Origin of the sequence: Streptomyces sp. NPDC051243 (genome assembly GCF_044455405.1) — a bacterium.
Lineage (GTDB): Bacteria > Actinomycetota > Actinomycetes > Streptomycetales > Streptomycetaceae > Streptomyces.
Window position 1 is genome coordinate 1 of the sequence record NZ_JBITES010000023.1, and the last position, 57,671, is coordinate 57,671.

At 71.4% G+C, this 57,671-nt stretch carries 44 protein-coding genes and 2 pseudogenes (1 of these 46 running past the window's edge); 22 read left to right on the forward strand and 24 right to left on the reverse strand.

Annotated elements, in window-relative coordinates; genetic code table 11:
* Positions 1-410: 410 nt before the first annotated feature.
* The gene (locus ACIBAG_RS41345; protein ID WP_399112728.1) at positions 411-860 is read left to right on the forward strand and encodes a PTS glucose transporter subunit IIA; all 450 of its coding nucleotides are present in this window, start codon (positions 411-413) and stop codon (positions 858-860) included.
* A gap of 82 nt (positions 861-942) precedes the next feature.
* Positions 943-2,613 carry a phosphoenolpyruvate--protein phosphotransferase gene (gene ptsP / locus ACIBAG_RS41350; protein ID WP_399112730.1) on the forward strand — a complete coding sequence of 557 codons (1,671 nt, stop codon included), beginning with the start codon at positions 943-945 and terminating at the stop codon, positions 2,611-2,613.
* Between the two features lie 72 nt (positions 2,614-2,685).
* On the opposite strand, the gene ACIBAG_RS41355 is transcribed toward ptsP, so the two are convergent.
* On the reverse strand, positions 2,686-3,579 hold the full coding sequence (locus tag ACIBAG_RS41355) for a hypothetical protein (protein ID WP_399112732.1): 894 nt from the start codon (positions 3,577-3,579) through the stop codon (positions 2,686-2,688).
* A gap of 181 nt (positions 3,580-3,760) precedes the next feature.
* The gene (locus tag ACIBAG_RS41360; RefSeq protein WP_399112733.1) at positions 3,761-5,728 is read right to left on the reverse strand and encodes an acetoacetate--CoA ligase; all 1,968 of its coding nucleotides are present in this window, start codon (positions 5,726-5,728) and stop codon (positions 3,761-3,763) included.
* Between the two features lie 212 nt (positions 5,729-5,940).
* On the opposite strand from ACIBAG_RS41360, the gene ACIBAG_RS41365 reads away from it, so the two are divergent.
* Positions 5,941-8,319 carry a TIM-barrel domain-containing protein gene (locus tag ACIBAG_RS41365; protein ID WP_399112734.1) on the forward strand — a complete coding sequence of 793 codons (2,379 nt, stop codon included), beginning with the start codon at positions 5,941-5,943 and terminating at the stop codon, positions 8,317-8,319.
* On the opposite strand, the gene ACIBAG_RS41370 is transcribed toward ACIBAG_RS41365, so the two are convergent.
* Both ACIBAG_RS41370 and ACIBAG_RS41375 read right to left on the reverse strand, forming a co-directional pair.
* Positions 8,310-8,846, reverse strand: a complete 537-nt coding sequence (locus ACIBAG_RS41370; protein ID WP_399112736.1) for an NUDIX domain-containing protein — start codon at positions 8,844-8,846, stop codon at positions 8,310-8,312. The genes ACIBAG_RS41365 and ACIBAG_RS41370 overlap by 10 nt on opposite strands.
* Positions 8,847-8,896: 50 nt before the next feature.
* Positions 8,897-9,380, reverse strand: a pseudogene (locus ACIBAG_RS41375) (M15 family metallopeptidase).
* 182 nt (positions 9,381-9,562) lie between these two features.
* On the opposite strand from ACIBAG_RS41375, the gene ACIBAG_RS41380 reads away from it, so the two are divergent.
* The 5 genes from ACIBAG_RS41380 (at position 9,563) to glpK (ending at position 15,736) form a co-directional block, all read left to right on the forward strand.
* A complete protein-coding gene (locus ACIBAG_RS41380; protein ID WP_399112896.1) occupies positions 9,563-9,988 on the forward strand; it encodes a Zn-ribbon domain-containing OB-fold protein in 426 nt (141 codons plus the stop codon).
* Positions 9,985-11,175: a lipid-transfer protein gene (locus ACIBAG_RS41385; RefSeq protein WP_399112738.1), complete on the forward strand. Its 1,191-nt coding sequence runs from the start codon at positions 9,985-9,987 to the stop codon at positions 11,173-11,175. The genes ACIBAG_RS41380 and ACIBAG_RS41385 overlap by 4 nt, the downstream gene beginning before the upstream one ends.
* Positions 11,176-11,342: 167 nt before the next feature.
* The gene (locus ACIBAG_RS41390; RefSeq protein WP_399112740.1) at positions 11,343-12,995 is read left to right on the forward strand and encodes an EAL domain-containing protein; all 1,653 of its coding nucleotides are present in this window, start codon (positions 11,343-11,345) and stop codon (positions 12,993-12,995) included.
* A gap of 481 nt (positions 12,996-13,476) precedes the next feature.
* Positions 13,477-14,202: an MIP/aquaporin family protein gene (locus tag ACIBAG_RS41395; RefSeq protein ID WP_399112741.1), complete on the forward strand. Its 726-nt coding sequence runs from the start codon at positions 13,477-13,479 to the stop codon at positions 14,200-14,202.
* 22 nt (positions 14,203-14,224) lie between these two features.
* Positions 14,225-15,736 (forward strand): glycerol kinase GlpK, encoded by a 1,512-nt coding sequence (gene glpK, locus ACIBAG_RS41400; RefSeq protein ID WP_399112743.1) that lies wholly within the window; start codon positions 14,225-14,227, stop codon positions 15,734-15,736.
* 127 nt (positions 15,737-15,863) lie between these two features.
* Here the strand turns inward: glpK and ACIBAG_RS41405 are convergent, their stop codons facing one another.
* From ACIBAG_RS41405 to ACIBAG_RS41425, 5 genes are read right to left on the reverse strand one after another with little or no spacing between them, the layout of a single operon-like run.
* On the reverse strand, positions 15,864-16,469 hold the full coding sequence (locus tag ACIBAG_RS41405; protein WP_399112745.1) for a GTP-binding protein: 606 nt from the start codon (positions 16,467-16,469) through the stop codon (positions 15,864-15,866).
* Positions 16,450-20,100 (reverse strand): hydantoinase B/oxoprolinase family protein, encoded by a 3,651-nt coding sequence (locus tag ACIBAG_RS41410; RefSeq protein WP_399112746.1) that lies wholly within the window; start codon positions 20,098-20,100, stop codon positions 16,450-16,452. Before ACIBAG_RS41410 ends, ACIBAG_RS41405 begins: the two co-directional genes overlap by 20 nt.
* 24 nt (positions 20,101-20,124) lie before the next feature.
* Positions 20,125-20,520, reverse strand: coding sequence for a DUF742 domain-containing protein (locus tag ACIBAG_RS41415; protein ID WP_399112748.1), 396 nt, complete (start codon positions 20,518-20,520; stop codon positions 20,125-20,127).
* A gap of 9 nt (positions 20,521-20,529) precedes the next feature.
* Entirely contained in the window at positions 20,530-20,967 is a 438-nt protein-coding gene (locus ACIBAG_RS41420) for a roadblock/LC7 domain-containing protein (protein ID WP_031486154.1), read from the reverse strand.
* Complete coding sequence (locus tag ACIBAG_RS41425) at positions 20,964-23,813, reverse strand: nitrate- and nitrite sensing domain-containing protein (protein WP_399112751.1); 2,850 nt, start codon at positions 23,811-23,813, stop codon at positions 20,964-20,966. Before ACIBAG_RS41425 ends, ACIBAG_RS41420 begins: the two co-directional genes overlap by 4 nt.
* 421 nt (positions 23,814-24,234) lie before the next feature.
* Here ACIBAG_RS41425 and ACIBAG_RS41430 point away from each other — a divergent pair, with 421 nt between their 5' ends.
* Together ACIBAG_RS41430 and ACIBAG_RS41435 are read left to right on the forward strand one after the other, a co-directional pair.
* Complete coding sequence (locus ACIBAG_RS41430) at positions 24,235-24,891, forward strand: hypothetical protein (protein ID WP_399112898.1); 657 nt, start codon at positions 24,235-24,237, stop codon at positions 24,889-24,891.
* Positions 24,892-25,044: 153 nt separating this feature from the next.
* Positions 25,045-26,595 carry an APC family permease gene (locus tag ACIBAG_RS41435; RefSeq protein ID WP_399112753.1) on the forward strand — a complete coding sequence of 517 codons (1,551 nt, stop codon included), beginning with the start codon at positions 25,045-25,047 and terminating at the stop codon, positions 26,593-26,595.
* Here the strand turns inward: ACIBAG_RS41435 and ACIBAG_RS41440 are convergent, their stop codons facing one another.
* The 4 genes from ACIBAG_RS41440 to ACIBAG_RS41455 all read right to left on the reverse strand — a co-directional run bounded on the left by ACIBAG_RS41440 (position 26,596) and on the right by ACIBAG_RS41455 (position 34,674).
* Complete coding sequence (locus tag ACIBAG_RS41440; protein ID WP_399112754.1) at positions 26,596-31,338, reverse strand: hypothetical protein; 4,743 nt, start codon at positions 31,336-31,338, stop codon at positions 26,596-26,598.
* A gap of 47 nt (positions 31,339-31,385) precedes the next feature.
* Positions 31,386-32,267 carry a hypothetical protein gene (locus ACIBAG_RS41445; protein WP_399112756.1) on the reverse strand — a complete coding sequence of 294 codons (882 nt, stop codon included), beginning with the start codon at positions 32,265-32,267 and terminating at the stop codon, positions 31,386-31,388.
* A 31-nt stretch (positions 32,268-32,298) separates the two neighbouring features.
* Positions 32,299-33,825 carry a hypothetical protein gene (locus ACIBAG_RS41450; RefSeq protein WP_399112757.1) on the reverse strand — a complete coding sequence of 509 codons (1,527 nt, stop codon included), beginning with the start codon at positions 33,823-33,825 and terminating at the stop codon, positions 32,299-32,301.
* Positions 33,826-33,978: 153 nt separating this feature from the next.
* Positions 33,979-34,674, reverse strand: coding sequence for a GntR family transcriptional regulator (locus ACIBAG_RS41455; RefSeq protein ID WP_399112758.1), 696 nt, complete (start codon positions 34,672-34,674; stop codon positions 33,979-33,981).
* Positions 34,675-34,804: 130 nt separating this feature from the next.
* Between ACIBAG_RS41455 and ACIBAG_RS41460 the strand changes: the two genes are divergently transcribed.
* The 5 genes from ACIBAG_RS41460 (at position 34,805) to ACIBAG_RS41480 (ending at position 39,260) form a co-directional block, all read left to right on the forward strand.
* Positions 34,805-36,097, forward strand: coding sequence for an MFS transporter (locus tag ACIBAG_RS41460; RefSeq protein WP_399112759.1), 1,293 nt, complete (start codon positions 34,805-34,807; stop codon positions 36,095-36,097).
* Between the two features lie 86 nt (positions 36,098-36,183).
* Positions 36,184-37,002 (forward strand): putative hydro-lyase, encoded by an 819-nt coding sequence (locus ACIBAG_RS41465; RefSeq protein ID WP_399112899.1) that lies wholly within the window; start codon positions 36,184-36,186, stop codon positions 37,000-37,002.
* A 19-nt stretch (positions 37,003-37,021) separates the two neighbouring features.
* On the forward strand, positions 37,022-37,780 hold the full coding sequence (locus ACIBAG_RS41470) for a LamB/YcsF family protein (RefSeq protein ID WP_399112760.1): 759 nt from the start codon (positions 37,022-37,024) through the stop codon (positions 37,778-37,780).
* Positions 37,777-38,394: an allophanate hydrolase subunit 1 gene (locus tag ACIBAG_RS41475; protein ID WP_399112762.1), complete on the forward strand. Its 618-nt coding sequence runs from the start codon at positions 37,777-37,779 to the stop codon at positions 38,392-38,394. Before ACIBAG_RS41470 ends, ACIBAG_RS41475 begins: the two co-directional genes overlap by 4 nt.
* Entirely contained in the window at positions 38,391-39,260 is an 870-nt protein-coding gene (locus ACIBAG_RS41480) for a biotin-dependent carboxyltransferase family protein (protein ID WP_399112764.1), read from the forward strand. Before ACIBAG_RS41475 ends, ACIBAG_RS41480 begins: the two co-directional genes overlap by 4 nt.
* A gap of 334 nt (positions 39,261-39,594) precedes the next feature.
* Here the strand turns inward: ACIBAG_RS41480 and ACIBAG_RS41485 are convergent.
* The 5 genes and pseudogenes from ACIBAG_RS41485 to ACIBAG_RS41505 form a co-directional block, all read right to left on the reverse strand.
* A pseudogene (locus ACIBAG_RS41485) lies at positions 39,595-40,425 on the reverse strand (SGNH/GDSL hydrolase family protein); the annotation flags it as partial.
* Positions 40,422-41,582 carry a glycosyltransferase gene (locus ACIBAG_RS41490; RefSeq protein ID WP_399112765.1) on the reverse strand — a complete coding sequence of 387 codons (1,161 nt, stop codon included), beginning with the start codon at positions 41,580-41,582 and terminating at the stop codon, positions 40,422-40,424. The pseudogene ACIBAG_RS41485 and the gene ACIBAG_RS41490, both read right to left, overlap by 4 nt.
* On the reverse strand, positions 41,579-42,709 hold the full coding sequence (locus ACIBAG_RS41495) for a glycosyltransferase family 4 protein (RefSeq protein ID WP_399112767.1): 1,131 nt from the start codon (positions 42,707-42,709) through the stop codon (positions 41,579-41,581). The genes ACIBAG_RS41490 and ACIBAG_RS41495 overlap by 4 nt, the downstream gene beginning before the upstream one ends.
* Positions 42,710-42,983: 274 nt before the next feature.
* The gene (locus ACIBAG_RS41500) at positions 42,984-44,402 is read right to left on the reverse strand and encodes a HEAT repeat domain-containing protein (RefSeq protein ID WP_399112769.1); all 1,419 of its coding nucleotides are present in this window, start codon (positions 44,400-44,402) and stop codon (positions 42,984-42,986) included.
* Between the two features lie 301 nt (positions 44,403-44,703).
* Positions 44,704-45,096, reverse strand: coding sequence for an ankyrin repeat domain-containing protein (locus ACIBAG_RS41505; RefSeq protein WP_031486138.1), 393 nt, complete (start codon positions 45,094-45,096; stop codon positions 44,704-44,706).
* Positions 45,097-45,423: 327 nt separating this feature from the next.
* Here ACIBAG_RS41505 and ACIBAG_RS41510 point away from each other — a divergent pair, with 327 nt between their 5' ends.
* Together ACIBAG_RS41510 and ACIBAG_RS41515 are read left to right on the forward strand one after the other, a co-directional pair.
* Entirely contained in the window at positions 45,424-45,618 is a 195-nt protein-coding gene (locus ACIBAG_RS41510) for a hypothetical protein (RefSeq protein ID WP_345007819.1), read from the forward strand.
* A gap of 40 nt (positions 45,619-45,658) precedes the next feature.
* Complete coding sequence (locus tag ACIBAG_RS41515; protein ID WP_399112771.1) at positions 45,659-47,293, forward strand: ATP-binding protein; 1,635 nt, start codon at positions 45,659-45,661, stop codon at positions 47,291-47,293.
* 24 nt (positions 47,294-47,317) lie between these two features.
* Here the strand turns inward: ACIBAG_RS41515 and ACIBAG_RS41520 are convergent, their stop codons facing one another.
* Positions 47,318-48,817 (reverse strand): PLP-dependent aminotransferase family protein, encoded by a 1,500-nt coding sequence (locus ACIBAG_RS41520; RefSeq protein ID WP_399112772.1) that lies wholly within the window; start codon positions 48,815-48,817, stop codon positions 47,318-47,320.
* 64 nt (positions 48,818-48,881) lie between these two features.
* Between ACIBAG_RS41520 and ACIBAG_RS41525 the strand changes: the two genes are divergently transcribed.
* The 4 genes from ACIBAG_RS41525 (at position 48,882) to ACIBAG_RS41540 (ending at position 52,437) form a co-directional block, all read left to right on the forward strand.
* A complete protein-coding gene (locus tag ACIBAG_RS41525) occupies positions 48,882-49,598 on the forward strand; it encodes a YitT family protein (protein WP_399112773.1) in 717 nt (238 codons plus the stop codon).
* Positions 49,595-50,365 carry a glycerophosphodiester phosphodiesterase gene (locus ACIBAG_RS41530; RefSeq protein ID WP_399112775.1) on the forward strand — a complete coding sequence of 257 codons (771 nt, stop codon included), beginning with the start codon at positions 49,595-49,597 and terminating at the stop codon, positions 50,363-50,365. Before ACIBAG_RS41525 ends, ACIBAG_RS41530 begins: the two co-directional genes overlap by 4 nt.
* A 57-nt stretch (positions 50,366-50,422) precedes the next feature.
* Positions 50,423-51,784 carry an MFS transporter gene (locus tag ACIBAG_RS41535; protein WP_399112776.1) on the forward strand — a complete coding sequence of 454 codons (1,362 nt, stop codon included), beginning with the start codon at positions 50,423-50,425 and terminating at the stop codon, positions 51,782-51,784.
* Positions 51,785-52,062: 278 nt separating this feature from the next.
* On the forward strand, positions 52,063-52,437 hold the full coding sequence (locus tag ACIBAG_RS41540; RefSeq protein WP_003977404.1) for an RNA polymerase-binding protein RbpA: 375 nt from the start codon (positions 52,063-52,065) through the stop codon (positions 52,435-52,437).
* Positions 52,438-52,596: 159 nt separating this feature from the next.
* Here the strand turns inward: ACIBAG_RS41540 and fxsA are convergent, their stop codons facing one another.
* From fxsA to ACIBAG_RS41560, 4 genes are all read right to left on the reverse strand, one after another.
* The gene (gene fxsA, locus ACIBAG_RS41545; RefSeq protein WP_399112778.1) at positions 52,597-53,151 is read right to left on the reverse strand and encodes an FxsA family membrane protein; all 555 of its coding nucleotides are present in this window, start codon (positions 53,149-53,151) and stop codon (positions 52,597-52,599) included.
* A gap of 139 nt (positions 53,152-53,290) precedes the next feature.
* A complete protein-coding gene (locus tag ACIBAG_RS41550; RefSeq protein ID WP_399112780.1) occupies positions 53,291-54,127 on the reverse strand; it encodes a polyprenol monophosphomannose synthase in 837 nt (278 codons plus the stop codon).
* Between the two features lie 575 nt (positions 54,128-54,702).
* The gene (locus ACIBAG_RS41555; protein ID WP_399112782.1) at positions 54,703-56,316 is read right to left on the reverse strand and encodes an amidohydrolase; all 1,614 of its coding nucleotides are present in this window, start codon (positions 56,314-56,316) and stop codon (positions 54,703-54,705) included.
* A 78-nt stretch (positions 56,317-56,394) separates the two neighbouring features.
* A complete protein-coding gene (locus tag ACIBAG_RS41560; protein ID WP_399112901.1) occupies positions 56,395-56,835 on the reverse strand; it encodes an Lrp/AsnC family transcriptional regulator in 441 nt (146 codons plus the stop codon).
* A 269-nt stretch (positions 56,836-57,104) separates the two neighbouring features.
* Between ACIBAG_RS41560 and ACIBAG_RS41565 the strand changes: the two genes are divergently transcribed.
* Complete coding sequence (locus ACIBAG_RS41565; RefSeq protein ID WP_399112783.1) at positions 57,105-57,542, forward strand: hypothetical protein; 438 nt, start codon at positions 57,105-57,107, stop codon at positions 57,540-57,542.
* 70 nt (positions 57,543-57,612) lie between these two features.
* Here ACIBAG_RS41565 and ACIBAG_RS41570 read toward each other — a convergent pair whose 3' ends face one another.
* Positions 57,613-57,671: the 3' end of a phosphotransferase family protein gene (locus ACIBAG_RS41570; protein WP_399112785.1), read on the reverse strand. The gene runs 1,054 nt beyond the window's last position; only the last 59 of its 1,113 coding nucleotides appear in the window; its start codon lies off the right edge, out of view; it ends in the stop codon at positions 57,613-57,615.

Below are 57,671 nucleotides of genomic sequence, written 5' to 3' on the forward strand. Positions count from 1 at the left end.
GCGTTGACTTTTGGCACGCTGTTGAGTTCTCAAGGAACGGACGCTTCCTTCGTACTCACCCTCTCGGGCTTTCCTCCGGGCGCTTCCCTTCGGTGGTCCAAACTCTATCAGTGTTTTTCCGGCCCTCTGACCACCGTTCTGCAGGCATGCAGAAGGCGACCCCGAGATAGGATCTGACAAGTTGGGTGCTGCCCGGCGAGGACACTTAGTTGCGTCGCTCAGCCCCAAGCAGGAGTACGACTGTACACGCAGCTGCGGAGCGGGTGCAAATCGATTTGAGGTATGGTCTAGACCACTATGGGGCGCCGAGGCGGAACCGGCACTTCAAGTGACATACCCTGCTGAACAGTGTGCCGTCGGGCACAGACAGCGACGGCCCAGATCGATCTCCATCCCCTGGGAGGCTTCCCATGACCACCGTGACGTCCCCGCTGGCAGGACGCGCCGTCGGACTGGCATCCGTACCGGATCCTGTCTTCTCCGGGGCCATGGTCGGCCCGGGCACCGCGATCGACCCCGTGCGTGAGCCGTCCGAGGCCGTGTCCCCCGTGGACGGGGTCATCGTCTCTCTCCATCCGCACGCCTTTGTCGTCGTCGACGAGCAGGGTCATGGTGTGCTCACTCATCTCGGCATCGACACGGTGCAGCTCAACGGCGAGGGCTTCGAACTGCTCGTGAACAAGGGCGACACCGTGACCCGCGGCCAGGGCATCGTGCGCTGGAATCCGGCGGCGGTCGAGGAAGCCGGTAAGTCCCCGGTGTGCCCGATCGTGGCCCTCGAGGCCACGGCTGAGGCCCTCTCCGACCTGCGTGACGACGGCGATGTGAAGGCCGGCGACAGTCTCTTCGTCTGGAAGTGACATCGGCGCCGTCCTATGACGGCAAGTAGCGACGACAACCACCGCGGCGGCGGGACCCGCCGCACTATCGGAGACGGGTGAGATGGAGACAACGCTGCGAGGCGTCGGCGTGAGCCACGGTGTGGCGATCGGCGAGGTTCGGCACATGGGAACGGCGGTCCTCGAACCGCCTGCCAAGCAGATTCCGGCGGAGGAAGCGGAGCGTGAACAGGGGCGCGCCCGCAAGGCCGTGGAGGCTGTCGCAGCCGACCTGATGGCGCGCGGCAATCTGGCGGGGGGCGAAGCCCAGGCGGTGCTCGAGGCGCAGGCCATGATGGCCCAGGATCCCGAGCTGATGGCGGACGTGGACCGTCGTATCACTGTCGGCAGCACGGCCGAGCGCGCCGTGTACGACGCCTTCGCCGCGTATCGCGAGTTGCTCGCGGGTGCCGGTGAGTACCTGGCCGGTCGTGTGGCCGACCTCGACGACGTGCGGAATCGTATCGTCGCTCGTTTGCTCGGGGTCCCGATGCCGGGTGTCCCGGACAGTGACGAGCCCTATGTCCTGGTGGCTCGGGACCTCGCCCCGGCCGACACGGCCCTGCTGGACCCGGCCCTCGTTCTCGGCTTCGTCACCGAGGAGGGCGGGCCGACCAGCCACAGCGCGATCCTGGCGAGGGCGCTCGGTGTGCCGGCCGTGGTCGCGCTGCCGGGGGCCGGCGAACTGGCCGAGGGCACGGTCATCGCGGTCGACGGCAGCACCGGCGACATCTTCGTGAATCCGAGTGATGAGAAGAAGGCGGAGCTGGAGGCTGCCGCCGCCACGCGCAAGGCCGCGCTCGTGGCGTCGACGGGCCCCGGTGCCACCGCCGACGGCCACAAGGTGCCGCTGCTGGCCAACGTGGGCGGTCCGTCCGACGTTCCGGCCGCCGTCGAGGCGGGCGCTGAGGGTGTGGGTCTGTTCCGTACCGAGTTCCTCTTCCTCGACGACAGCAAGAAGGCGCCGTCCGAGGAGAAGCAGGTCGAGGCCTACCGGCAGGTCCTCGAGGCCTTCCCCGAGGGCCGTGTCGTAGTACGTGTCCTGGACGCGGGTGCGGATAAGCCGCTGGACTTCCTGACGCCGGCGGATGAGCCGAACCCGGCCCTGGGCGTACGCGGTCTGCGGACGCTGCTGGACCATCCAGAGGTTCTGCGCACCCAGCTGACGGCGCTGGCGAAGGCTGCGGAGGGGCTGCCTGTCTACCTCGAGGTCATGGCCCCGATGGTGGCGGACAGGACCGATGCGAAGGCGTTCGCTGACGCGTGCCGTGCGGCTGGGCTGCAGGCGAAGTTCGGTGCGATGGTGGAGATTCCGTCGGCCGCACTGCGGGCGCGCTCGATCCTCCAGGAGGTCGAGTTCCTGTCGTTGGGGACGAACGACCTCGCGCAGTACACGTTCGCCGCGGACCGGCAGGTGGGTGCCGTGTCCCGGCTGCAGGATCCGTGGCAGCCCGCGCTGCTCGACCTGGTCGCGCTGTCCGCCGAGGCGGCGAAGGCCGAGGGCAAGAGCTGCGGTGTCTGCGGTGAGGCGGCGTCCGACCCGCTGCTGGCATGTGTGCTGACCGGTCTGGGTGTCACCTCCCTGTCCATGGGGTCGGCGTCGATTCCCTACGTCCGGGCGACGCTTTCGAAGTACACGTTGGCGCAGTGCGAGCGCGCCGCCGCTGCGGCCCGGGCGGCGGACAGCGCCGAGGACGCGCGTAACGCGGCTCAGGCGGTGCTGTCCGGCGAGTAGCCGGAGCGAGACGCCCGCGTGCCGGTTCGTGTGGGGCGCTCCACCTGCGGGGGGGGGGGCGCCCCTGTGCGTTCAGTGGTCGTGTCCCGGAGGCGCCTCCTCGTCAGCGAGATCTGGGGGCACGCAGTAGTCGACGCCCGATTCCGGGGCGATGAGGTCTCCCGATTCGATGTCGGTGCAGTAGGCGTCGAAGACCTCGCCCGCGGTGAGGGGTTCCAGGCCGTTCGCCCGTAGGCGCCATCCGTAGATGCGGTCGGTTGTGCCGGGGGCGCTGGTCCGCATGACGAGTCCGCCGGGGCTCTGGGTGGCGAGGCCGAGGGCGAGAACCGTGGTGAATTCCAGCGCTTCGGCCTCGTCGAGGTGCGTCGCGCCCTGCGCGTCGTCGTCGGCGTGCAGGACGGAGACCAGGGTTTCCGGAGTCCCCGTGACGCTGCAGACGAGGTGTCGGCTGCCGGGCTGGGCGGTGTTCAGGACGCGGACGAGGAGGCTGGAGGCGCGGGCGAAGGCCGCGCGGCCGATGTCCTCACCGCAGGTGGCGCAGGCTCCCAGTCGTGCCAGGAGTGTGGACGCGTACTCCCAGGTGGCCTGTCGGACGGCTTCGTCGACGAGGGCCGGGACGAGGTCCGCCAAGGGCTGGCCTTCGTAGCAGACGGTGGGACCGGTGGTCGCGAGTTCGGCGGTGAAGCGTGTGCGGCTCGACGGGATGTCGGGGTCCAGTCCGGTTGCCTCGCAGAACTCTGCGTACTCCTGCGGATCGAAGAGAGCGATCGTCGTATGGCTTCCTTCGTCGGCGCGTTTCCTGAGGAGGGCCTCCACCTGTTCCAGATAGATCTTGTGGTCGTCGAAAGTGAAGCTGCGGTAGCGCCGCATGGCACGGAAGTCGTGTTCGTCGGTCAGCAGGCCGATGGTGCCGGCGATTTCGCGGCGCAGAACGCGTCGCATCGTCTGGTGATCGGTGTGCGCCATCTTTCCCCCTGTGTGCTGTCGATCAATGCTCACTCACAGTAACCGGGGGCACTGACAACGGCGTCAGGGTGAGGTGCTCGCGGCTCCTCAGCGGGGCATTCGTGCATGTCGGACGGGTGGTGGGCCGTGGCCGGCCTCGGATGCCGCTGTGGTTCGAACGCCTGAGGCCGGCATGTGTCGGTCAAGCTCGCTTGCGGGCGAGTTCCTCGTAGAAGTGCAGGAGGTCGAGGTTGTCGATGGAGCCCGGATTGACCGCCTTCTCCAGGGGTGTGCCCTGGAGAAGGCGCTTGACCGGGACCTCGATGCGCTTGCCGGTGAGGGTGTGGGGGACGCCGGGGACCTCGATGATCTCGTCGGGGACGTGACGTGGGGAGAGCTGTTCGCGGATGGTCTGCTTGATGCGGTTCAGGAGGGGCTCGTCGAGAACGGCTCCGGGTACCAGGTGCACGAACAAGGGCATCCAGTAGGCGCCGTCGGGCTGTTCGATGCCGATGACGAGGGACTCCTTGATCTCGGGCAGGCGTTCCACGGCCTCGTAGATGTCGGCCGATCCCATGCGGACGCCTTGGCGGTTGAGCGTCGAGTCGGAACGTCCGTGGATGATGACTGAGCCGCGTGAGGTGGCGGTGATCCAGTCGCCGTGCCGCCATACGCCGGGATACGTGTCGAAGTAGCTGTCGTGGTACCGGCTGCCGTCGGGGTCGTTCCAGAAGTAGATCGGCATGGACGGCATGGGATTGGTGACGACGAGCTCGCCCACCTCGTCGATGAGGGGTTCTCCGCTGGGGTCCCAGGACTGCAGATCGGTGCCGAGGCTTGGGGCCTGGAGTTCGCCGACGTAGACAGGCAGCGTGGGCACGGCTCCCGCGAAGCAGGAGCAGACATCCGTGCCGCCGCTCACGGAGGCGATCCAGAGGTCGTCGCGGACCTCGTCGTGCAGCCAACGGAAGCCGTCGGGCGGCAGCGGTGACCCGGTGGTGGCGACGCATTGCACTGTGGAGAGGTCGAAGTCGCGGGCGGGGCGTACTCCGGCTTTGCGGCAGGCCATGACGTAGGCGGCCGAGGTGCCGTAGAGGGTGGCTTCGGTCCGGTCGGCGATCCGCCACTGGGCGCCTGTGTCGGGATAGCCCGGGCTGCCGTCGTAGAGAACGATCGTGGTCCCGGTGAGGAGGCCGGAGACCAGGAAGTTCCACATCATCCAGCCCGTCGAGGTGTACCAGAAGAAGCGGTCCTCGGGGCCCAGGTCGCAGTGCAGGCCGAGTTGTTTGAGGTGCTCTACGAGGATGCCGCCCTGGGACTGGACGATCGCCTTGGGCAGGCCGGTGGTGCCGGAGGAGTAGAGCACCCAGAGGGGGTGGTCGAAGGGAACCTGCTCGAACACCGGTTCCTCGTCGGCGGCCGTGAGGGCGGACCATTCCAGCGCGCCCTCGGTGGCCTCGGTGCCGAGGAGCGGGATGTGCACCACGGCGCGCAGACTGGGCAGTTCGCGGCGCAGCTCGGCGACCACGTCCCGTCGGTCGTGCTCCTTTCCGCCGTAGCGGTAGCCGTCGACCGTGAACAGGACGACCGGTTCCACCTGCTGGAAGCGGTCGAGGACGCTGCGAGCGCCGAAGTCGGGGGCGCAGGAGGTCCAGACGCCGCCGACGGCAGCCGTGGCGAGGAGGGCGACGACGGCCTGCGGGATGTTCGGGAGGTAACCGCTGACACGGTCCCCGGGGCGTACACCGAGGGAGCGCAGCTCGGCGGCGAGGGAACCGACCTGGCGGCGCAGCTCGGACCAGGTCACAGGGCGGGGCTCGTGGGATTCGTCGACATGGAGGAGTGCGGGTTCGTCGGCGCGGGTCGTGGCGGCGCGCAGGGCGTGCTTGGCGTAGTTCAGGGTGGCGCCGGGGAACCACTGGGCGCCGGGCATCGAGCGATCGGCCAGCACGCGCGCGTAGGGGGTGGAGAAGCGTACGTCGAACCACTCCGTGACGGCTTCCCAGAAGGTGTCCAGCTCGTCGACCGACCAGCGGTGCAGGGCCGCATAGCCGCCTTCGGCGGGGGCTCCGTGGTTTTCTGCGGCCCAGGCCTGGAACTTGGTGACCTGAGCCTGTGCGATGCGCTGCGGATCTGGCTGCCAGAGCGGCTGGGGATTCACGGTCGACATGGGGCGGCTCCCGGGCTGTGCGCGTCGTGTGCGTCTTCCGCGCACGGCTGGGGTGTGCGCGTGACGCGGATGACACGGACGATGCCATGTGATCGACTTCTGCACCAGGGTGCGCCCCACATAGTCCGTGTCGTGAAGATGTGGTCCTAGCACGGGTGAACGGCAGTTGAACGGCACACGCGTGTGGGGCGGTCAATGGCAGGCTGAGCAGCATGGACGGTCGTGACCTGGTGCGTTCGATGAAGGCGGTCGGTTCTGTGGGAGCGACCCAGGGGTTGCGTACCGTACGGGCGGCGTGGCGCAGGAAGCGCGCCGACGCCGAGGGGCTGCCGCCCCGGGGTGCCGAGCGCGCCCGGGTGCCCGGGCTCGTGCAGGAGGTGCAGCCCGGTCCGGGCGGTGGCGTGATCCGGTTCAGCAGGTCCGAGCTGCGCGTCGTCGTCACCGTGAACGGGGCTGTCTTCTGGGGCTGGGACGGGGCTGCTCCTGAGCCGTCGTACGCGCTGGCGGGCCGCTGCCCTGAGCCGGATCCGCGGGCTGTGCTGGAGCCCGACAAGGCCGGTGGCTGGCGGGTCGTGGCCGAGCGGGTGACGGTCGTCATCTCGCGGCACGGCGCCGTGGAGGTGCAGACGCCCGGTGGCGTGGCACTTCGCCGTGACCTGCCGCCGCGGTGGTGGGAGCCGGTCGGCGGCGGGGCGGCGCGCTGGATGCAGCGGTCGGAGGTGGCCGCGGACGCGCGGTTCTTCGGGCTGGGCGGCCGGGCGTCGGGGCCCCGGCTCAAGGACGGGACGTACCGGCTGTGGAACACCGACCCCGGCCGCGCGTTCGGCCCTGGCGACGACCCGCTCTACATCACCATGCCCGTGCAGCTGGTCGTGGCCGACGCGGCCTCGCACCTGGTGTTCCACGACACCTCGTGGGACGGCACGGTGACGTTGCGGGAGGGCGAGGAGGGCGCCGGTTCCGGGCATGACAAGCCGGGGACCAGTGAACTGCGGATGGACGGGGGACCGCTGCGCTGCTGGGTGATGGTGGGCACTCCCGCGCGCGTGCTGCTCGTCTGGGCCTCCCTCACCGGTGCTGCCGCGCTGCCGCCGGCGTGGGCGCTCGGCCACCATCACGCGCGGTGGGGCTTCGGCAGTGAGCAGGAGCTGCGGCGGATCGTTTCGGGTTACCAGGAGCGTGATCTGCCGCTGGACGCGGTCCATCTGGACATCGACCACTTTGACGAGCACCAGGTGTTCACGGTCGACCAGGAGGGCTTTCCCAAACTGCCCCAGCTTGCCGAGGACTTGCTGCGGGACGGGATCCGGCTGGTGTCGATCGTCGACCCGGCGGTCAGGGCCGCGCCGGGCAACGCGGTGTACGACAGCGGAACAGCCGAGGACGCTTTTGTCAGGGACGCTTCCGGACGGATTGTGCGGGGTGTTGTGTGGCCCGGGGAGGCGGTCTTTCCGGACTTCACGCACGCGCGCGTGCGGCAGTGGTGGGGTGGCCTGTACGAGGAGCGGCTGGCGCAGGGGTTCTCGGGTTTCTGGCTTGACATGAACGAGCCGACCTCGTTCGCCGCCTTCGGTGAGTCGACTCTGCCGCGTTCGGCCCGGCATTACCTGGAGGGGCGCGGCGGGGACCATCAGGAGGCGCACAACGTCTTCGGCTTGTGCATGGCCAGGGCGGCCCACGAGGGGCTGCGCGCACTGGTGCCCGAGGAGCGGCCCTTCGTCTTCTCGCGGTCCGGATGGGCCGGCATGCAGCGCTACGGGGGGTCCTGGTCGGGTGACGTGGCCACTGGCTGGCCGGGACTGCGGGCGTCGCTGTCGCTGGTCATGGGCCTCGGTCTGTGCGGGGTGCCCTACTCGGGGCCCGATGTCGGCGGGTTCGACGGGAGTCCGTCGCCGGAGCTGTATCTGCGCTGGTTCCAGCTGGCCGCGTATCTGCCGCTGTTCCGCACACATGCGAGTCTGCGGGCGGGGCGCAGGGAGCCGTGGGAGTTCGGTCCCGAGGTGCTGGAGCACGCGCGCGTGGCGCTCGTCGAGCGGCGGAGGCTGCTGCCCTACTTCGTGACGCTGGCGCACCTCGCCCGGCGGACGGGGGCGCCGTACGTACGTCCGCTGTGGTGGTCGGCGCCCGAGGAGCGCGCGCTGCGCGACTGCGAGGATGCGTTTCTGCTGGGCGACTGCCTGCTGGTGGCGCCCGTACTGGATCCGGGCGCTGACCGGCGTGCGGTGCAGTTGCCGCGCGGGCACTGGTACGACACGGCGACGGGGCGGGCGTACGAGGGGCCGGGGCAGGTCCTCGTGAACGCGCCCCTGTCCCGGATTCCGGTGCTCGCGCGCGCGGGTGCCGTCGTCCCGGTACGCGGGGACGACGGCGGGCTGGAACTGGAGGTGTGGGCGCCCGCCCGGGGGCGTACCGGGGGCGGGCTGGTGGTGCCGGATGCGGGTGACGGCTGGGACGAACCGGAGATCGAGCGTTACGTCACCCGCTGGCAGGGCGGAAGGTTGCTGGTGGAGCTGGAGCACGAGGACGGCGTGATCACGTCGCCTCGTCCGGTGCGCATACGAGGTCTCGGCGAGCGGGGAGTTCAGACGTAACGGCCCTCGAAGAACGCCCGTACGGCCAGCGTGTGCAGCGGGAAGGCGAGTTCCTCCGGCCGGTGCAGGAGGTGCCAGCCCTCGGTCTCGTCGGTGGCGGCCGAGATCGGCAGACGGTCGGCGGGGCGTTCCGGAAGGAGACCGAAGAGCAGGAGGTGCCCATCGGGAGAGCTCATGGCGTCGGCAAGCCGTACGTCGCGGCCGGCCGCGTCGATGCCGGTCTCTTCCTTGAGTTCGCGGACGACGGCCTGCCGCCAGTCCTCTCGGTCGTCGATGTAGCCGCCGGGCAGGGCGATGCCTCCGCGCGCGGGGGCGACGGTTCGGGTGATGACGACCAGGGCGGTGCCCTTCGTGTCGTACACGGGCTGGAGCGCGATCGCTACCGGCAGCGGATTGCGGTAGGCCACGCTGCCGCATGCCGGGCAGGTGCGGGGCCAGCCGGAGACGCCCTCTCCGTAGGGCGCGCCGCAGCTCGAACAGTGGGAGTCTGCTGCGGAGTTGGGGGCGGAGTACTGAGTTTCGGACACGCGGCGGACTGTATCCGATCAGTGGAAGGGCGTCTTCCGGGGGCCGGTCGTCAAGGCCTGGTGAGGGATTTCCGGGACACGGGGAAGTCGAAGTAGGTGTCCTGACAGGGCTCCGGCTGTACGTGTAGTGCCACCACTCCTCGGCCAGGTTCACCGATCCGAGAGCTTCGAGGGTGTTCTTGAGCAGCATCCTGTTGGCGCGCTGTTCGCCCTGGATGCGCGGGTCGAAGTGGTCGACGGCGCGCTGCGGCCGGTAGCAGTCGTAGACCTTGAGCGTGTGCCCCTGGCACAACAAATGCTTCTGGGCTTTGTGGAGCGCTTCTGCGGCAGGTCGGGGAGGATGCGGCGGGGCTGTCGGTAGCCGTCGATGCGCTCGCCCGCGAAGTTGTGCGGGGTGTAGTAGCGCATCTCCTGCACGATGGTGGGATCCACTCTTCTCAGTGCCACGAAGTCCTTCGGCGCCTTGGGCTCGGTCTTCACCTGGGCGGTGGCGGCGGCGACCACGGCCAGCAAGGCGGCGAGTGTGGTGACCAGCCCTCAGACCACGGGAGTCGCGTCATGTCTTCTGCATCGATCAGGAATTCGTTCCGTCGCGGAAGCGATCGGATGCGATCCCCCCTGAAGCCGCCCTGCCGCTTTACGGCTGCCCGTGGCAAAATTCTGACGTCCCGTCAGATACCTTGCGAGGAGGGGCCATGCCACGCACGCGTACACCGATGGTCGGCGGATGGTTCGCCGGTGACGGGGAGGATTTCCGGCTCCTGGGCACCCGGTGCTCTGCCTGCGCCTCGGTCTTCTTTCCCCGCGAGGACGCTCACTGTCGCAACCCGGAGTGCCCGGGCGGCGATCTGGCGGAGGTGCCGCTCTCCCGGCGCGGGCATGTCTGGTCGTTCACGGACAGCCGATACCGACCTCCGTCACCCTATGTGACCAATCCGGAACTTCCGTGGGAGCCGCACACGTTGATCGCTGTGGAGCTGGCCGCCGAGCGTCTCGTGGTGCTGGGGCAGGCGGTTCCCGGTGTCACCGTCACCGATCTGGCGGTGGGCATGGAGGTGGAGGTCGTTCCCGGCGTGCTTCATGAGGACGCGGAGACGATCTGGATGACGTGGCAATGGCGGCCGACGGGGGTGGCGGTATGACGGAAGAGGTTGCGGTGCTCGGTGCGGGCATGCATCCCTGGGGCAAGTGGGGACGCAGCTTCGTCGAGTACGGCACGGTGGCGGCCCGCGCGGCCCTCGCCGATGCGGGCCTGGAGTGGCGGGACATCGGTTCCATCGTCGGCGCGGACACCGTGCGGGGCGGCTATCCGGGGTACGTGGCCGGGGCGACTTTCGCGAAGGCGCTCGGATGGCAGGGTGCCCGGGTCACGAGTGTGTACGCGGCGTGCGCCTCCGGGGCACAGGCCGTCAACACCGCGCGGGCCCAGATACTTTCAGGTCTGGCGGACGTGGTGCTGGTGGTGGGCGCGGATGCGGCTCCCAAGGGGTTCTTCCGTCCTGCGGGCGGCGACCGGCCCGATGACCCGGACTGGCTGCGTTTCCGCGTCCTCGGTGCCACCAATCCGGCGTACTTCGGGCTGTACGCGCGTCGGCGGATGGCCGTGCACGGTGACACACCGGCCGACTTCGCCCAGGTCAAGGTGAAGAACGCGGCGCTCGGCGCGCTGAATCCCTACGCGCGCTACCGCAAGCCGGTCACCGCCGAGGAGGTCGCCGCGTCCACCGTGGTCGCCGATCCCTTGCGCCTGCTCGACATCTGCGCGACCTCGGACGGAGGGGCCGCACTCGTGCTGGCCGGCATGGAGTTCGCACGTCGGCACGGGGCCAGGGATCCGGTGCGGATCCGTGCGGTGTCCACCGTGACGCCGCGTTACCCCAACACCGTCCTGGACCTGCCCGACATCGCGACCGACTCGGCGGTGGCGGTCCGGCCGGCGCCCGAGACGTTCCGCGAGTCGATCGCGCGCGCGGCTTACGAGGAAGCCGGCGTCGGCCCGGAGGAGCTGTCCTTCGCGGAGGCCTACGACCTGTCCACCGCACTGGAGTTGCAGTGGTACGAGGACCTTGGGCTGTGCGGGGAGGGAGAGGCGGCGAAGCTGCTGCGGGAGGGCACAACGACGCTGGGTGGCCGCATACCCGTGAACGCGAGCGGTGGGCTGGCCTCCTTCGGGGAGGCGGTACCCGCCCAGGCGATCGCCCAAGTATGCGAACTCGCATGGCAGTTGAGGGGCACTGCGGGTGACCGGCAGGTCGCCGGGGCGCGCGCGGGGATCGCGGCGAACCAGGGGCTGTTCGGGCACGGGTCGGCGGTGATCGCTGTGCGGTGAGGCGCGGCAGTGCGGCAGCGCGGGTATCCGGCCGAGCGAGCGTGGCGCCACGGCCGTATGGCCGGGCGCTGGGCAGGCATGTCTACGGTGTGTGACCACCCCGGAATCCTGCGTGAACGTCTCATGAACTGGGCTTGGGCGTCCTCCAGCAGCGCCATCATGCTGCCGTGGACTCCTGGACGGATACTCTCCGCTTCGCTTTCCAACCGGTGGTCAATCTGACGACCGGCGGGGTCGCGGGGCTCGAGATACTCGCCCGCCCGGAGACCGGCGACATCCTGGCCGAGGCCCGCCGCAATCCCGAGATCGACGGTCGACTCGCCGTGTTGGCGTTCCGTGCGGCAGCCCGCAAGGAAGCGATGCTGCCTCTGTACGTCAACGTGTTCGCCGGTACCCTCGCCGACCTCGGCGGGCTGACACCGCTGCACGACGCCGTGCGTGCGGCGGGGCGGCTGCCGTGGGAAGTGACGATCGACGTCGGCCCGCCGTACACACACGTGCCCCAGCACGCGCTGCTGGAGGCGATCGGCTCGCTGCGGGACCAGGGTTTCCGGATCAGCGCGGACGGCGTCGGTGACGGGGACGTACCGTTGCGGTTGCTCACCGACATGGCGCCCGACCTGGTGAAACTCGACGCGTCCATGCTCACGCGCTCGGCGGCGGTGCGGGCGATGCGGACGCTGTGCGACCAGTTGTCGGCGCTCCTGTGTGTCGAGGGCGTGGAGACGGAGCTCCAGTGCGGGTCCGCGAGGTCGGCGGGCGCGCAACTGGCGCAGGGCGAGTTGTTCGCTCCGCCGGCAAGGCTGCCCGCGGCGGAGGTATACGTTCCGCCGCGCTCCACCGGACTGGCGGTGACGCCACGCTCGGGGCCGTCCGTGCGGGAGTTCGTACGGCCCGCGGCGCTGCTGCCCGCCACCGCGTCGGCGGGCCAGGTCCGGGCGCTGTTCACCGGGTCGCCGGAGGTGTCCGGGGTACTGCTGGTGGACACGCACGGTGTCCCGGTGCGGTCGGTGCATCGCTCCCGGTTCCTGCTGTCGATGTCGGGCCGCTACGGCCATGCCCTGTACGCCGACCGGCCCGCGGCCAAGCTCGGCGATCCGCCGCGCACGGTGGGTGTGGACGCCACCGCGTGGGAGGTACTGGACGTGGTCGCGGTCGGTGGCCGGGACCGTACGTCGGACGATGTGGCCGTGGTCGACCGGTACGGCCGGTGCGTGGGCGTCGTACGCCTCGCCGACCTCGTTCGGGCACTCGCCGAGACCCGGGTCGAGGAGGCCGCGGGGCTCAATCCACTCACCCGGCTGCCGGGTTCGGACGCGATCACCGGGGAGGTGGACCGACGGATCGCCGACGGGCGGCCGTTCGCGCTGAGCTGGCTGGACGTCGACCACTTCAAGCAGGTCAACGACGGAGCCGGCTTCGCGGCGGGCGACGAGCTGATCCGGTCTGTCGGACGGGCGCTGCAGCACGCGGCCTCGGGCAGTACCCGAGTCGGCCACATCGGCGGGGACGACTTCCTGGTGCTCGCCGATCCGGAGGGGCTGAGCCCGCTGGCAGCCTCCGTTCTGGACGCGCCCTGGTCGGCGGGTGGGCATCCTGTGACGCTGTCCTTGGCCACGGTCCTGTGCGAGCCCGGGAGCGTGACGGACCACCGGCAGGCGGCCGCCTGTCTGGCGCCCCTGAAGAAGGCGGCGAAGTCACTGAGCGGGGCGAGCTGGGTACTGGGCCGCGCGGGCCTGTCCGGGCACGAGATCCTTCGCGGCATGGCGGCGGAGACGGCCCGGGCCGAGTGGGCGGTGGCGGACCCGGGCAAGGGGTGAGACCCTTTTGCTACCAGGTCGGCGGGTGCCGAAAGGCGTCCGTACGGCCTCACAACAGCCATGGCCTTCGAACCCTGCCGGGTCAGCAGGAATGGCCACCCTGCCGACCTCAGCAGGGCCTCGCTGTCCGTCCAACCCCAGGGGCGTCCCACGAGCCGCGTCGGTGACGGTCCGTGGCCCGCGGGTGCTCCCCCAACCGTTGGCGTCGACGACCTTGACGCCCCTTGGACACCGGTGAACACTTCCCGGTGTCAGCCGACATCGCCGTACATTCTCGGCGTATCCACGCACTGCGCCGCGCGGTTCCGCCTGGAGCAAAGGCCCGTTCCCCCACAGGCGAGTCGGCTGCGACGGCACGCTCGTCACGGATGCCGGGCGGGGCGCGGGACCATCCCTGCCTTCGGCTGAAGTTGCCATGGGTAACGCACCCCGCACGGAGAGAGCCGGGGCCGACCGTCCCGGCCAGGGCCTAGGAGCCGCAATGAGCAACGGAGATATCTTCCTCGGTGAGGTCATCGGTACCGCGATCCTGATTCTCTTCGGGGCCGGAGTCGTCGCCGCCGTCGTACTGAACTACTCCAAGGCAAAGGACGCCGGCTGGATCGTCATCACGTTCGGCTGGGGATTCGGCGTGATGGCCGGGGCGTACACCGCCGCACCGCTGTCCGGCGGGCACCTCAACCCGGCCGTGACGCTCGGGATCGCCATCGACACCGGGGACTGGGACAAGGTCCCCATCTACATCGCCGGCCAGATGGTCGGCGCGATCCTCGGCGCGGTCCTGTGCTGGCTGGTCTACCTCGCGCAATTCCAGGCCAACGCCGACAAGGACATCGCTCAGCCAACCCTCGGGATCTTCTCCACCGCGCCCGCGATCCGTAACCCCGTGGCGAACCTCATCACCGAGATCATCGCGACCATCGCGCTGGTGCTGCCGATCCTGGCTTTCGGTCTGACCGAGGGGCTGGGCGAGTCCGGAACCGCGATTCTGATCGTCTCCTTCCTGGTGGTCGGAATCGGTCTGTCGCTCGGCGGTCCCACGGGATACGCCATCAACCCGGCCCGCGACCTGGGCCCGCGCATCACCCACGCCTTGCTCCCGATTCCCAACAAGGGCACGTCGGACTGGGGCTACGCGTGGATTCCGGTGGTGGGACCGCTGATCGGCGGGGCGCTGTCCGGGCTCATCTTCAACGCAGCCTTCTGAAGGAACCGACGAAGGGGACGTCATGACGGACAAGTTCGTCGCCGCTATCGACCAGGGCACCACCTCCAGCCGCTGCATCATCTTCAACCAGGACGGCGCCATCGTGGCCGTCGACCAGCGCGAGCACCGCCAGATCTTCCCCAAGCCCGGCTGGGTGGAGCACGACGCCACCGAGATTTGGTCGAAGGTGCAGGCAGTGGTCGCCGGCGCTCTGGCCAAGGCAGGGCTGCGGGCCGACCAGCTCAGCGCGCTCGGCATCACCAACCAGCGCGAGACGACGGTCCTGTGGGACCGGGCGACGGGCAAGCCGGTGCACAACGCGATCGTGTGGCAGGACACCCGTACGGCGGCGCTGTGCAACCAACTCGGCGGCTCGGACGGGCAGGATCGTTTCCGCGAGCAGACCGGCCTGCCGCTGGCCAGCTACTTCTCCGGCCCCAAGGCGGCCTGGCTGCTCGACAACGTGCCCGGTCTCAGGGCGCGCGCGGAGGGCGGCGAGATCGCCTTCGGCACCATCGACTCCTGGCTGATCTGGAACCTCACTGGCGGCACGGACGGCGGACACCACGTCACCGACGTGACGAACGCCGGCCGCACCATGCTGATGAACCTGGAGACCCTTCAGTGGGACTCCTCGATCCTGTCCGCGATGAATGTGCCCGAGGCCGTCCTTCCGGAGATCAAGTCCTCCGCCGAGGTGTACGGGACCGCCGTCGGACAGCTGGCCGGCGTGCCGGTCGCCTCGGCCCTGGGCGACCAGCAGGCGGCGGTGTTCGGGCAGGCCTGCTATGACGTGGGCACGGCGAAGAACACATACGGCACGGGCAGCTTCCTGTTGCTCAACACGGGCAACCGGCCGGTGGCCTCGAAGAGCGGGCTGCTGACGACCATGGGCTACAAGATCGGCAGCGAGGCGCCCGTGTACTGCCTGGAGGGGGCGATAGCCATAACGGGCGCGCTGGTCCAGTGGTTCCGCGACCAGCTCGGCATCATCCGCACCGCCGACGAGATCGAGCCCTTGGCGGAGAGCGTCGAGGACAACGGCGGAGCGTACATCGTGCCTGCCTTCTCCGGGCTGTTCGCCCCGTACTGGCGGTCCGACGCGCGCGGTGTCATCACCGGCCTGACGCGGTACGTCACCAAGGCGCACCTCGCCCGCGCGGTGCTGGAGGCGACCAGCTGGCAGACGCGCGAGGTGGTGGACGCCATGTACCAGGACTCCGGGGTGCACATCACGACCCTGAAGGTCGACGGCGGCATGACGAAGAACAACCTGCTCATGCAGCACCAGGCGGATGTGCTCGACGTGCCGGTGATCCGGCCCAAGGTCTCCGAGACGACCTGCCTGGGCGCCGCGTACGCGGCAGGGCTGGCCACGGGCGTGTGGAACGACCTGGACGAGCTCAAGGCGCACTGGGCGAAGGATGTCGAGTGGACGCCCGCCATGACCGCCGAGGTACGTGACCGCGAGTACCACAACTGGCGCAAGGCGGTGGAGAAGAGCTTCGGCTGGCAGGAGGACGGCGAGAGCTGACGCGGACGGCCCGGTGCCGAAATACGGTCCACGCGCGCGTGCGACCCGCCTGAGCCACGCGCGCGTGCCATGAACCGCGGCCCGTACCCCAGTCGGCGGGGGTACGGGCCGTGCGCGTGCGCCGGGGTCAGGTGGTCACGGCCTGGCGGCGGTCCGACTGGTAGGCCATCGCGTGCTGGACGACGCCGATGAGGATCTCCTTCACGGACTCCCGGTCGCGCGCGTCGCACAGCAGCAGCGGTACGCCGTCGTCGAGGTCGAGGGCCTGCCGAATGTCCTCCGCCGGGTAACGAGCCGCTCCCTCGAAGCAGTTGACGCCGACAAGAAAGGGTATGGAGCGCCGTTCGAAGTAGTCGACGGCCGCGAAGCAGTCCTCGAGGCGGCGGGTGTCCGCGAGGACGACGGCGCCCAGCGCGCCCTCCGAGAGCTCGTCCCACATGAACCAGAACCGCTCCTGGCCGGGTGTGCCGAAGAGGTACAGCACCAGGTCCTCGCGCAGGGTGATGCGGCCGAAGTCCATGGCCACGGTCGTGGTGCGCTTGCCCTCGACACCACTCGTGTCGTCGACGGGGCGGCCTGCCTCGGTGAGCAGTTCCTCGGTGCGCAGCGGCCTGATCTCGCTGACCGCGCCGACGAGGGTCGTCTTGCCCACGCCGAAGCCGCCGGCCACCAGGATCTTGAGCGTGACGGGCTCGACCGGAGGCTTCCCGCGCTCAGAACGCCCGAAGATCATCGATCTCTTCTCCTGCTTGATGGGGGTCGCGCGACGGTGGGCCGTAGCCTCCGCCGCCGGGGGTTTCGATGACGAGTACGTCGCCGGGTCCGACGTCCGCCGAGTCGCTTCCTGCGAGTTCGGTGACCGTGCCGTCCGCGCGTTCGACGCGGTTGGCTCCCAGCGCGCCGGGTTCGCCGTCCGCCATGCCGTACGGCGGCACTCTGCGGTGCTGGGACAGCGTGGAGACGGTCATGGGCTCGTGGAACCGGATGCGGCGCACCGCCCCGTCCCCGCCGCGCCACTTGCCGGCACCACCGCTGCCGCGCCGTACGGCGAACTCGTCGAGTTGAACGGGCAGTCGCCACTCCAGCACTTCGGGATCGGTGAGCCGGGAGTTGGTCATGTGGGTCTGGACGACGGGTGCGCCGGGAAAGCCGTCGCCCGCGCCGGACCCGGAGGCCACCGTCTCGTAGTACTGGTGGCGTTCGTTGCCGAAGGTGACGTTGTTCATGGTGCCGGAGCCCTCGGCCTGCAGGCGCAGTGCGGCGTAGAGGGCACCGGTGATCGCCTGGGAGGTCTCCACGTTGCCCGCGACGACCGCGGCCGGAGGTTCGGGCGCCAGCATGGACCCGGACGGCACGATGATCTCCAGGGGCCGCAGACAGCCGTCGTTCAGCGGAATGTCGTCGGCGACGAGGGTGCGGAAGACGTAGAGGACCGCGGCGTTGACGACCGAGAAGGGGGCGTTGAAGTTGGTGGCCAGCTGTGGGGAGGTGCCGGTGAAGTCGACGGTGGCTGAGCGGTTGTCGCGGTCCACGCGCACGCGTACCCGGATGACGGCGCCGGAGTCGGTCTCGTAGGCGTACTCGCCGTCGTCCAGGGCGTCGATGACGCGACGCACCGCTTCCTCGGCGTTGTCCTGGACGTGCCTCATGTATGCCTGGACGACGTCGAGGCCGAAGTTCTCGATCATGCGGGCGACTTCGTCGACGCCCTTCTGGTTGGCCGCGATCTGGGCGCGCAGGTCTGCGAGGTTGGTCTTCGGGTTGCGGGAGGGGTAGGGCGCCTCGGTGAGCAGGCGGAGGGTCTCCTGCTCGCGGAAGCGGCCGTTCTCGGCGAGCAGCCAGTTGTCGAAGAGGATTCCCTCCTCCTCGATGGTGCGGCTGTTCGCGGGCATGGAGCCGGGGGCGATGCCGCCGATCTCGGCGTGGTGGCCGCGTGAGGCGACGTAGAAGAGGATCTTTGTCTCACCCTCCGTGTCCGCCGTGCTTGCCGTGTCGAAGACCGGGGTGATCACGGTGACGTCGGGCAGGTGGGTGCCGCCGTGGTACGGGTCGTTGACGGCGTAGGTGTCGCCGGGGCGCATCCGCGAGCCGCGGCGCCGGATGACTTCCTTGACGCTCGTGCCCATCGAGCCCAGGTGGACTGGGATATGGGGGGCGTTGGCCACCAGGTTTCCGTCCGGGTCGAAGAGCGCGCAGGAGAAGTCCAGTCGTTCCTTGATGTTGACGGACTGGGCCGTGGACTCCAGGCGTGCGCCCATCTGCTCGGCGATGGACATGAACAGGTTGTTGAAGACCTCGAGAAGAACCGGGTCGGCTTTCGTGTCGAGATCGGAACTCTGCGTAATCTCCACGCGTTCCATGACCAGATGCCCGTCGTCGCGCGTCGCGGCTTGCCAGCCGTCGTCGACGACGGTCGTCGCACTGGCCTCGGTGATGATCGCCGGGCCGGCGACGATTTCGCCGGGAGGGAGGTCCTCTCGGCGGTGGAGGGGTACGTCGCGCCAGGTGCCGCCGGTGTGGAGGCGGACGGTTTCGGGGGCGGCCGGGCCGCCTTGCGGGGTGGCCTCATAGGGGGCGAGAGCGGAGAGATCGGGGGGTTCGGTGATGCCGGTGGCTTCGACGGAGAGGGCTTCGACGACGATCGGGCGGTCGAGCGTGAAGGAGTACGTGGCGCGATGACGTTCTTCGAAGGCGCGCCGCATCGTGTCGGGCTCGGTGAGTTCGACGGTGAGAGTGGTGTCGGTGCCGTCGTAGCGGAGTTGGGCGCGGCGGGTGACCTTGATTCGGTCCTCGGGGACGTCCTCGTCGAGGAGTTCGGTCCGAGCGGCGGCCTCCAGAGCGTCCGCCGTCTTCCGAACGCCGGGCATCGACGCGGCCCGCAGGGGTGCTTCGGCGGACTGTTCGCGCATGGCCGTGGTGTCGGCGAGGCCGATGCCGAGTGCGGACAGGACGCCCGCCATGGGCGGCACGAGGACGGTGCGGATGCCGAGCGAGTCGGCGACCATGCACGCGTGCTGGCCACCGGCGCCGCCGAAGGTGGTGAGGGCGTAGCGGGTGACGTCGTGGCCCTTCTGTACGGAGATCCGCTTCACGGCGTTGGCGATGTTGGCGACCGCGATCTGCAGGTAGCCCTCGGCGACCTGTTCGGGGGTGCGGTCGTCGCCGGTCTGCTCGCGGATCTCGCGCGTGAGCGCGGCGAAGCGGTCCCGCACGAGCGCGTCGTCGAGGGGCTGGTCGCCGTCGGGGCCGAACACCCTGGGGAAATGGGCGGGTTGGATACGGCCGAGCATGACGTTGGCGTCGGTGACCGCGAGTGGACCGCCGCCCCGGTAGCAGGCCGGCCCCGGGTCCGCGCCCGCCGAGTCCGGCCCTACGCGGTAGCGGGAGCCGTCGAAGTGCAGGACGGAGCCGCCGCCCGCCGCGACGGTGTGGATGTCCAGCATGGGTGCGCGCAGCCGGACGCCGGCCATCTGTGTGGTGAAGACGCGTTCGTACTCGCCCGCGAAGTGCGAGACATCGGTGGAGGTGCCGCCCATGTCGAAGCCGATGACGCGGTCGAAGCCGGCGAGCTGCGACATGCGGGCCATGCCGACGATGCCGCCGGCGGGGCCGGAGAGGATGGCGTCCTTGCCGCGGAACTGCCCGGCTTCGGCGAGACCGCCGTTGGACTGCATGAACATCAGGCGTACGCCCTCGAGTTCGTCGGCGACGTGCTGGACGTAGCGGCGCAGCACGGGCGAAAGGTAGGCGTCGACGACGGCGGTGTCCCCGCGCGGGACGAGTTTCATCAAGGGGCTGACCTCGCTGGACAGCGAGATCTGCGGGAAGCCGATGCCGGCGGCGAGCCTGCCGACGGCCTGCTCGTGGGCGGGATGCAGATGGCTGTGCATGCCGACGACGGCGATGGCGCGGATACCGTCGTCGTACGCCTGCCGGAGGGAGCCCGCGAGGGCTTCCAGGTCGGGCTCGCGCAGGACGGTGCCGTCGGCGGCGATGCGTTCGTCGACCTCGACGACCCGCTCGTACAGCAGCTCGGGGAGTTCGATGCGGCGGGCGAAGATCCGGGGCCGGTTCTGGTAGGCGATCCGCAGGGCGTCCCGGAATCCGCGGGTGATGACCAGCAGGGTCCGCTCACCCTTGCGTTCGAGCAGGGCGTTCGTGGCGACCGTCGTGCCCATGCGGACGGACTCGATGGGGTCCTGGGAGCCCTCCAGCAGCGCGCGGACGCCGGCGACGGCCGCGTCGGAGTAGCGCGCGGGATTCTCCGAGAGGAGTTTGTGGGTGAGGAGGCGGCCGTCCGGGCGTCGCGCGACGATGTCCGTGAAGGTGCCGCCTCGGTCGACCCAGAACTGCCAGCCTGTCACGTCACTACCCCGCTTCCACGCCGCTCACAGCGCCCGCAGGCCGTTGATCACGTCGCGCAGAATACTCTCGTCCACCAGCTCGGCAGGCGGTACGGGCCGGTTCACATGGACGAATTCCCCGTCCACGAGATCCCCGACGAGGACCCGTACGACTCCGATGGGCAGGTCGAGTTCGGCGGAGAGTTCGGCCACGGACTGCGGGGCGTCACGGCACAGCTCGACTATGTCCACGTGTTCCGGGGACAGCGTCGAGTCCGCTTCCGGATCGTCCGCATGGGGCTCCGCCACGACCACCGCGATCAGGTCGAGGCGGTGCTGGGCTGCACTGGTGGTGCGGCCGCGCGTCATCGCGTACGGTCGGACGACCGGCCCGGCCTCGTCGTCGAACCAGTGGCTTCTTCCCTGACCCTCAGCGCTCATGCCATCCCACTACCCGCCCGAGGGCAGATCGGTGCGCGGAGCGGTGCCCAGATGCACCCCGACCCGCTTGACGAGGAGCGTCATCTCGTACGCGACCAGGCCGACGTCGGAGTCGGCGTCGGACAGCACCGCGAGGCAGCTGCCGTCGCCGGCGGCCGTCACGAACAGGAAGGCGTCGTCGAGTTCGACGACCGTCTGCCGGACGTTGCCCGCCTCGAAGTGGCGGCCCACGCCCTTGGCGAGGCTGTGGAAGCCGGAGGCGACGGCGGCCAGGTGCTCGCTGTCCTCGCGGGTCAGGTCCTTGGACACCCCCGTGGGCAGGCCGTCGCCCGAGAGGACGAGGGCCTTGCGGATGCTGGCGACGCGGTCCACCAGGTCGTCGAGGAGCCAGTTGAGCTCGCCGGACTGGTTGGTCGCGGTGTGGCCGGTCGCCTTCGGTGCGGTCATCGACCGTCCCCCTTAGTCGTTCCCTGTGGTGCTGTGCCGCTGTGGGCTTCGTCGCCCGCGGCGTTCTCCTGGCGGCCGCGCTGCCAGCCGCGCTGGAGAGAGGCCATTCGGCTGCGTACCTCGTCCGCGTCCCGCTCGACGAGCTCCGTCCCCTCCTCGGTACGTGGTGCGGGGCCTTGTCTGAGCTGCGGAGCCAGATTGGCCTGCCGTACCCGCCGGGGCAGCGGCGCCGTGCCGGAGGCGGTCCCCCGCGGGTCGGCGGCCGTGCTCGAGGCGCTGTCGTCGGGGCCGCTCGATGCGATCTCGGGCCGTCGCGTGCGCCTCGGGAGGGCCGCGGGCTCCGGCCGCTCACCGCGGTCGTTGCCGGCGGAGGGCGGTGGGTCGGCACGGTCGCCGATCCGGTCCCCAGTACCCGGCAGCTCACCGCGGGCACCGGTAGCGCGACGGCGGGTCGGCAGCGGAGCGAGGCCGTTGTGCTCGGAGCGGCTCAGGCCCGTGGAAGGCTCCGGGTCAGCCTCCTCTCGGCGGGAACGCTGCTCGGGGACCGGGCGTCCGTGCGAGCTGACCAGCTTCGGTGTCCTTCGGCGGGGCAGCGGGACCGGCGCGCTCAGACCGTCCTCGGGGCCGGCCTGGTCCGCTCCGCCGTGGATGCCGGAGACCGGGTGTGCGCCGAGCGGGCCTGTCGCCTCGTCCTCCCCCTGCGTAAGGGGGCGGCGCGGGCGGAAGAGCCCACCGCGTTCGCCGTCGTCTTCGTCGAGCGGGTCCGGGAAGTCGCTGAGGGCGTCGAGGTCGACGGGGGACTCGAGCTCGACCGGGCCCCCCAGGAGGGAGGCGGGAAGGCCGGGCACGCGCACCGGCACCTGCGCGAGGGCGGCGCGACGCGAGTCCTCCAGCTCGGCCTCCTTGGAGGGCGTGGGCCGGTCGAGACGGAACCCGATGCCGTTGGTGTCGGGTACGTCGTCGGTGAGCAGGGCGTCGGGGATGAAGACGACGGCGGTAGTGCCGCCGTACGGAGACGGCTGCAGCGAGACGCGGACGTTCTGCCGCTGGGCGAGGCGGCTGACCACGAACAGACCGAGCCGGTCGGTGTCGGACAGTTCGAACTCGGGCGTCTCGGCGAGCCGGAGGTTGGCGTCGAGCAGGGCGTCGGCCGCCATGCCGAGACCGCGGTCGTGGATCTCGAGGGTGAAGCCGTTGGCGACCCGCTCGCCCAGGACCTGGACTGCGGTGTGCGGCGGGGAGAACACCGTGGCGTTCTCCAGGAGTTCGGCCACGAGGTGCGTGAGGTCGGCGACGGCCGGGCCGGTGACGGCGACACGGGGCAGGCGGCGGACCTCGATGCGCTCGTAGTCCTCGACTTCGGCGACCGCGGCGCGCACGACGTCCATCAGCTGGACGGGCTTGCGCCACTGCCGGGAGGGTGCGGCGCCCGAGAGGATCACCAGGCCCTCGGCGTGCCGGCGCATGCGGGTGGTCAGGTGGTCGAGGCGGAACAGGTCGGCGAGTTCGTCGGTGTCCTCGGTCCGGCGTTCCATGGTGTCGAGGAGGGTGAGCTGCTTGTGGAGGAGGACCTGGCTGCGGCGGGCGAGGTTGACGAAGACCTCGGAGACACCGGCGCGCAGTTCGGCCTGCTTGACGGCGGCCTCGACGGCGGCGCGCTGCAGGGTGTTGAGGGCCTGGCCGACCTCGCCGATCTCGTTCTTGTCGTACTCCAGGCGCGGAACCTCGGTCTCCACGTCGACCTGCTCGCCGGCGGAGAGGCGGCGCATCACGCTGGGCAGTCGCACCCCGGATGCCTCGTGCGCCTCGAGGCGCAGCTGCCGCAGATCGCGGATGAGGCCGCGGCCGATGCGCACGGACAGGAAGAGGGAGAGCAGCAGGGCGAGCAGACCGAGGACACCCGCGACGGCCGCCTTCAGGATGACGCCCATGGCGACGGGGCTCACGCGGTCCTGATAGCGCGCGCCCGCCTCGTCGTTGAGCTTGCTGAGCTCTTCGAGGACGCTGCCGGCGGCGGTGTCCCAGCTCTTGGCGTCGACCCTGCTGGGCGTGCCCGCCGGGGAGGAGATGACGGCCTGTTCGGCGACGCGCAGCGGAGCGGTGGAGGCGTTGTCCCAGAAGCGCTCATAGCGTTCACGCTCGGACGAGGGCAGGTCCGTGAGGCTGATGTCGTACATGAGGTCGCGCTGGGCGACGAGGTCGGAGACGTCGTGTATCTCGTCGCGGGACAGCTTCCCGACCACCAGGGCGGAGCTGAGCAACGCGTCCTCGCGGGAGAGCAGTTCACGGGCGCGGGTCACGTTGAGAAGGGCGCGGGCCTGCTTGTCCATCGCCACGCTGTCGATCCCGTCCAGGGAGCCCAGCAGGGCGTAGCAGGGGTCGACGAGCCGGTTGTAGAGGCCGAGGGCCTGGGAGCGGGTGACCGTTCCGTCCTCGACGCTGCGGCGCAGGGAGTTGATGCCGTCGAAGGCGTCGAGGACAGCGGTGAGCCGCTCGCTGTCACCCGCGTCCAAGCCGTCGCGGACGTCGGGGTCCTTGGCGTTCTTGCGGATCTCGGCGACGGCGGCGTCGGTGGCGTTCCGGGTGACGCGCAGCGCGGACAGTGCGTCCGAGGCCCGGCGATCCGCGAGATAGACCAGCGCCTGGCGACGTTCCTGCTGCAGGACGCGGACGGCGTCCTCGGTGGAGTAGCCGATCTTCTCGACGAGGGACGACACCGTGAACAGCTGAGCCACGCCTCGCCCCGTGAGTACCGTGGCGAAACCCCAGATCGCGGTCAGGGACACCAGCGGCACGAGAAGCAGCGCCACCATCTTCCGGCGGATCGACTTCCCGCGAAAGTGCATGGCCTCCCCCAGCTCAAACCCCCACCGGTCACGGGGGCACACCTGTGCGTCAACAATTGGCGCGAGCCTACTACCGACGCACAAGTAACTCGAAGGGACATCCGGAATCTGAACTTCCGCGCCGGTGACGAGACATGGGGAGTTGTCCGGCCATTACGGGAGATTGCCTCCCGCAAACTGTCGGCGGCCCCGAGGACCGATCCGGCCGACCTCTCAGGCCAGTTGGCCGGATTTTTATCTTCCTCGGGAATCTTCGGGACGTCTCGATCGTCCTTCTGTACGGGAAATGGGGGCGGAATGGGCCACAGGAGCCACATCCCGTCCCCGGGCGGCGTAAATCAGCGCAAGCCGGGCAGTCGCTGGGGAGCCCGGTCTTCGGGACCGGGCAAGGGTTCTGTCGGCGGTGGGGAGTGACACGGTGATGGGCACGGCGGAGCGGCGCGAGACGCCCGAGAATGGTGCGATGGCGCATATGACAGCGCGGCGCGGCCCCGAAGCGCTGGATCGCGACATTCCCGTGGGCGAACGCGAGACGACGGACAGCCGCGAGGTTCCGGTGGGCGTGGGTGCGTCGAGGGCGGACGAACGTGACCTTCCGGGCGGCTCGGACCGTTCGGGCGGCGGGGTGTCGATGGGCGGCAGAACGGCCGCGGCCGTTGACGGCCGGTCAAGCGAAGTGCCGTCGGCGTACCGGCCGTTGTGGGTGGAGGAGACCGCTCGGCGGCGCCGGATGCCCGATCCGGTGCGCACTGCGGCGGTGCGAGCGGTGCTGATCATCGCGGTGACGCTGATCCAGGCGATGGTGGCGTTCCTGTGCACTCTGGCGGAGTCGTGGCTGGCGTTCCCCATGGTGATCAGCAGCGTGGTCAGTACGGTCGTGGCCACCTGGAGCGCTCTCGACGTCTGGGTGACCCGCCAGGTGTGGAACCAGCGCCATGGCGTGGTCTCGACACCGAGCAGCACGGCGCGCGCCCTGCGACGCGAGCGGCGCCGGGCGCGACGGCACGCACGCGAGGCCGAGCGCGCCCAGGAGCGAATACGCCGCCGGGGCGGTACCGGCCAGTTGTCGCACTCCTGAGCACGGCGGGGCGGCGCCGCGGGGGGTGGCGGGGGACGTAGTGCATCTGGCGTGACGCGTGCCGTTCACCGCAAGGTGGGTTCGATCAACCCGCCTCAGTGATCCCGGCACCCGCGGGAGCCTTCCTCTCCCCGGCCCACGAGGAGTCCGCTCATGCCCCGCACGGAGCAGTCATCCGGTCCCCACAGCCACGACGACGCCGAACTCGCCGAGTTCGGCTACCGACCCGAACTCAGGCGCACGCTCGGCAACTTTCACACCTTCGCCGCCGGGATCAGCTACATCTCGATCCTGACGGGCACCTTCCAGTTGTTCTATTTCGGGTACGGCAGCGGCGGCCCCGCCTACTGGTGGTCATGGCCGATGGTCTTCGTCGGCCAGTTCATGGTCGCCCTCTGCTTCGCGGAACTGGCCGCCCGCTACCCCGTGGCCGGCTCGGTCTACAACTGGTCGAAGAAGGTGGGCAATCCGCATCTGGGCTGGCTCGCGGGCTGGATGATGCTGATCGCCTCCATCGTGTCCATCTCGGCCGTGGCACTCGCCTACCAGTTGACACTCCCCCAGATCTCGTCGGCCTTCCAACTGGTGGGCGACGGAACCGGCACGTACGACGTGGCCACCAACGCGGTCGTGCTGGCCGCGGTGTTGATCCTGTTCACCACTCTGGTCAACGCCTTCGGAGTCAAGCTGATGGCGAGGATCAACACGGCGGGCGTGTTCATCGAGCTGATCGCCACCGTCGTACTGATCGTCCTGTTCGCCGCCCACATCACGCGCGGACCACAGGTGGTGACGGAGACGAACGGCACCGGTGCGGGCCACGGCGCCGGCTATCTGGGCGCGTTCCTGGTGGCCTCCCTGGCCTCCGCGTACGTCATGTACGGGTTCGACACGGCCTCCTCGCTGGGTGAGGAGTGCCTGGACCCGTCCCGCAACGCGCCGCGCGCCATCATCCGCGCGATCGTCGCCTCGTTCGTCCTGGGCGGCCTGATCCTGCTGCTCGCGCTGATGAGCGTCTCCAGCCTCGACGGCGAGAAGCTGTCGACGGACGGGCTGCAGTACATCGTGCTCGACGTGCTCGGACCGACGGCCGGCAAGGCGATGCTGTGGTGCGTGCTGATCGCCGTGACGGTGTGCGCCCTGGCGGTCCACACGGCGGCGGTCCGGCTGGCGTTCGCGATGGCCCGGGACAACAACCTGCCGGCATCCTCGCTGCTGGCCCGGGTCAGCCCGCGCTTTCAGACACCGGTGCTGCCGACCGTGATCATCGGGGTCCTGGCGCTGGCGATCCTCGTGGTCAACATCCGCCAGCCGCAGATCTTCACCGTGGTCACGAGCATCGGCATCATCATGATCTACCTCGCCTACCTCGGTGTCACCGCGCCGATGCTGGTGGCCCGGCTGCGCGGGCAGTGGCGGCCCGCGGGTGACGGCAAGTTCTCCCTGGGCCGGTGGGGACTGCTCGTCAACGTCCTCGCCGTGATGTGGGGCGCGGGGATGACGATCAATCTGATCTGGCCGCGCGCCTCGGTCTACAACGCGACGGCCCCGTACCACTGGTATCTGCGCTGGGGCGCGGTGCTGTTCGTCGCGGTCATCGCGGGCGGTGGCTTCGCGTACTACTGGTTCGTCCAGCGGCACCGGACCGGCGTCCTCGCCGAGCACCGCCTGGAAGCCGCGGCCCAGGAAAAGGGCGCCGTCTGATCAGCCTGCCGCCGGTGCGGGACGTTTGAACATCCGTGTCGCCGTGATCTCGCTGTGCACCGCTTCCCCGGCCGGGGTCTGCTGCGGCAGTCCCGGCCGGAGGTGTTCCTCGACGCTGATGTACTTCAGCCCGGCACGCAGGTCGGCGTCGTTGCGCAGTCGGATGACCAGTGGGAACTCCGCGAGCGCGGTGGTGTCGAACAGGCCGGTGGTGTACAGGAGCTGGACGCCCAGCGCGTCCGAGACGGCTCGCTGGAGCTCCAGCAGGTAGGTCGCGTTGGCGCGTCCGATCGGGTTGTCCAGGAACAGCGTGCCGGCGTGCCGGTGCTTGTCCCTGCCCCGGTCGTTCGACCGCAGGGCCGCCATCGTGCAGTACAGGGCGATGGCCGCGGTGAGCAGCTGACCTCCGGAGAACACATCGCCCATCTGCCCGACGGGCACTCGCTCGGCCCGCAGTACGGCATCCGGCTTCAGGATCTCGACGGCGACGCCCTTCGGCTGAAGTGCCGCGGCGACACCGCGCAGCAGCAGGGACATTCCGTCCCGCCTCAGGTCCGAGTTCTTCTTCACCGCCGCGCGCGTCGCCTCGTCGATGACCTCGCCGAGCCGTTCGGTGAGGGTGGCCTGGTCGGGCTCCTCGAACCGGATGCGCAGGAACTCCTGTCCGGACCACTCGCCGAGCCCCTCGGGCAGCCGGGAGAGCCGCTGCGCGGAGCGCAGGGTCGCCAGCGCCGACTCGACCAGGCCGCGAAGCCGGTCCACGATCGAGTCGCGGTTGCGCTCCAGTTGTGCCAACTCGTCGGTGAGAACGCGGAGCCGGGGCGCGAAGGCGTCCGCCCACTTCTGCGCGTGCTCGGGCAGCGCGGAGGCGGGCAGCTCGCGGATCTGCTGGCGGGCGGGGGTGCGCACCTGCTCGTAGCGCGTGGAGTTGGCGTGCCGGACGAGCACGTCGCTCGCCTCGCGTACGGCGGCCTCGGCGGCGGACAGGTCGGCGGCGCAGCCGCGCAGCGACCGGCGGGCCTCGGCGGCGGACTGCCGGGCTTCCTCCAGGGTGCCGGGGTAGGGCTCCGGCGTCTCCTGCTCCTCGTCCGTGGTGTGTTCCCGCAGCAGATCGCGGAGCATCGCGGCGATCTCGTCGAAGCCGCCGGCCGCGTCCTCGGCGGCTCGGTGCGCTTCGAGGAGCTCCGCGTGCGCCTCCCGGGTCTGCGTCAAGGCCTCGGTGCGGGAGGCGAGTTCGGCGGTCGCCGTGCGCAGCAGTGCCTGGGCGTGCTCGGCGTCGCGCGGCTGGAGTTCCTCGGACAGCTCGGTGTGCGCCTCACCGTCCTCGGGTGCGTGCCGCTCGGCCTCGCCGCGCAGCCGGCCGAGCTGCTCGCTCGCGCTGGACATGCGGGCCTCCAGGAGCTGGACCAGTTCCTCCGCGCGCGCGGCGGCGGCCTGTCGGGAGGGCCCGTCGGAACCGTCGGGCGACTGAAGGAGCTGCTCGGCCCGGGTACGAACCTTGTTGCTCAGCCGGTCCAGCTCCGCGCGCGCCGCGCTCTCGTCGCTCTCGGCACGGGCCTGCTCGGCGCGCAGGTCGGCGCCGACGCCGACCTTCTCGTACACCTGGGAGGCGGCCCGGTAGGCCTCTCGGAGCGCGGGCAGGGACGCCTTCGGGGCATCGGCGTCCGTGTCCGGTACGTCGTCGGGGGCGCCGGCGATCTCCGAGCGCTCGGCGCGCAGGGCCCGCGCGGTGCGGCGCGCGTCGTCGGCGGCGCGCTGGGCGGCACGGCGGTCCTCGTCAGCGGCGCGGGCACGTTCCAGGCAGGCCTGGGCGCGGGCCTCGGACTCGGTTGCCTCGTCGGCGAGTTCGCGCAGCCTGACCTGCCAGCCGGCCCGCTCGCGGAGCCGGAAGGCCAGCCCGGCCAGGGCGTCGGCGGCGCGCCGGGCCTTCTGCGCTGCCTCCTGACGCTCGTCGCGGACCTGAGCGGCCTCGGCGGCGGCTTCGTCGGCCTCGGCCCGCGCGGTCCGTGCCTCGGCCAGCTCGGCCTCGGACTCCTCGGCGAACGCGCGCGTGTCCCGGGCCGCCTGCGCCAGCTCGACCAGCCGTCCGGCCGGGCAGCCCGTCCGCCAGGAGGCCAGCCGCGCCGCCAGTTCGCGGTCCTTGCCGAGCCGCGCGGCAAGCGTGCGGATCTCCTCGTCCCGCTCGGTCGCCCGCGCGCGCAGGGCGTGCCGCTCCTCGTCGGCGGCGTGCTCGTCGTGCATGGCGGGGTTCGGGGGGACGAGGAATACGTCAGGAGAGGGGCCGCTCGGCGCATCGTCGGCCGGGGTCGGGGCGAGCAGTGCGGCCGCCGTGCCGACCGCCACGGCGGACCGGGGCAGCAGGGCCGCGTCACTGAGCGCCTCGCGGGCACGCGCGTGCGTGTCCGGGTCGGTGATGATCACGCCGTCGACCAGTTCGGGCCGGGCGGCGAGCACGCGCGCGTGGTCGGCGGGGTCGACGGCCTGGGCGAGGTAGCGCCAGCCGGGCAGCGCGGGGATGCCCTGCTCGCCGAGGAACTCCACGGTGGCCAGCACGTCCGGGCCGGGCGGCAGCAGTCCACCGTCGCCGAGCGCGCCCAGGATCCGGGCGTCGTCGGCGGCGGCCGTACGCAGCTCGAAGAGCTGGCGCTCGGCGGCGGAGACCGCGTCGTCGAGCAGCTCGCGCAGCTCGTCGGCGAAGCGGTCGAGCTCCTCCGGGGTGAGGGCGCCATCGGCGGGGCCGCCCTGGGCGGCCTGCGCGCCGTCAGGCGCGGACGCACTCTCCTTGCCGCCGTCCCCCGAGGACACGCCCCCGTTACCGGCGTCACGCGCGGACCCGCCCGCCTTGCCGCCGTCCCCCACGCGTGGGGCGGGCACCGACCCACGCCGCACGCCGGACTCCCCGGTCAGGCTCAGCAGTTCCGCGAGCCGTTCCTCCATCGCCAGCCCTTCGGCGAGGCGGCGTTCGGCGTCGTAGGAGCGCTCGGCGGCGGTCGCGGCGTCCGCCGCGCGGGCCGCCGTCAGCTCCGCTCGGGACTCGGCCGAAGCCGCCTCGCGCGCGTGCTCCGAGGCACGCCGGGAAGCCTCACGGGCGGTGTCCCAGGCCGCGACGGCCGTCTTCTCGGCGTCGCTGGCGGCGAGGGCCGCGCGGGCCGGGTCGGCGTCGGGCGCGCTGTCGTCGAGCCAGCCGGCGCGAACCGCCTCGGCGGTCTCCTGCTCGACCTCCGACAGCCGCTGCCGCAGATGCCCGACCTCGCTGCGGGCCCGCTGCGCCTCGGTGGCCGCGGCGGTGGAGTCCCGGTAGGCGGACTCGCTGACCTCCTGGAGCGCGGCGGACCGCTCCTCCCCCTCGTTGGCGAGGCTCTCGGCGCCCTCCGCGGCCGCGTGCAGGGCCCGTACGAGATCGACGGCGGCCTTGGCACGGGCGGCCAGTGCGGGAGCCGCGTCCCGCTCGGCCTCCTGGATCGCGGCGGCGACGCGGGCGACGCGGTCGGCGGCGGCGCGGTGCCGCAGTACGGCCTCGGCGGCCTGCCAGGCGGAGTGCAGGGTGCGCGCGTCGGCCAGCTCCCGCTTCTGGGCCGCCGCCGACTTTTCGGCCGCCGCGAGCGCCAACGAGGCGTGGCGGTAGGCGAGTTCGGCCGCGATCAGCGCGCTGCGCTCCCGCGCCGACTCCGCGTGGGTGACGGCGTACGCGGCGGCCGTGACCCGCTGGGCGAGGTCGGCGGCGCGCACCCGCTCCTGGACACCCCGCGCGGACAGCCGCCGGGCCAGGGTCCGGGTGCGCCGCTCGGCACCGGCGTGGATGTCACGCGCGCGTGAGCGTGTCTCGGCGGCCTCGACGATCCGCCCGAGCAGGTCGACGGACCCGGCGGTGAAGTCCCGTTCGGCGATCAGCTCGGCGCGCCGGCCCAGCTTGTTGCCGAACCCGCTGACCAGGTCGGCGAGCCCGTCGGTGTCGCGGGTGTCCGTCACCGCACGCAGCAGCAGATCGGTGAAGTCGGAGTCCTTCTTGACGGCGAAGAGGCCGGCGGCCTCGCCCTCGTCGGCGTTCATCTCCCGCTGGTAGCGGAAGAGTTCCGGGTCGAGGCCCAGGTCGCCGAGGTGCTCGATCCAGCGGTCGTGGATCTCCTCCCAGTGCACCTCCAGATGCGGATACGCCTTGCCCGCCTCGGTGATGGCGTCCCGGAAGCCCTTCATGGTGCGGCGGCGTCCCTGCGCGCCCGACTGGCCCTCCACGGGCGGCCGTACGGCGGTGGACTCGGCGACGGGCAGGTTGTCCAGGCTGAGCCCCGGTCCGGGCCGGAAGGAGTACCAGGCCTCGGCGAACTTCCGCGGGTCGTTGGAGACCTGGCGCCCACGCCATTCGCTCACCTTGCCCACCACGACGCACTCGCCGGTGAGCGTGTGCTGCCACTCCAGCGCGACATGCCCGCAGTCGTCGGCGAGCAGGAACTTGCGCAGTACGCCGGAGCTGGCGCCGCCCAGGGTGTTGCGATGGCCCGGCAGCATCACGGAGAAGATCAGCTTGAGCAGCACCGACTTGCCGCCGCCGTTCTCCAGGAAGAGCACCCCTGCGGGCGCGGGCCGACGGGGCGGTCCGACGGGCTCCTCCTCGAAGAACTCCGCCTGCGTCGGGGCGGGGTCGGGCACGGGCTCGCCCACACCGCGCAGGTCCAGCACGGTGTCGGCGTAGCGCGCACCGGCCGGTCCGATGGAGTAGAGGCGGACCCGGGACAGCTCGTACATGGCGGACTCTCGTAAGTCTTCTTCAGGGAAGGGAGGTTCGGGGGGCGTCAGGCGGAGTGGAACGGCAGCCCGGCGTCGGCCACCAGCTCCAGGTCGTCCGTGTCCTCGGCCGGCAGCAGGGTCGGCGTGCCGTCGGTGACCGGGACCACGCCCAGCTCCAGGAGTTCGGCCATGGCGGCGCTGCCCGCCATGTCGCGCACCTGGAGTTGGTAGCGGGCGGTCGTGCGGTACGTGCCGCCGTTGTCGTCGCCGGTGCGCTGCAGGAACCCGGAGTCGGTGAGGAAGGCGGCCGCCTTGCCGACGATGCCGGTGGTCGAACCGGCGAGTCTGCGCGCGTCCTTGGTGGCACCGGTGGCGCTGCGTCTCACCCAGATGCGCCAGGCGGCCTCCAGCCCGGGCGCGTCCGTCGCCGGATCGGTGTTCTCGCCCTGTTCCTCGGCGCGCTCCTCCAGCCGCCGGCAGGCCTGCCGTACGAAGGCGTCGACGCCGTTGACCGTCACACGCCCGATGTAGCCGTCGTCGGCGAGGTCCTCGGGCCGCGGGAACGCCATGGCGGCGATGGCGAGATGGGCCAGCCCGTGCAGGAAGCGGTCGCCGCCGTCGGCGGACGTACGACGCGCGTAGTCGCCCATGCGGACGGCGAACACGGAGTCCTCGGCGGCCGTCACGGCCATCCCCGCGCGCGGGGACACCTCCAGCACCACGAGCCCGAGCCCGGCGGCCACTGCGTCCGCGAGCCGCGCGAACGGCGGGTCCTCGCGGTACCGCCGCAGCAGCTCCGTGTACTCCTGGTCCCGCGCGGGCTGCAGCTTGGGCTGCAGCCCGAACGCGACGAGCCGGGCCGCGTCGGCGGCGTCGGCGGGCGTGACCGCGGCGGACACCGACGGGGCGGGGGCCTCCGGGTCACTCCACTCGGCGTGCTCGCTCACGGTTGGTGCTCCTTGCTCCGCTGTCGCTCACTCATGCTGCCTCTGTCCTGTCGGCGGCCATCCCGGCCGCGTCCAGCAGGGCCGTCCCCACGATCAGGTCGGCCCCGCCGAACTCGGGATCGTCCAGCTCGGTCCCGTCGTCCACGGCGAACAGCAGCTTCTCCTCGCCCTGCCGGTAGGCGGTCCCGACGGGTGGACTGGCCGCGTGAACCGCCAGCAACGCCACGAGATACGGCAGCTCCGGGTCCTGGCGGCGTGCCTGGGCCAGCAGACCCGACAACCGGCGCGGCGCGTCGGCCGGCAGGTCCAGCAGCTCGGTCGCCGCGGCCAGCTGCTCCTCGCTGAACCGGCTGTCGTCGGGCGTCGCGATGAGGTCGGGCTCGGGCATCTCGGCTCCGAGGTGCTCGCGCTCCACGGGAGGGGTCAGCAGTATGTCGACGAGGTCGCCGACCCGCACGGACACCGGCGTACGCATGCCCGTCCCGCGCGCGAAGAAGGCGTCCGTGACCCGGACGGCCTGCTCCAGGGGCAACGGCAGGACGGGGGCGACCAGCTGGCCGTACAGGTCTATCCCGGACGTCGTCATCGGCGTCGCGAAGGCCTGCCGGTCCTGCTCGGCGCGGAACAGGGGGCCGGCCTCCAGCAGCCGGGACTGCAGCTGGGTGTGGCGTCGGATGCAGTCCTTGACGATGTCGACGAGCTCGGCCGCGCGGCGCTTGTGCTCCGGGTCCTCGGTCTCGTCGCGGGCCTTGCGGATGTTGGTGAGGATCGCGTTCTCGTGGCGGTACCGGTCCGCGACGTGGTCGAGTGCCTCGGCGATCATGTCCGGTACGGCGTTCAGCCAGTCGACCGCGCGGACGTTGCGCCGGGTCGCGTCGAGGGCCCTGCGGAGGGTCTCGGAGTACTGCACGGTGCGGTACCGGGCCTGCTCCGCGGCCAGCTGGGCGTCGGCGAGGCGGCCGCGGTTGATCAGGACCTCCAGCTTGACCTCGGCGGCGATCTGGGCGCTGGTGACATCGGTGTCGAGGGCGCCGACGAGGACGTTGACCGCCTCGTCGGTCGTGCGCAGGTACACCGTGCCGCCGGGGCCCGGCACCTCTTCGATCAGCTTGAAGTCGTAGTCACGGCGGACATAGCTGCCGTCCGGCGCGAACGTGCCGTACACGGCCCGGAAGCCGCGGTCCACGCTGCCGACGTTGATCAGGTTCTCCAGGACCCAGCGGGCCACCCGTTCGTGCTCGGCGACGGGCCGCCGCGGGGCCTGGGCGGCGATGCGCGGGATGAGCCGGGCGACGATCTGGTCGTGGTCGGCGCCCGTGTCGAAGTCCATGTTGAGGGTGACCAGGTCGATGGCGGCGAGTGCCACCTCCGCCATGCCGTACACCGAGTACTCGCCCGCGAGGTTGGCCTTGCGGGCGTCGAGGTCGTGCAGCGGCGCGGTGCAGGCGAGCGCGCGCAGCCGCCGCGCCAGCCCCTCGTCGGCGGCCGGGCCCGGTGCGGGGCGCGGCCCCGCGCTGAGCTGGGGCGGAACACGGTCCGTCGATGCAGGCGAAGTCACGGTGCACAGACTAGGTCCTGGGTCTGACATCGACCCAAACGACGGGGCTCCGCCGGTTTGGCCGGGCAATGCGGGCCGTGTGTCGACTGCGGGCCGTCTGCGGCTGGTCGCGCCCGCGCGGCGGAGCCGCACATCGACACAGCCCCGAGCCCCTCAGGGCGCGCTTGTCACTCGGCGTTGATAGACCTCCACGACCCGCTTCAGCGAGTCGTCGAGGTACACCGCGAGCACCTTCTCGGCCTCTGCCTTGTCCCCCGCCTCCAGTGCCTGGAGGATCTGCCGGTTGCGCGCGAGATACGGCTCGTGCAGCCGCTTGGGGTCGTCCACGACGTGGAAGGCGAGCCGCAGCTCGGCGAAGACACTGCGCATCAGCTCGTCGGTGCGGGCGCTTCCCGCCAGGGAGACCAGCTCCCGGTGGAAGTGGATGTTGGCGGTACCCAGCCCTTTCCAGTCACCTTCACGCACCGCGCGCTGCCCTTCGGCAACGGCTTCGGCCGGCCCCTCCAGGGCGTACGGCGGTTCGCCGAGCCCGCGTACGACGGCGCACTCGACGAGACGACGGGTGCGGTAGATGTCCTCGACGTCCTCCACGGTCAGGACCCGTACGAACACGCCCCGGTTCAGTTCGTGGACGAGCAACCGCTCGTGGGTGAGCAGCCGGAACGCTTCGCGCAGTGTGTTGCGGGACACACCGAGCGCCCCTCCGATGCTGTCCTCCGACAGCCGGGTGCCGGGCGGGAAGAAGCCCTCGGCGATGCGGCTTCTGAGGATGTCCGAGACCCGCTCCGCCGTGCTGGTGCGGCCCAGGAGGGCACGGTCGTCGGCCAGTCCGGCCAGCTGCTCTGCCATGCCCGGAATTCAACCGCAGACACGAGAACGAAACAACAGGGGTATTGAAGGATCGTTCAACGATCCTCTACCTTGCTGCTCACCGTTCAGCTCAGTTCCGCACCCTCCGTCCTCCCACTGCGAGGTGCCCATGAGCACGACCCCTCCACAGCAGGCCCTCACCCAGCCCACCACCGACGAACGCGCCGACGACGACGGCGCGTTCGGCTGGCTGCGCGCCCTGGGGCCGCGCGGCCGCCGCGCCTTCGCGGGCGCTTTCGGCGGCTATGCCCTGGATTCCTACGACTACTTCACCCTGCCGCTGAGCATGGTGGCGCTGGCCGCGTACTTCGGTCTGGACAGCGGCCAGACGGGCCTGTTCACCACCGTCACCCTCGTGGTCTCCGCGGTCGGCGGTGCACTCGCCGGCGTGCTGGCCGACCGGATCGGCCGGGTCCGGGCGCTGATGATCACGGTGATCACCTACGCGGTCTTCACCGTCGCCTGCGGCTTCGCACCCAACTACGAGACGCTGCTGGTCTTCCGCGCCCTGCAGGGCCTCGGCTTCGGCGGCGAGTGGGCGGTCGGCGCGATCCTCGTCGCCGAGTACGCGACCGCCAGGCACCGGGGCCGCACGCTCGGCGCGATCCAGAGCTCGTGGGCCGTCGGCTGGGCACTGGCCGCGATCATGTACACCGTGGTCTTCTCGCTCGTCGACGACGACCTGGCCTGGCGCGTGATGTTCTGGACCGGCGCGCTGCCCGCCCTGCTCGTCATCTGGATGCGGCGCCGGGTGCACGACGCTCCCGAGGCGGTGGCGGTCCGCGAACAGAGCGCCGAGAAGGGCTCGTTCGCCGCGATCTTCAAGCCCGGTCTGCTGCGTACGACGATCTTCGCGGGACTGCTCTCCACCGGCGTCCAGGGCGGCTACTACACCCTCGCCACCTGGGTGCCGACCTACCTCAAGACCGAGCGCGACCTGTCGGTCGTCGGCACCGGCGGCTACCTGACGTTCCTGATCTCGGGCGCCTTCATCGGCTATCTGACCGGCGGCTACCTCACCGACCGGCTGGGACGCCGGCGCAACATCTGGCTGTTCGCGCTGCTGTCGGCGGTCTGCATCCTGGCGTACGCGAACATCCCGAGCGGCGCCAACACCCTGCTCCTGGTGCTCGGTTTCCCCCTCGGGTTCTGCATGTCGGCGATCTTCAGCGGCTTCGGTTCGTACCTGAGCGAGCTGTACCCGACGGCGGTGCGCGGCACGGGACAGGGCTTCACCTACAACACCGGCCGCGCGGTCGGCGCCGTCTTCCCGACCACGGTCGGCTTCCTGGCCGACAGCTGGGGTGTGGGCGGCGCTCTGGTCTTCGGTGCGATCGGATACGGCATCGCGGCCCTCGCCCTGCTGGGACTGCCGGAGACGCGCGGGAAGGAGCTCGTGTGAACCGCACGGACGACCACCAGCGGCTCACCCTCGCGGCGAACCGCCACCCGGCCACCCTCGCGGCGAACGATCACCCGGCCACCCTCGTGACAGAGGACCGCCCGCTCACCCTCGTCGACGAGCACGCGCGCGCGTGGAGCCCGAAATCGGCACGCGCCCGCTTCCGGGAGGGCCTCACGGGTCCCACGGCCGGCGTCTCGGCGGGCCACACCCAGGTCAACCTGGTCTCGGTGCCCGCCGACTGGGCGTACGACATGCTGCTGTTCTGCCAGCGCAATCCCAAGCCCTGCCCGGTGCTCGACGTCACGGACGCCGGCTCCTGGACGACGCCGCTCGCCGAGGGCGCCGACCTGCGCACCGATCTGCCGCGCTACCGGGTGTGGCGCGACGGCGAGTTGGTGGACGAGCCGACGGACGTGCGCGCGCACTGGCGCGACGATCTGGTGTCGTTCCTGATCGGGTGCAGTTTCACCTTCGAGTGGGCGCTGTCCGAGGCGGGCGTGCCGATCCGGCACCTCGAGCAGGGCCGCAACGTCCCGATGTACGTCACCGGCCGCCAGTGCCGTCCGGCGGGGCGGCTGCGCGGTCCGCTGGTGGTGTCGATGCGGCCGGTGCCGCCGCAGCACGTGGCCGCGGCCCTGCGGGAGACCGGGCTGCTGCCGGCGGTGCACGGCAGCCCCGTGCACTGCGGCGATCCGTCGGCCCTCGGCATCGCCGACCTCGGCCGACCCGACTTCGGCGATCCGGTGGACGTGGAGCCGGAGGAGATCCCGATGTTCTGGGCCTGCGGAGTGACCCCGCAGGCAGCGGTCATGGCCTCACGCCCGCCGTTCGCCATCACCCACGCACCGGGCCAGATGTTCCTGACCGATGCCCGCGACGAGCAGTACCGCATCGTCGCCTGACAGCAGAAACGACGTGTTCATGAACTCGATCGATCTCAACGCCGACCTCGGCGAGGGCTTCTGCCGCTGGCAGCTGACCGACGACGAACGCCTGCTGTCGGTCGTCACCAGCGCCAACGTGGCCTGCGGCTTCCACGCCGGGGACGCGGCCACCATGCGGCGGGTGTGCGAGCAGGCGGCCGAGCGCGGGGTGCGGATCGGCGCCCAGGTCTCCTACCGGGACCTGGCGGGGTTCGGGCGGCGCGCGATGGACGTGCCGCCCGCCGAGCTGGCGGCCGAAGTGGCGTACCAGATCGGCGCCCTCGAGGTCTTCGCACGAGCGGCGGGCACGCGCGTGTCGTACGTCAAACCGCACGGCGCGCTCTACAACCGGGTGGTGCACGACGAGGAGCAGGCCGGCGCGGTGGTCGACGGCGTGCGCCTGGCGGACGCCACCCTGCCCGTGCTCGGCCTGCCCGGCTCCCGGCTCCTGGAGCTGGCCGCCAAGGCCGGCCTCCCCGCCGTCAAGGAGGCGTTCGCGGACCGCGCGTACACCGACCAGGGCACCCTCGTGCCGCGCGGCCAGGACGGCGCCGTGGTCACCGACCCGGAGGCCGTCGTGGAACGCTCGGTCGGCCTGGCTCGCTCGGGTGTGGTCGCCTCCCGCTCCGGGGCACGGGTCGAGGTACGCGCGCGTTCCCTGTGTCTGCACGGGGACACGCCCGGCGCCGTCGAGCTGGCCCGCCGGGTGCGGGCGCGGCTGGAGGAGTCGGGGGTCCGGGTGGAGGCCTTCGCATGAGGGCGCTGCCGGTCGGCGACGACGCCCTGCTCGTCGAGGTGTCCTCGGGCGAGGAGGCCCGGGCGCTGCACGCGGAGCTGCTGCGGCGCCGCGCCGAGGGCTCGCTGACCGTCCGCGAGATCGTCCCCGCGGCCCGTACGGTCCTGCTCGACGGCCTCACCGACCCGGCCCGCGTGGCCGCCGAACTGGCCTCGTCGGAGGTACCGCCCGCTCCCCCACGCGCGCGTGCCGTCGTCGAACTCCCGGTGCGCTACGACGGCCCGGACCTCGCCGACGTCGCCGCGCACTGGGGCGTCACCCCGCATGAGGTGGCCCGTATCCACGCGGACACCGAGTTCAGCGTCGCCTTCTGCGGGTTCGCTCCCGGATTCGGCTATCTCACCGGCCTGCCGCCGCGCTACGACGTCCCCCGCCGGGCCACTCCGCGCACGGCCGTACCGGCGGGCGCCGTCGCTCTGGCGGGCCCGTACACAGGCGTGTACCCGCGCTCGTCACCGGGCGGCTGGCAGCTGATCGGCACCACGGACACCGTGCTGTGGGACCACACGCGTGTGCCGGCCGCGCTGCTGTCGCCGGGCACGCGCGTGCGCTTCGTTCCGGTGGGGAGCTCATGACCGACCGCGCGCTCTCCGTCCTCCGGGCCGGGGCGCTCACCACCGTCCAGGACCTGGGCCGTCCCGGGCACGCGCACCTCGGCGTGCCCCGCTCGGGTGCGCTGGACGGGCCGGCGGCGGCACTGGTCAACCGCCTGGTCGGCAACACACCGGAGGCGGCCGTACTGGAGACCACGCTCAACGGATGTGCGGTGCGGCCTCGTTCGACGGTCACCGTGGCCGTCGGAGGTGCGCCCTGCCGGGTCACGGTGGACGGGCGCCCGGTCGCCTGGGGCGCTCCGGTGCGGGTGCCCGCGGGTGCGCTGCTGGACGTCGGTGCGGCCGTCTCGGGCGTACGGAGCTATGTGGCCGTCTCCGGCGGCATCACCGTGGAGCCGGTCCTGGGCAGCCGCTCCACGGACCTCCTGTCGGGCCTCGGCCCACCGCCCCTCACGGACGGCGCGGTACTGCCCCTGGGCACGCCGACGCCGCTCCCCACGCGCGTGGACGTCACCCCGCAGCCGGCTCCCCCCGCCGAACTGGTCCTGCGCGTCACGCTGGGCCCGCGCGACGACTGGTTCACGCACGAGGCCGTGCGGGTCTTCACCTCCCGTGCCTACCGGGTGTCCCCGGCGAGCAACCGCATCGGGCTGCGCACCGACGGTCCCGCCCTGGAACGGGCCCTCACACGTGAACTCCCCAGCGAGGGCGTGGTCCTGGGCGCGGTCCAGGTCCCGCCCGACGGACGCCCCGTGGTGTTCCTGGCCGACCATCCGACCACGGGCGGCTACCCGGTGATCGCCGTGGTCCGCGCGGCCGACCTCCCGGCCGCCGCGCAGGCGGTACCGGGCACCCCGATCCGTTTCGTGGCCGTACGCCGCCGCTGACGCCCGCCGCGGCCCGCCACGCACGCGTGCGCTACGCCGCCTCAGGTGCGGGGTGCGGCCCGGCGACCGAGCGCTGTCCGGGAACGGGCACCGCCAGTCCCTCGGGCAAGGACAGATGCTCCGGCACGGGCCGACGCTCGGGGACCAACCGGTGCTCGGACACCGGCCGACGCTCGGGGACCAACCGGTGCTCGGACACCGGCCGATGCCCTGGCAGCGCCAACGACTCCGGCGTCGGCCGATGCCCTGGCATCCCCGTCGGCTCCGGCACCAGCCGCTGCGGGGCCGACCCCGTGGCATCGACCACCGGCCGATGCTCGGCCGCTCCCGTCGGCTCCGGCGCCGACAGCGAAGCCAGCGCCACGGACACCGCGTGTGCCGAACGCAGGTCGAGCCGCCCGCAGGTGCCCCGCGCGCGGTGTCGCATCTCGACGGCGGCGAGGCGCAGCAGCTGGGGCAGCAGGTCGTTGCACCGCCGGATCACCCAGGCGGTACCGGCGGTGGCCAGCCACAGCAGGCTCGCCGACTTGGTGGGCGGCGGGAACTCGGGCTCGGCCGAGGGCGCCGTCTGCGTGGCGAGGCCCCGGTGCGCCAGCATCGCGTGGAAGCGCAGGGCGATCTGCCGGTGCCCGCGCTCCCCGGGATGCAGCCGGTCCGAGCTCCACATCGCGCGGTCCATGATCCAGGCGTCGTCGACCGCGTGCAGATGCACCGCCCCGTACCGCTCGGACAACGTGTGGACCACCGTGTTGACGGCCCGCTGCCTGCGGGCCAGCGGATTGCCGAGGACCGCCGGCAGCCCCAGCATCGTGCCCGGGTCGGGCAGGCAGGCCGTGAGCACGGCCGTGCCCTGACGGGTGAAGGACGCGTAGACCTTGTCGAGGCGTTCGGCGATCTTCTCTATGTCGAAGGTGCTGCGCAGCGTGTCGTTGACGCCCACCAGGACGGACGCGACGTCCGGCCGCAGGTCCAGCGCGGCGGGCAGCTGGGTCTCCAGCACGTCCCGCGTCTGTGCCCCGCTGACCGCGAGGTTGGTGAACTCGGCGGCCGGTTCCGACAGCCCGCCGGCGAGCAGCGCGGCCCAGCCGCGCCACCCGTTCCCCACGGGATCGCCCACCCCCTCGGTCAGCGAGTCCCCGAGGGCGACGTAACGCAGCGGTCTCATGCCGCGCCCTCCGCACGCACGAAGGGACGCACCGGCAGAGCCGCGTCGTGCGCGGTGAGGAAGGCGTCCACCGCCGCGCCCCACCCGAAGCACTCCGCACGCGCGCGTGCGATCTCCCGGCGCTCGCGCTCGGGGCGGTCCAGGAGCATCTCCACGGCGTCCGCGAAGGCGTCCCCGTTGTCCGCAGCGGTGGCCCCGGCGGAACCGATCACCTCCGGCAGCGCGGAGGACGCGCTCGCCACGACGGGCGTGCCGCAGGCCATGGCCTCCAGCGCGGCGAGCCCGAACGTCTCGGCGGGCCCGGGGGCCAGGGCCACGTCGGCGGATGCCTGGAGGGCTCCGAGCAGGCTGCGGTCGGCGACGTGCCCGAGGAAGGTCACCGGCAGGTCGCGTTCCTGGGCCCGCTTCTCGAGCCCCGCGCGCAGTGGTCCGTTCCCGGCGACCACGAGCACGGCGCGCACTCCACGCCGGCGCAGCGACTCCAGGGCGTCCAGCGCGGTGCCGGGCCGCTTCTCCACGGAGAGGCGGGAGCACATCACCAGCAGCGTCTCGTCGGCACGCGCGTGCGTGGCGCGCAGTGCGGCGTCGCGCAGGGTGGGACGCCGGTTCATCAGGTCGACGCCCAGCGGGGCCCGTACGACGTTGCGGGCGCCGATCCGCACGAACTCCCGCTCGGCGAACTCCGTGGTGCACACGACCTTCGAGTACGTGTGGGCGGTACGGACGTTGAGGGCGTCCGCGGCGCGCCGGGACATGTTCTCCGACAGGCCCCAGGTGCGCAGCACACCGTCGGCGGTCTCGTGGGAGACCATCACGGCGGGGACTCGGGCGCGGCGGGCCCACTTGCCGGTCCACCGCAGCGTGGTGCGGTCGGAGACCTCCAGGCGGTCGGGGGCGAGCTCCTCCAGGAGGGCCGCGACCCGCCGCTTGTCGACGAGCACGCGGTAGCCGCCGGTGCCGGGCAGCATCGGGCCGGGCAGGGTGATCACGCGGCCCTGCTCGGTCTCGCAGTCGCTGTGCTTGTCACCCGGCACGATGAGGACGGGGTCGTGGCCCGCCAGCTTGAAGCCCTTGCCGAGTTCGCGCAGCGCGGTACGCAGTCCGCCGGAGGCGGGCGCGACGAAGTTGGCGAGCCGGACGATCCGCAGGCCGTTCATGCCGCCACCACCGCCCGGCGCGCGGCGAGCACGTCCGCGTAGTGCCCGATCAGCTGGTCGCCGATGGCCGCCCAGGTGCGGCCCTCGACCGTCTCGCGTCCGGCGGCCCCGTACGCGGCCCGCAGCGCCGGATCGGCGACCAGGGACCGGACGGCGTCCCGTACGGCCGTGGCGTCGCGCGGCGGCACCAGCAGGCCGGTGCGGCCGTGGTCGACCAGGTCGAGCGGGCCACCGGCGGCGGGCGCGACGACGGGCACTGCGCTGGCCATGGCCTCCTGCACGGTCTGGCAGAAGGTCTCGAACGGACCCGTGTGGGCGAAGACGTCGAACGAGGCGAAGATCCGGGCGAGGTCGTCCCCGCCACGGCGGCCCAGGAAGACCGCGCCGGGCAGCGCCTCGGCCAGCGCGGGCTGGCTCGGCCCGTCGCCGACGATGACGACCTTGACGCCCGGCAGGCGGCAGGTGTCGGCCAGCAGCTCGATGTGCTTCTCCGGGGCGAGCCGGCCGACGTAGCCGACGATCACCTCGCCGTTCGGGGCGAGGTCGCGGCGCAGCGCCTCGTCGCGGAGTTCGGGGCGGAAGCGGGCGGTGTCCACGCCGCGTGCCCACAGCTTGAGCCGGGGGACCCCGTGGGCCTCGAGGTCGCTCATGGACGCGCTGGACGGGACGAGGGTGAGGTCGGCGGCCGAGTGGACGGACCGTATGCGCCGCCAGGCCGCGGCCTCGCCGGCGCCCATGTAGGTGCGGGCGTAGCCGGCCAGGTCGGTCTGGTAGACGGCGACGGCGGGGACGCCGAACTTGGCGGCGGCGGCCATGCCGCGGACGCCGAGGACGAAGGGGCTGGCCAGGTGCACGACGTCGGGGCTGTGCTGGACGATCGCCTGGGCGAGGCGCCGGCTGGGGAGGGCGACGCGGACCTGGGGGTAGCCGGGGAGCGGGAGGGAGGGGACATGGACGACCGGGCACGGCGCCGCGAGGGCGGCGAGCTTGTTTCCGGGCGCCGGGGCGGGTGCGACGACGAGGGGAGCGTGACCGCGGTCGACGAGGTGTCGGGCGGTCTGGAGCGCGCAGTGGGCCACGCCGTTCACATCGGGGGGAAAGGATTCGGTCACGATGACGACACGCATACCGGTGTTGTCGCCGTGCTGGACGTGGCCGCGTCAAAGTGGATCTTTCCGAACGACAAACGTCCCATGAGCGTTCCGCTGCGCACCCGAGCGGGTCAGATCGCGTCCATGCGCGCCTGACCCGCAGGTCATCCCTCGTTCACCTGGCGGGCGGATCTCCCCGAGTTTCACAGCGTGAACACATGTGCCGCCCGATGATCGGCGATCAGCCGGCCGTTCGCTCCGGCAGCAGATCCGGTACCGCCTGCCGATGCCTGTGGATGCCGGGCGATGATCAGCCGGCGGTCGTGTCCGGTCCGATCCGGCTGCGTACGGCTGTCTGGACCTCGGCCTCCTCGGCCGGGTCGGCGGCGAGCCGGCGCAACCGCTCGACGACGCGTGTGTCCCCGGTCTCGGCGTGCCGGGCGGCGATCTCGCGGGTGGTCTCCTCGCAGTCCCAGAGGCACTCGACGGCGAATCCGGACGGGAAGGAGGGATCGGTCGCGGCCAGGGCGCGGGCGGTGCGGCCGCGCAGATGGGAGGAGGCGGTCTCGCGGTAGATATGGCGCAGTACGGGGGCGGCACAGGCGATGCCGAGCCGTCCGGTGCCGTCGACGAGCGTCCACAGGGTCGGCGCGTCGGGGCCCTCACCCCGGACGGCCTCCCGTAGCGCCGCGAGGACGAGGTCCTTGTCCTCCGCTCCGCCCCGGCAGGCGAGCATGCGCCCGGCGGCGGCGCCCAGCGGGTCGGGCCGTCGGGCCCAGCCCCGCGCGCGGTCGACAGCGGCGATACTGCGCATCCGTTCGAATGCGTCGAGGGCTGCCTCCACGACGGCCGGCGATCCCGTGACGACGGCCGCCTCGATCAGGTCCAGGGCGTCCGGATCATTGCTGTCCGCGAGATAGCGCAGAGCCGTACAGCGGGCGCCGTCGGTGCCGTCCTGGGCGGCGGCGACGATCTCGGGCCGGTCCTCGGGACCGGCGACGGCGGTGAGGCACCGAGCGGCGGGCACATACAGCGCGGCACCGCGCTCCATGCCCTGCTGGGCCCACTCGAATACCGCCCGCACGCTCCACCCCGGACGGGGCCCGGAAGGTCGCATTTGCCGCTGCCAGCGGTCGAAACAGCCGGCCTCCTGAGCGGCACGCACGCGCGTGGCGATCGATTCGCGCGGATCCTCGGCCCACAGCCGCCACGGCCGTGGCTCAAAAGCATCGCGTACGGCGGCGGCCAGCTCGGCCTCGCCCTCGGGGTCGGCCGGGAAACGCGCCAGCACGGGCGCGGCCAGGGCGCGCAGCCCGGCGTCGTCGTCCCGCAGTGCCAGCTCGTCGAGCGCCCAGGCCCAGTTGGAGCCGGACGCGGCGTACCTGCGCAGCAGTTCGAGGGCGTCCCGCCTGCCGTAGGAGGCCAGGTGGCCGAGGACGGCCAGGGCAAGCCCCGTGCGGGACTCCTCGGTGTCGAGGGCGTCCTCGACGTCGAAGAGGTCGGCCTCGATCTCGTCCAGCTCGCCGTTCAGGTCGAGGTAGAGACGGGCGTAGTACAGGGAGCGGTTCTCCACCTGCCAGTCGTGGCGGGGATCCCGCAGCACACAGTGGTTCAGGGCCGCGAGCGCCTCGGCGCGCGGCGCGGTGAGCGCGTGCAGTGTGCCGTCGCCGCGACCCCGCTGGAGCAGGCCGAGCAGCGTACCGCTGGGCGCTATGACCGGTTCGAACATGGGAAACAGCCTCACATCAAGCGTCGACGCAACCGGGGATCTTGCTTCACCTGGCCGCGTGACAACACGTCGGGGCGCCCGCCGTTTCCTGCTTGCTGTAGACCATTTTCCTCTGCCTCTCGTCAGTGGCCCATGCGGACCGCATCACGGCCCGCGTGGTGCGGCAACACCTGCCCAGCCATCGCGTCCGTGAATCACGACGTCATGATGACTCGGCACTTCCGTCTGCCGCGACCGAAATTTCGGCGGCCCTGTACCGCCTCCCCCGTTTTCTGTGTTTTCGCTGGTCAGAACATTCGGATCAGTGTGCGCCGAACAGCTCGAGCAGTTCCGTCTTGGCGAACATCCGGGCTGTGTCGACAGCCGACGGAGTGCCCGCGGCCGGGTCGGCGCCGCCCTCCAGGAGGGCCTTGATCACTTCCGTCTCACCCTTGAAGACGGCACCGGCGAGTGGCGTCTGGCCTCGGTCGTTGACACGGTTCGCCTCGGCACCACGGGCGAGCAGGGCGCGCACGGCCTCGGCGTGGCCGTGATAGGCGGCGAGCATCACGAGCGAGTCGCCGCGGTCGTTGGTGAGGTTGGCCGGAACGCCCGCGTCGACGTACGCCACGAGCGCCTCGGTCTGCCCCTGCCGGGCCAGATCGAAGATCTTGGTCGCCAGCTCCACGACCTCGGGGTCGGGGGCTTCAGTCATCGGCCGGACCGCCTCTCACTACGAACACGGGGACTGCGGGGAACCACGGGAACTGCGGGGAGCACCCGCACGACCGGCGAGCGGTGCTCGGCCGTACGAGTGATTCGCCAGGGTACTGGCTCGCGCGGCACATGACCCGACGCGCCCGAGGCAAAGATCATCGCAGACACGGCCGGGCGCGACACCCAAGCTCATCCGGCCAAGGACACTCCGCCACCCGAGGGAAATCAGCCGAATTTCACCCAGTTGCACCTTTTATCGTATGGATACATCCTGTGAGCCTGGAAGTACTCATGGTGACTGTCCCCACCAACCAGGAGCACTCACATGATCCTCTCCATCTCAGGCGTCGTCCTGCTCGGCATCGTCGTCTTCATCTTCTTCCGCAAGGACGGGCTGAAGGCGTCGCACGCCTGCATCTGTGCCCTGTTCGGCTTCTATCTGGCGAGCACGGCCATCGCCCCGAGCATCAAGGCCGGCGGCGAGAGCCTGGCGAGCCTCCTGGGCGGCATCCAGTTCTGACGCCGCCCCACCCACCCGTACGCACCTGTAGGAGACAGCAGTGGCCCGCCGCCCCCTCCCCCGCATCCTGAGCACAGGCAGCGCGCAGATCGCCCGGAGCCGGGAGCTGGCCCGGGTGCAGTTCGCCCGTAGCCGGGAGCTGGCCCGGACGGCGTCCGACAGCGCCTCTGACGTCCTCCACCCGCTGATCACGATCACCCGCGGTCTGCGCCGGCTGGCCTCGGCCGGGCGGCGCAAGTGGGCCGACACGCCCAAGGACAGGCGCGGCATGCTGCTGTTCCTGGTGGCCTCGGTGATCATGTTCGTGGCGCTCGTTCCGTACGGCCCGCTGCTCGCCGTCGTCACGCTGATGGCGGCGGCGGCCTGGCAGGGCCGGGACCGCACGCCGCCGGAACCCGACGGCCCGGACGAGTCGCAGACGGAACGGCTCAAGGCGCTGTACGAGGCACTGGTCCCCTATTTCTCCGCCGCCGACGACCCGGAACCGCTCTACACCCACGGCGGCGAGTGGGAGAAGGCCTTCCCCGAGTACGAGTTCGACGGCACGGGACGCGTCAGCAGTCTCCTGATCCGCTACCCGGCCTACTTCACCGACGGCGAGGCGCAGGCCCGCGCGCGGATCGAACACCTGCTGGCCGCGAAGTCCGGCCGCGGCCGGGAGTACCACTTCGCCTGGGACGAGATGGGCAACGAACTCACCGTCACCGTCCTCGCCCCACTGCCCACCGACATCGCCGCCCAGCGATTCGTCACCGCCCCGGGCGAGACGGTCCTCGGCTTCACCGACCCGACCCAGGTCCCGCGCACCCTCCCCCTCACCCACGGCGAGGAGCTCCGCGACGTGCCGCCGGTCGTCTGGCGCACCGGCATCCGCTCCACCGAACCCCACCTCCTGGTCATGGGCCAGCCCGGCAGCGGCACCTCGACCCTGCTGCGCTCGATCGCCCTGCAGGCGCTGCAGCACGGCGACGTCGTCATCGTCGAGGGCGGCAGCACCGGGGAGTACGCCTGCCTGATCGGGCGGGACGGCGTCCTGGCCGTCGAGTGCGGCCTCGCCGGGGCGCTGGCGAGCCTGGAGTGGGCGGCGACGGAGACGGAGCGGCGCCTGATCGCCATCAACCGGACCCGTCAGGCGGGCAACCCCCCGCCGGACGACACCAAGCGCCCGCTGTGGCTCCTCCTGGACCGCCCGACCGCGTTCTCCCACCTCGCGGCGGCAGACAACCGCAAGGACCCACAGGCCCTGCTCCAGGTGCCCCTCCGGCACGGCCGCGCCGCCAACATCACGGTGGTCGTCGCCGACCAGTGGGACGCCATGGACACGCTCAGCGACGCCGTACGACAGCACACGCGCGCGCGTGTCGTGCTCGGGCCCGCGACGGCGGAACAACTGGAGACGGTCCTCGGCGCTCCCCCGCACACGACTCCGGTCAGCGACGTACCGCCCGGCCGCGGCTACGCCCGCCTCGGTACGGGCCCCGTCCATCGCCTTCAGGTCCCGGCGACCCCGGACCCGTACGACGACGCGACGAGCGACGCGCACCGGCAGGCCGTACTGGATCTGCTGCCGGAGCGCACGACGCCGGTGGAGGCGGAGCCGCTGGCGAAGCAGGACAAGGCGGAACAGGAACCCGAGCCGGTCCCGGCGGAGGCCGTGGTGGCGGAAACGTCGTAATACCCGCCCCACGCCCCACCCGGCTCAGGCCACGAAAGGCCGCAGCGCGTCGCCGCCCCCGGAAACCCCGCTCTCGACCAACCGCGCCGCCGCGGCCAACCTCACCGCGGCCTCCTCCGCCACCGCACCCCCCACGGTGAACGGCAACCGCACATACCCCTCGAACGCCCCGTCCACCCCGAACCGAGGCCCGGACGGCACCCGAACCCCCACCCGCTCCCCCGCCTCCGCGAGCCGCGACCCCGACAGACCCCCCGTCCGCACCCACAACGTGAGCCCGCCCCGCGGCACCTCGAACTCCCAGTCGGGCAGCTCCCGCCGCACAGCGGCGACCAGCGCGTCCCGGTTCTCCAGTGCCTGGCCCCGCCGCATCTCCACCGCCTGCTCCCAACCCCCGGTGGCGAACAGCCAGTTCACGGCGAGCTGCTCCAGCACGGGCGTGCCCAGATCGGCGTACGCGCGCGCGGCGACGAGACTGCGGATCACGTCCGGAGCGGCCCGCACCCAACCGATCCGCATCCCGGCCCAGAAGGCCTTGCTGGCCGACCCGACCGTGATGACGGTCGACCCCGCGGGGTCGAAGGCGCACACCGGCCGCGGCATCTCGACGTCCGGCTCGAGCCACAGCTCGGTCATCGTCTCGTCGGCGACCAGCACGGTCCCCGCCGACCGCGCCGCGTCCACCAGCCGCCGCCGCTGGTCGTCGTCGGCCAGCGCGCCGGTCGGGTTGTGGAAGTCGGCGACGACATAGGCGAGCCGCGGCGCGGCCTCCCGCAGCACCTGCCGCCACCGGTCCATGTCCCAGCCGGCCAGCCCCTCCGCCATGGCGACGGGCACGAGCCGGGCGCCCGCCTCCCGCATCAGCTGAAGGATGTTGGCGTACGAGGGCGACTCGACCGCGATGCGCTCACCGCGCCCCGCGAACAGATGGCAGATGGCGTCCATGGCGCCCATCGCCCCGGTCGTCACCATGATCTGCTCGGGCATCGTCGCGATCCCGCGCGCGGTGTACCGGTCGGCGATCATCGAGCGCAGCGCGGGCAGCCCGGCCGGATAGTCGCCATGGGTATGGGCGTACGGGGGCAGTTCCTCCAGGGCGCCCTGGACGGCACGGGTCAGCCACGGCTCGGGCGCGGGCAGCGCCGCGGTGCCCAGGTCGATCATCGAGCCGAGCGCCTCGGGCGGCAGCGGCTCCAGCCCGCGCGCGGGCAGCGGGTTGCCGGCGGGTACCGCGGTCCAACTCCCGGCTCCGCGCCTCGACTCCAGGAACCCCTCGCCGCGCAGCGCCTCGTACGCGGTGGCCACCGTCGTCCGGCTCACGGACAGCGCGAGGGCCAGCTCCCGCTCCGCGGGCAGCCGCGCGGCGACCGGAACACGCCCTTCCAGGACGAGCAGCCGGATGCCGTCGGCCAGCGCCCGGTACGCGGGCGGGCGCTTGGTGCCGGGGCCGGCGGGGCGGTCCTGCTGGGAGGTGAGGAGCCGGGCGAGCTGCGTGGCACCCACCGCAGAAGTCCACTGCGCCATGATTTCCAGTCCACCTTCCCCGAATTGGCCATGGATGGCATTGCTTCCCAAGCCACAGGGTGTCATGCATCAGGCCACTACCACCACAGGGGGGCATGTCTTGTCCGAGCAGCGGCACCTCATACGTCGGCTCACGCACGGCCGTCTCATACGGCGGCTGACACAGCTCTACGTCGGGCTCGCGCTGTACGGCGCGAGCTCGGCGCTGCTCGTGGAGGCCGGCCTCGGCCTGGAGCCCTGGGGTGTACTGCACCAGGGCCTCGCCGAACGCACCGGCCTGACGATCGGCGTCGTCTCGATCCTCGTCGGCGCCGCGGTGCTGCTCCTGTGGATCCCGCTGCGCCAGCGCCCCGGCCTCGGCACCGTCTCCAACGTCTTCGTGATCGGCATCACCATGGACGGCACCCTCGCCCTGGTCCCCGAAACGCACTCCCTGGCCGTACGGATCCCCCTCCTCCTGGCCGGCATCCTGCTCAACGGCGTGGCCACCGGCCTCTACATCGCCGCCCGCTTCGGGCCGGGCCCCCGCGACGGCCTCATGACCGGCCTGCACCGGCGCACCGGCCGCTCGATCCGTCTGATGCGCACGGCCGTCGAGATCGCGGTCGTCGTCACCGGCTTCGCCCTGGGCGGCACGGTGGGCGTCGGCACCGTCCTCTACGCGCTGTCCATCGGCCCGCTCGCCCAGCTGTTCCTGCGGGTGTTCGCCGTCCCCTCGGCATCCGACGGCAGCACGGTCGTTGCCACCGGGCAACCCCGGCGGGCGATACTTCGTCCGTGAGCACCACGCGGATACGCCACCCGTACCTCGACCACCCCGGCCCGATTCCGTTCGCCCACCGCGGCGGGGCGGCGGACGGACTGGAGAACACCGTGCTGCAGTTCCGGCGCGCGGCCGAGATGGGCTACCGGTACATCGAGACCGACGTCCACACCACCCGCGACGGCAAGCTCGTCGCCTTCCACGACTCGACCCTGGACCGGGTGACGGACGGGGCGGGCCGCATCGCCGACCTGCCGTGGGACGACGTACGGCAGGCGCGCGTGGCGGGCAAGGAACCGGTGCCCCTGTTCGAGGAGCTCCTGGAGATCTTCCCCGACATCCGCTGGAACGTCGACCTCAAGGCGGAGCCGGCGCTGCACCCCTTCCTGGAACTGATCGAGCGCACAAACGCCTGGGACCGCATCTGCGTCGGCTCCTTCTCCGAGGCACGCGTGGTGCGCGCCCAGCGGCTGGCCGGACCTCGCCTGGCGACGTCGTACGGCACCCGCGGTGTCCTCAATCTGCGGCTGCGCTCATGGGGCGTGCCGGCCGCGCTGCGCGCATCGGCGGTCGCCGCACAGGTGCCCGAGGTGCAGTCCGGGATCCAGGTGGTGGACCACCGCTTCGTACGGGCCGCCCACGCGCGCGGGCTTCAGGTGCACGTGTGGACCATCAATGATCCCGACGCGATGCACCGGCTCCTGGACCTGGGAGTGGATGGCATCATGACCGATCACATCGACACATTGCGCAAGGTCATGGAGGACCGGGGCGTCTGGGTCTGACCCCCGTCCGGGCTCCGCCCCTCGCGCGGGATCATCACGGGGAAGCGAGGGCGCGGGGTGGGCACCGATACCGTGCGTACGGATGCGGCGGACGAGGCCGCGGGGCGCCGCCGCGAGCAGCGCGGCTGGTACTTCTACGACTGGGCGTGTTCCGTCTACTCGACGAGTGTGCTCACGGTGTTCCTCGGCCCCTATCTGACGTCGGTCGCCGAGGAGGCGGCGGACGCGGAGGGTTTCGTCCACCCCTTGGGCATCCCGGTGCGCGCCGGCTCCTTCTTCGCGTACTCGGTGTCGGTGTCGGTGATCGTCGCCGTCCTGGTGATGCCCCTGGTGGGAGCGGCCGCCGACCGCTCCGGCCGCAAGAAGCCCCTGCTGGCCGCTGCCGCCTATCTGGGGGCGACGGCCACCACGGCCATGTTCTTCCTGGACGGCGACCGCTATCTGCTCGGCGGCCTCCTGCTGATCGTGGCGAACGCGGCGCAGTCCGTCGCGATGATGCTCTACAACTCCTATCTCCCGCAGATCGCCCCGCCCGAGGAACGCGACGCGGTCTCCTCCAGGGGCTGGGCCTTCGGCTACGCGTCCGGTTCGCTGATGCTGATCGTGAACCTGGTCCTGTATCTGGCGCACGACTCCTTCGGGGTCTCCGAGGGCATGGCCGTCCGTATCTGTCTCGCGTCGGCGGGACTGTGGTGGGGAGGCTTCGCCCTCATTCCGCTGCGGCGGCTGCGCGACCGCCGGCCCATGAGCGACGACCGCGCCGGCCGGGAACCGAGCGCCATGGGCTTCCGCCAGCTCGCGGCTACCGTCCGCGACATGCGCCGCCACCCGCTGACGCTCGCCTTCCTCCTCGCGTACCTCGTCTACAACGACGGCATCCAGACGGTGATCTCCCAGGCGTCGATCTACGGCTCCGAGGAACTGGGCCTCGGGCAGTCCACGCTGATCGGCGCCGTGCTGCTGGTCCAGGTCCTCGCCGTGGCGGGGGCACTGACCATGGGGCGACTGGCCCGGATCTACGGCGCGAAGCGCACGATCCTCGGCTCGCTGGTCGCGTGGACGGTGACACTGGCGGCCGGGTACTTCCTGCCGGCCGGGGCACCGGCGTGGTTCTTCGTGCTTGCGGCCGGCATCGGGCTGGTCCTGGGCGGCAGCCAGGCCCTGTCCCGGTCCCTGTTCTCGCATCTCGTCCCGCCGGGGAAGGAGGCCGAATACTTCTCGGCGTACGAGATGAGCGACCGCGGGATGAGCTGGCTGGGGCCGCTGCTGTTCGGGCTCACCTACCAGCTGACCGGAAGTTACCGGGACGCGATCATCTCGCTCGTGGCCTTCTTCGTCATCGGGTTCGCCCTGCTCGCGAGGGTTCCGGTGCGGCGGGCGATCAGCGACGCGGGCAACCCGGTTCCGACAAGGATTTAGCGTTCAACGTGAAAGGGCGGTAGTGTACGCGTTTGGCCTGCCAGGCGTACCGTTACTGCGCGTCAAAGATGCCGAAACGCTGTGTCATATCTGCTAGCAGATGTGACAAACCGGGCGCCGGTGGGTACGACATTGGTCAGCAAGGCTGCGGCTACGACGGCAACGCATCACCCGGAACGGGACACGGAACGGGAATCTTTACCGCCGACCGGACGTTGACCGGATGACGACGACAGCGACACCTGTCCTGTGGGCGACAAGCCCGGGAGGCACGATTCATGAGTGAGCGAGCTCTTCGCGGCACGCGCCTCGTGGTGACCAGCTACGAGACGGACCGCGGCATCGACCTGGCCCCGCGCCAGGCCGTGGAGTACGCATGCGAGAAGGGGCACCGGTTCGAGATGCCCTTCTCGGTCGAGGCGGAGATCCCGCCGGAGTGGGAGTGCAAGGTCTGCGGGGCCCAGGCACTCCTCGTTGATGGCGACGGCCCTGAGGAGAAGAAGGCCAAGCCCGCGCGTACGCATTGGGACATGCTGATGGAGCGGCGTACCCGAGAGGAACTCGAAGAGGTCCTCGAGGAGCGTCTTGCCGTTCTTCGCTCCGGGGCGATGAACATCGCGGTTCACCCCCGGGACAGCCGCAAGTCGGCGTAGTCCCTGCGAGTCCCCGCGGGGCTCGGGCGGGTTTGACCAGGCAACGCGCGTAACCGCGGGCGCCGTACGTGAAGGTGGCGTACGGCGCCCGCGGTTTGCTGTGCCCAAAGCCCCGAAACGCAAAGCCCGGCGCTCAGTGACGCCGGGCTCCCGTGCAGATCAGCTCGTCAGCGGAGGCCTCGGCCCCTGCGGGGCATCCCCCGGTTCGTCCCTGATGACCTCACCCTGCACGACCTTGCCGTCGGGACGGTGAATACGAGCCTGCTGGAAGGCGTCGCCCAGCGAACCCGGGGTCGCCGCGCGCAGCTTGCGCTCGAACGTCCGCTCCGCCTGACGGCTGAGGGCCTTCTGGACCGGCGGGATCAGCAGGACGAGGCCCACCGCGTCCGAGATCAGACCGGGCAGCATGATCAGCAGGCCGCCCAGCATCATCAGGCCGTTGCCGCCGCCGCTCGTCGGTGTGCCACCCCGCTGCAGCGCCTCGTTCAGGGCCTGGAAGGCGCGCCGGCCGGCCCGCTTGATCACCACCGAGCCGAGTACGAGCCCGGCGAGCAGCAGCAGGAACACCGCGAGACCACCCGCCGCGTCCGCGACCACGGTCAGCAGCCAGATCTCCAGCACCAGCCACGCGGCGAGGCCCAGCGGCAGGAAGGTACGCAGCCGGGAGCGCCGAGGCCGGGCGGGATAGGTGGGGGTCGGTGCGCCAGTCGTCATGGGTCCAGTGTGCCTGGGCCCGGCTCAGAGCGGGATAAGGGGACGCCCGCCGCCGCCTGTGCGGTCGTAGGCCTACGCCTGTGGCCGCCGGCGACGGACGGACATGCGCCGACCGGGACCGTGGCGGCCGCGCCGCCCGTTACGCCTGTGGCGGCCGCGACTTCGTGGGCGGCTGCGAGTGCGTGGTCGTCTTCGCGCGGCCCATCAGCTTGCCCACCCGCTCCTGCGCCCCCCACGACGTGACCCGCCACAGCGCCTCGACCAGGATGTCGCGGCTCATCTTGGAGTCACCGAGCTCACGCTCGACGAAGGTGATCGGCACTTCGACGACATGGAAGCCGGCCTTGACCGCGCGGCGGGCGAGGTCGACCTGGAAGCAGTAGCCCTGGGAGGCGACGTCGTCGAGGCCGAGGCCCTCGAGGGTCTCGCGGCGAAAGGCGCGGTAGCCGCCGGTGATGTCGCGGAGCGGGAGGTCGAGTGCGAGGCGGGAGTAGAGGCTTCCGCCGCGGGAGATGAACTCGCGGGACTTCGGCCAGTTCACGACCCGGCCGCCCGGCACCCAGCGGGAGCCGAGGACCAGGTCGGCGCTCTTGAGGGCGGTCAGCAGACGGGGCAGTTCCTCGGGCTGGTGGGAGCCGTCCGCGTCCATCTCGATCAGGACGCCGTAGCCGTTGTCCATGCCCCAGCGGAAACCCGCGAGGTAGGCCGCGCCGAGGCCCTCCTTGCCCTTGCGGTGCAGGACCTGGACGTGGTCGTCCTCGGCGGCCACTTCGTCGGCGAGCTTGCCGGTGCCGTCGGGGCTGTTGTCGTCGGCCACGAGCACGTGCGCCTCCGGGACCGCCTTGCGGACCCGGCCGACGATGCCCTTGATGTTCTCCGCCTCGTTGTAGGTCGGGATGATCACCAACGCCGTGCCGAGCGGCCCGAACCGCCTCCCGCGGTCCTGTGCCCCGAGGGTCCCGTCGCCGTCGTTCACTGCTGCCCCTTCACATCCGTACGCAGACGTCCACCATAGTGGGCGCGGCCTGCGCTGACGTGACAGCACGTTCGTATGGTGGTGTCGATTCCACAAGAGCGGGGTAAGGCTGAGTTTTTCGGGACCGGTACGCCGGATTCGTTCCCCCTTGCACGGTTTCACGCCTTCTGCGGATGGGGGCCCGGCGCCCTTCGGGCCGACCTGGGACCCGCTGGCTGCGGATCGACCGAAAGCCGTTGTCTACTGAGCGCCCGGGCCCCACCCGGGTCACACCTCCCCGATCGGCCGCGACGTTCCGTCGTCGCCGCGCGGGCGCTGAGCCTGGCTCCCAGTGGCGGTGCCCGGTGCGGCACACCGTCCCTGACCCAGCGGCGTCACGGCGGTTCCCGGAAGATCCGCGGTTCCCGGTCGGGCGTCCGGTGGTGGACTCGGCCGAACCTACCGGCCCCGGACCTCCGCCTGTCAACAGCCGTTTGACCTGCGACTTTTCGACCAATTCGCTGGTCAGCGCAGAGGATGCGCAGGTCGCGCGCCGGGGTGGTGCGAAGCGATCGGCCGCGCGCCACCCCGGGAGATCACTCGCCCGGCCGTACGAAGACCGTGCGTCCGCCCACCACCGTGCGCAGACAGACCGGCAGGTCACGGCCCGGGGTCAGATCGGGCAGGCCGGGGGTGCCGGAACGGGGGTCGGTGGACCAGCGGGCGACCCTGTCGTCGGGGGCCTGGACCACCAGTTCGCCGGTGCGCCACACGGCATAGTCCGCGGGCGCCCCAGGCACCAGGACGCCCGCGTCGTCCCGCCCGACCGCCCGCCACCCGCCACGCGTGTGCGCCGTGAACGCGGCGCGCACGGACACGCGGTGCTCGGGCGTGTGGTGAAAGGCGGCCGCGCGGACCGTGCCCCAGGGGTCGAGGGGCGTGACCGGGCTGTCCGAGCCGAAGGCGAGCGGGACCCCGGCGCGCAGGAGGGCCGCGAAGGGGTTGAGGGTGCGGGCCCGTTCGGCGCCCAGGCGCTGCGCGTACAGGCCGTCGTCGCCGCCCCACAGGGCGTCGAACGCGGGCTGGACGGAGGCGGTCAGACCCAGCTCCGCGAAGGCCGCGACGGTCTCCGGCGTGAGCATCTCGGCGTGTTCGACGCGGTGCCGGGCGGCGCGGATCCGGGCGAGGCCGAGCTTCTCGGCCGCGGCACGCACGCCCTCCACGACGGCGGTCACGGCGGCGTCGCCGATCGCGTGGAAGCCCGCCTGGAGGCCGGCCTCGGTGCAGGCGGTGACATGGGCGGCCACGGCGGCCGCGTCCAGGTAGGCGGTGCCGGTGTGGGCCGCGTCGGCGTACGGCTGGTGCAGGCAGGCGGTGTGCGAGCCGAGGGCGCCGTCGACGAACAGGTCGCCCGCCGCGCCGGTCGCGCCCAGCGCACGCGCCTTCGCAACCCCTTCCTCGGCCCGCTCGGCCCAGTAGCCGACGACCCGCGGGCCGGGCTCCTCGGCGGCGAGCCGCAGCAGCCCGGTGAAGTCGTCCTCGGAGGAGATGTCCGGCCCGCCGCACTCGTGGACGGTCCCGATGCCGAGGGAGGCGGCGTGGGCGAGGGCGGCGCGCTGGGCCTCGATGCGCTGGGCGGGGGTGATGGAGCCGAGCGCGGTGGCGCGTACGGCGTGGTGGGCGGCGGCGACGAGCGGGGCGTCCGCGGCGCCGAGCTCACCGGGCGTCATGTCCAGCAGGGCCGTGGTGACGACCGCCGAGTGGACGTCGATGCGGGAGAGATACAGCGGGCGCCCGCCGGTGGCCTCGTCGAGCTCGGCTCGCGTCGGGGGGCGGCCTCCGGGCCAGCGCGAGGCGTCCCAGCCGTGACCGAGGAGGACCCGGTCGTGCGGGCGTGCGGCGGCGAAGTCCCGTACGAGGCCGAGAGCCGCCTCCAGGGACGGTGCCGCGGACAGATCGAGGCCGGTCAGGGCGAGGCCTGTGGCGGTCGTGTGCACATGGGCGTCGGTGAAGGCAGGGGTGACCAGAGCACCGTCCAGGTCCACGACCTCGTCCACACCGTCCGCGAACGCGTCAGCGGCCCCCTCGGACCCGACCCAGGCCACCTGGCCACGCTCCACGACCATCGCGGTGGCGAAGGGATCGGCGGGGCTGTGGACCTCTCCACGGCGGAGGAGAACGGTCTTCGGCTGGGCGGTGGGCTCACTCATGGAAGACAGTCTCGCGCGTCACGCCCTGCCCCTTCGGACAGGGGTTGCCCGCAACGCCCTGCGGCACCGTCGCGACGCTCAGACCCTCGGCGGCCGCGCCTCGTACGGCGTGGACAACACCACCGTCGTCCGAGTCGACACCCCCGCCAGCGCCCGCACCCGCCCCAGCAGCTCCTCGAGCTCGTGCGGCGTGGCCACCCGAACCTTCAGGATGTAGTTCTCGTCGCCCGCGACACTGTGGCAGGCCTCGATCTCCGGCACGTCCGCCAGCCGCTCCGCGATGTCATCAGGAGCACTGGGATCGAACGGTTTCACCGAGATGAACGCGGTCATCGGCAGCCCCACGGCCTCGGGGTCCACGACCGCGGCATAGCCACGGATGACGCCACGCTGCTCCAGTCGGCGCACCCGCTGGTGCACGGCCGACGTGGACAGGCCCGTGGCCTTGCCCAGGTCGGTGTAGCTCATCCGCCCGTCCTTGACGAGCAGCTGCACGATTTGTCGGTCCAGCTCCTCCATGGCGCAAGAACCTACAGGGCGGTTGATCTCCTCGGATACCTGAGCAGTCCAGGTCATGCCCGGTTTGTGATGTGACCGGGGGACGGCTGTGAACCGTCTGAGGGACAAACCGGCCGCCACGGGCACCTGCGAGCGGCATGTGACGAACGCCACAGGCCTCGAACAGGCTCCGTGATGTTCCCGTGATTAACGCCGAGACCGGGCGGGAAGTGCTTGCTGTGGTCGAGGCCGAAGCGCCTTCACGGCCCCAGCCCGAGGGGGAGTTATCCATGCAGAGTCTTAAGCGCCCTGGTCGTACCGCGCCCAAGCGCCTTCAGCCCGTCGTCGAGCCCGCTCCGGAGGGCGTCGAACCCGACGACTTCGACGACGAAGAGCTGGACGCGTACGACACCTTCGAGATGTTCCGGGTCATCTGCCCGGACTGCGCGCAGCCCATCGCCCTGCTGGCGGACGAGGAGGTCCTGCCGGAGCACGCGCTGTGTGCCTCGCCGTGGAACCCGTTCGGCCTCACGGTCTGCGCCGGCACGGGCCGCAGGGCTTCCGAGGCCCGCTCCGCCGACGACTCGGCGGAGCCCCAGGAGCAGGACACGGCCCTGCTGTTGACGCTCCCTCAGGGGCTCGACTGGCGGACCCAGCCGTTCTCGCACGTCGGCGGCCCCGGCTCGCGTCCCATCAGGGTCCCGGCGATGCGCCGCCAGGCCGCCTGAGCGGTCCGCGCCTGCGCGATCGCCGGCTGAGCGCACGCCGCCCGAGCGGCCACCGTCTCGGTCCTGTGGCTCAATCCCAGTAGCTGCCCTGCACCATGGCTCGCAGGCTGCCGTGGTGCAGGATCAGTG

Coding starts and splice junctions, on each gene's coding strand:
- ACIBAG_RS41420 (WP_031486154.1), bottom strand. CDS start 20,967: ATGACCGCACCGAAGGCGACCGGCCACACCGCGACCAACCAGTCCGGC.
- ptsP (WP_399112730.1), top strand. CDS start 943: ATGGAGACAACGCTGCGAGGCGTCGGCGTGAGCCACGGTGTGGCGATC.
- ACIBAG_RS41425 (WP_399112751.1), bottom strand. CDS start 23,813: ATGCACTTTCGCGGGAAGTCGATCCGCCGGAAGATGGTGGCGCTGCTT.
- ACIBAG_RS41495 (WP_399112767.1), bottom strand. CDS start 42,709: ATGCGTGTCGTCATCGTGACCGAATCCTTTCCCCCCGATGTGAACGGC.
- ACIBAG_RS41460 (WP_399112759.1), top strand. CDS start 34,805: ATGAGCACGACCCCTCCACAGCAGGCCCTCACCCAGCCCACCACCGAC.
- ACIBAG_RS41540 (WP_003977404.1), top strand. CDS start 52,063: ATGAGTGAGCGAGCTCTTCGCGGCACGCGCCTCGTGGTGACCAGCTAC.
- ACIBAG_RS41490 (WP_399112765.1), bottom strand. CDS start 41,582: ATGAACGGCCTGCGGATCGTCCGGCTCGCCAACTTCGTCGCGCCCGCC.
- fxsA (WP_399112778.1), bottom strand. CDS start 53,151: ATGACGACTGGCGCACCGACCCCCACCTATCCCGCCCGGCCTCGGCGC.
- ACIBAG_RS41440 (WP_399112754.1), bottom strand. CDS start 31,338: ATGTACGAGCTGTCCCGGGTCCGCCTCTACTCCATCGGACCGGCCGGT.
- ACIBAG_RS41555 (WP_399112782.1), bottom strand. CDS start 56,316: ATGAGTGAGCCCACCGCCCAGCCGAAGACCGTTCTCCTCCGCCGTGGA.
- ACIBAG_RS41380 (WP_399112896.1), top strand. CDS start 9,563: ATGGTCGGCGGATGGTTCGCCGGTGACGGGGAGGATTTCCGGCTCCTG.
- ACIBAG_RS41430 (WP_399112898.1), top strand. CDS start 24,235: ATGGGCACGGCGGAGCGGCGCGAGACGCCCGAGAATGGTGCGATGGCG.
- ACIBAG_RS41345 (WP_399112728.1), top strand. CDS start 411: ATGACCACCGTGACGTCCCCGCTGGCAGGACGCGCCGTCGGACTGGCA.
- ACIBAG_RS41510 (WP_345007819.1), top strand. CDS start 45,424: ATGATCCTCTCCATCTCAGGCGTCGTCCTGCTCGGCATCGTCGTCTTC.
- ACIBAG_RS41365 (WP_399112734.1), top strand. CDS start 5,941: ATGGACGGTCGTGACCTGGTGCGTTCGATGAAGGCGGTCGGTTCTGTG.
- ACIBAG_RS41360 (WP_399112733.1), bottom strand. CDS start 5,728: ATGTCGACCGTGAATCCCCAGCCGCTCTGGCAGCCAGATCCGCAGCGC.
- ACIBAG_RS41385 (WP_399112738.1), top strand. CDS start 9,985: ATGACGGAAGAGGTTGCGGTGCTCGGTGCGGGCATGCATCCCTGGGGC.
- ACIBAG_RS41565 (WP_399112783.1), top strand. CDS start 57,105: ATGCAGAGTCTTAAGCGCCCTGGTCGTACCGCGCCCAAGCGCCTTCAG.
- ACIBAG_RS41395 (WP_399112741.1), top strand. CDS start 13,477: ATGAGCAACGGAGATATCTTCCTCGGTGAGGTCATCGGTACCGCGATC.
- ACIBAG_RS41520 (WP_399112772.1), bottom strand. CDS start 48,817: ATGGCGCAGTGGACTTCTGCGGTGGGTGCCACGCAGCTCGCCCGGCTC.
- ACIBAG_RS41415 (WP_399112748.1), bottom strand. CDS start 20,520: ATGAGCGCTGAGGGTCAGGGAAGAAGCCACTGGTTCGACGACGAGGCC.
- ACIBAG_RS41455 (WP_399112758.1), bottom strand. CDS start 34,674: ATGGCAGAGCAGCTGGCCGGACTGGCCGACGACCGTGCCCTCCTGGGC.
- ACIBAG_RS41480 (WP_399112764.1), top strand. CDS start 38,391: ATGACCGACCGCGCGCTCTCCGTCCTCCGGGCCGGGGCGCTCACCACC.
- ACIBAG_RS41525 (WP_399112773.1), top strand. CDS start 48,882: ATGCATCAGGCCACTACCACCACAGGGGGGCATGTCTTGTCCGAGCAG.
- ACIBAG_RS41435 (WP_399112753.1), top strand. CDS start 25,045: ATGCCCCGCACGGAGCAGTCATCCGGTCCCCACAGCCACGACGACGCC.
- glpK (WP_399112743.1), top strand. CDS start 14,225: ATGACGGACAAGTTCGTCGCCGCTATCGACCAGGGCACCACCTCCAGC.
- ACIBAG_RS41475 (WP_399112762.1), top strand. CDS start 37,777: ATGAGGGCGCTGCCGGTCGGCGACGACGCCCTGCTCGTCGAGGTGTCC.
- ACIBAG_RS41470 (WP_399112760.1), top strand. CDS start 37,022: ATGAACTCGATCGATCTCAACGCCGACCTCGGCGAGGGCTTCTGCCGC.
- ACIBAG_RS41355 (WP_399112732.1), bottom strand. CDS start 3,579: ATGGCGCACACCGATCACCAGACGATGCGACGCGTTCTGCGCCGCGAA.
- ACIBAG_RS41500 (WP_399112769.1), bottom strand. CDS start 44,402: ATGTTCGAACCGGTCATAGCGCCCAGCGGTACGCTGCTCGGCCTGCTC.
- ACIBAG_RS41405 (WP_399112745.1), bottom strand. CDS start 16,469: ATGATCTTCGGGCGTTCTGAGCGCGGGAAGCCTCCGGTCGAGCCCGTC.
- ACIBAG_RS41560 (WP_399112901.1), bottom strand. CDS start 56,835: ATGGAGGAGCTGGACCGACAAATCGTGCAGCTGCTCGTCAAGGACGGG.
- ACIBAG_RS41505 (WP_031486138.1), bottom strand. CDS start 45,096: ATGACTGAAGCCCCCGACCCCGAGGTCGTGGAGCTGGCGACCAAGATC.